This window comes from Winslowiella toletana (genome assembly GCF_017875465.1).
Classification (GTDB): domain Bacteria; phylum Pseudomonadota; class Gammaproteobacteria; order Enterobacterales; family Enterobacteriaceae; genus Erwinia; species Erwinia toletana.
Genome location: NZ_JAGGMQ010000001.1, coordinates 57672 through 115342, shown reverse-complemented (window position 1 = coordinate 115342; position 57671 = coordinate 57672). Strand labels below are relative to the sequence as shown.

At 51.2% G+C, this 57671-nt stretch carries 54 protein-coding genes, 1 pseudogene and 1 other annotated feature (1 of these 56 only partly in view); of the genes and pseudogenes, 31 read left to right on the top strand and 24 right to left on the bottom strand.

Annotated features, from left to right (window positions below):
• Positions 1–142 precede the first annotated feature (142 nt).
• The 3 genes from galU to J2125_RS00490 are packed head-to-tail and all read left to right on the top strand — an operon-like array spanning position 143 to position 3438.
• Positions 143–1051: a UTP--glucose-1-phosphate uridylyltransferase GalU gene (galU, locus tag J2125_RS00500; protein ID WP_026111536.1), complete on the top strand. Its 909-nt coding sequence runs from the start codon at positions 143–145 to the stop codon at positions 1049–1051.
• 24 nt (positions 1052–1075) lie between these two features.
• Positions 1076–2416, top strand: coding sequence for a UDP-glucose dehydrogenase family protein (locus J2125_RS00495; RefSeq protein WP_017799854.1), 1341 nt, complete (start codon positions 1076–1078; stop codon positions 2414–2416).
• Between the two features lie 14 nt (positions 2417–2430).
• On the top strand, positions 2431–3438 hold the full coding sequence (locus J2125_RS00490; RefSeq protein WP_017799855.1) for an NAD-dependent epimerase: 1008 nt from the start codon (positions 2431–2433) through the stop codon (positions 3436–3438).
• Positions 3439–3586: 148 nt separating this feature from the next.
• On the opposite strand, the gene hns is transcribed toward J2125_RS00490, so the two are convergent.
• Positions 3587–3994 (bottom strand): histone-like nucleoid-structuring protein H-NS, encoded by a 408-nt coding sequence (hns, locus tag J2125_RS00485; protein ID WP_017799856.1) that lies wholly within the window; start codon positions 3992–3994, stop codon positions 3587–3589.
• A gap of 517 nt (positions 3995–4511) precedes the next feature.
• Here hns and tdk point away from each other — a divergent pair.
• Positions 4512–5132, top strand: coding sequence for a thymidine kinase (gene tdk / locus J2125_RS00480; protein WP_017799857.1), 621 nt, complete (start codon positions 4512–4514; stop codon positions 5130–5132).
• A 130-nt stretch (positions 5133–5262) separates the two neighbouring features.
• Here tdk and adhE read toward each other — a convergent pair whose 3' ends face one another.
• Positions 5263–7947, bottom strand: coding sequence for a bifunctional acetaldehyde-CoA/alcohol dehydrogenase (gene adhE / locus J2125_RS00475; RefSeq protein ID WP_017799858.1), 2685 nt, complete (start codon positions 7945–7947; stop codon positions 5263–5265).
• A gap of 493 nt (positions 7948–8440) precedes the next feature.
• Here adhE and J2125_RS00470 point away from each other — a divergent pair, with 493 nt between their 5' ends.
• From J2125_RS00470 to oppF, 7 genes are all read left to right on the top strand, one after another.
• Complete coding sequence (locus tag J2125_RS00470; protein WP_017799859.1) at positions 8441–9088, top strand: YchE family NAAT transporter; 648 nt, start codon at positions 8441–8443, stop codon at positions 9086–9088.
• A 730-nt stretch (positions 9089–9818) separates the two neighbouring features.
• Complete coding sequence (locus tag J2125_RS00465) at positions 9819–11435, top strand: ABC transporter substrate-binding protein (protein ID WP_017799860.1); 1617 nt, start codon at positions 9819–9821, stop codon at positions 11433–11435.
• Between the two features lie 150 nt (positions 11436–11585).
• Positions 11586–13223 carry an oligopeptide ABC transporter substrate-binding protein OppA gene (gene oppA, locus J2125_RS00460; protein WP_017799861.1) on the top strand — a complete coding sequence of 546 codons (1638 nt, stop codon included), beginning with the start codon at positions 11586–11588 and terminating at the stop codon, positions 13221–13223.
• 127 nt (positions 13224–13350) lie between these two features.
• Entirely contained in the window at positions 13351–14271 is a 921-nt protein-coding gene (gene oppB, locus J2125_RS00455) for an oligopeptide ABC transporter permease OppB (protein ID WP_017799862.1), read from the top strand.
• Positions 14272–14285: 14 nt separating this feature from the next.
• The gene (oppC, locus tag J2125_RS00450; protein ID WP_017799863.1) at positions 14286–15194 is read left to right on the top strand and encodes an oligopeptide ABC transporter permease OppC; all 909 of its coding nucleotides are present in this window, start codon (positions 14286–14288) and stop codon (positions 15192–15194) included.
• Between the two features lie 11 nt (positions 15195–15205).
• Positions 15206–16222 carry an ABC transporter ATP-binding protein gene (oppD, locus tag J2125_RS00445; protein WP_017799864.1) on the top strand — a complete coding sequence of 339 codons (1017 nt, stop codon included), beginning with the start codon at positions 15206–15208 and terminating at the stop codon, positions 16220–16222.
• Positions 16219–17220, top strand: a complete 1002-nt coding sequence (oppF, locus tag J2125_RS00440; RefSeq protein ID WP_017799865.1) for a murein tripeptide/oligopeptide ABC transporter ATP binding protein OppF — start codon at positions 16219–16221, stop codon at positions 17218–17220. Before oppD ends, oppF begins: the two co-directional genes overlap by 4 nt.
• A gap of 116 nt (positions 17221–17336) precedes the next feature.
• Here the strand turns inward: oppF and J2125_RS00435 are convergent, their stop codons facing one another.
• Together J2125_RS00435 and cls are read right to left on the bottom strand one after the other, a co-directional pair.
• Positions 17337–17660 carry an HI1450 family dsDNA-mimic protein gene (locus J2125_RS00435; RefSeq protein WP_017799866.1) on the bottom strand — a complete coding sequence of 108 codons (324 nt, stop codon included), beginning with the start codon at positions 17658–17660 and terminating at the stop codon, positions 17337–17339.
• A gap of 45 nt (positions 17661–17705) precedes the next feature.
• Positions 17706–19166 carry a cardiolipin synthase gene (gene cls / locus J2125_RS00430; RefSeq protein ID WP_017799867.1) on the bottom strand — a complete coding sequence of 487 codons (1461 nt, stop codon included), beginning with the start codon at positions 19164–19166 and terminating at the stop codon, positions 17706–17708.
• Between the two features lie 163 nt (positions 19167–19329).
• Between cls and J2125_RS00425 the strand changes: the two genes are divergently transcribed.
• Positions 19330–19503 (top strand): YciY family protein, encoded by a 174-nt coding sequence (locus tag J2125_RS00425; protein WP_085939521.1) that lies wholly within the window; start codon positions 19330–19332, stop codon positions 19501–19503.
• A gap of 41 nt (positions 19504–19544) precedes the next feature.
• Here the strand turns inward: J2125_RS00425 and J2125_RS00420 are convergent, their stop codons facing one another.
• Positions 19545–19841 (bottom strand): YciI family protein, encoded by a 297-nt coding sequence (locus J2125_RS00420; RefSeq protein WP_017799869.1) that lies wholly within the window; start codon positions 19839–19841, stop codon positions 19545–19547.
• 172 nt (positions 19842–20013) lie between these two features.
• Positions 20014–21825, bottom strand: coding sequence for a hypothetical protein (locus J2125_RS00415; protein ID WP_157819427.1), 1812 nt, complete (start codon positions 21823–21825; stop codon positions 20014–20016).
• Positions 21826–22141: 316 nt separating this feature from the next.
• On the opposite strand from J2125_RS00415, the gene tonB reads away from it, so the two are divergent.
• Positions 22142–22876: a TonB system transport protein TonB gene (gene tonB, locus J2125_RS00410; RefSeq protein ID WP_026111537.1), complete on the top strand. Its 735-nt coding sequence runs from the start codon at positions 22142–22144 to the stop codon at positions 22874–22876.
• A 42-nt stretch (positions 22877–22918) separates the two neighbouring features.
• Here tonB and yciA read toward each other — a convergent pair whose 3' ends face one another.
• From yciA to J2125_RS00390, 4 genes are all read right to left on the bottom strand, one after another.
• Positions 22919–23347, bottom strand: a complete 429-nt coding sequence (gene yciA, locus J2125_RS00405) for an acyl-CoA thioester hydrolase YciA (RefSeq protein ID WP_017799872.1) — start codon at positions 23345–23347, stop codon at positions 22919–22921.
• A 70-nt stretch (positions 23348–23417) separates the two neighbouring features.
• Complete coding sequence (locus tag J2125_RS00400) at positions 23418–23954, bottom strand: septation protein A (RefSeq protein ID WP_026111538.1); 537 nt, start codon at positions 23952–23954, stop codon at positions 23418–23420.
• A 70-nt stretch (positions 23955–24024) separates the two neighbouring features.
• Positions 24025–24762, bottom strand: a complete 738-nt coding sequence (locus tag J2125_RS00395) for a YciC family protein (protein ID WP_017799874.1) — start codon at positions 24760–24762, stop codon at positions 24025–24027.
• 24 nt (positions 24763–24786) lie between these two features.
• Complete coding sequence (locus J2125_RS00390) at positions 24787–25206, bottom strand: YkgJ family cysteine cluster protein (RefSeq protein WP_017799875.1); 420 nt, start codon at positions 25204–25206, stop codon at positions 24787–24789.
• Between the two features lie 267 nt (positions 25207–25473).
• Between J2125_RS00390 and ompW the strand changes: the two genes are divergently transcribed.
• Positions 25474–26106 carry an outer membrane protein OmpW gene (ompW, locus tag J2125_RS00385; protein WP_017799876.1) on the top strand — a complete coding sequence of 211 codons (633 nt, stop codon included), beginning with the start codon at positions 25474–25476 and terminating at the stop codon, positions 26104–26106.
• A gap of 39 nt (positions 26107–26145) precedes the next feature.
• On the opposite strand, the gene J2125_RS00380 is transcribed toward ompW, so the two are convergent.
• From J2125_RS00380 to J2125_RS00340, 8 genes and pseudogenes are all read right to left on the bottom strand, one after another.
• Complete coding sequence (locus J2125_RS00380) at positions 26146–26310, bottom strand: type II toxin-antitoxin system HicB family antitoxin (protein WP_017799877.1); 165 nt, start codon at positions 26308–26310, stop codon at positions 26146–26148.
• A 138-nt stretch (positions 26311–26448) separates the two neighbouring features.
• Entirely contained in the window at positions 26449–26763 is a 315-nt protein-coding gene (locus J2125_RS00375) for a BON domain-containing protein (RefSeq protein ID WP_017799878.1), read from the bottom strand.
• A 159-nt stretch (positions 26764–26922) separates the two neighbouring features.
• On the bottom strand, positions 26923–29136 hold the full coding sequence (locus tag J2125_RS00370) for a M12 family metallo-peptidase (protein ID WP_083865616.1): 2214 nt from the start codon (positions 29134–29136) through the stop codon (positions 26923–26925).
• A 194-nt stretch (positions 29137–29330) separates the two neighbouring features.
• On the bottom strand, positions 29331–30134 hold the full coding sequence (gene trpA / locus J2125_RS00365) for a tryptophan synthase subunit alpha (protein ID WP_017799880.1): 804 nt from the start codon (positions 30132–30134) through the stop codon (positions 29331–29333).
• Positions 30134–31324: a tryptophan synthase subunit beta gene (gene trpB / locus J2125_RS00360; RefSeq protein ID WP_017799881.1), complete on the bottom strand. Its 1191-nt coding sequence runs from the start codon at positions 31322–31324 to the stop codon at positions 30134–30136. Before trpB ends, trpA begins: the two co-directional genes overlap by 1 nt.
• Before the next feature lie 54 nt (positions 31325–31378).
• Positions 31379–32740: a bifunctional indole-3-glycerol-phosphate synthase TrpC/phosphoribosylanthranilate isomerase TrpF gene (trpCF, locus tag J2125_RS00355; protein WP_209499426.1), complete on the bottom strand. Its 1362-nt coding sequence runs from the start codon at positions 32738–32740 to the stop codon at positions 31379–31381.
• Between the two features lie 2 nt (positions 32741–32742).
• Positions 32743–34335, bottom strand: a pseudogene (gene trpD, locus J2125_RS24860) (bifunctional anthranilate synthase glutamate amidotransferase component TrpG/anthranilate phosphoribosyltransferase TrpD).
• Positions 34335–35897, bottom strand: a complete 1563-nt coding sequence (locus J2125_RS00340; protein WP_017799885.1) for an anthranilate synthase component 1 — start codon at positions 35895–35897, stop codon at positions 34335–34337. The pseudogene trpD and the gene J2125_RS00340 overlap by 1 nt, the downstream one beginning before the upstream one ends.
• A 25-nt stretch (positions 35898–35922) precedes the next feature.
• Positions 35923–36017, bottom strand: a sequence feature (Trp leader region).
• 171 nt (positions 36018–36188) lie between these two features.
• On the opposite strand from J2125_RS00340, the gene rnm reads away from it, so the two are divergent.
• Together rnm and J2125_RS00330 are read left to right on the top strand one after the other, a co-directional pair.
• A complete protein-coding gene (gene rnm / locus J2125_RS00335; RefSeq protein ID WP_026111539.1) occupies positions 36189–37061 on the top strand; it encodes an RNase RNM in 873 nt (290 codons plus the stop codon).
• A 36-nt stretch (positions 37062–37097) separates the two neighbouring features.
• A complete protein-coding gene (locus J2125_RS00330; protein WP_017799888.1) occupies positions 37098–37718 on the top strand; it encodes an L-threonylcarbamoyladenylate synthase in 621 nt (206 codons plus the stop codon).
• A gap of 63 nt (positions 37719–37781) precedes the next feature.
• Here the strand turns inward: J2125_RS00330 and J2125_RS00325 are convergent, their stop codons facing one another.
• Positions 37782–38408 carry a serine protease gene (locus J2125_RS00325; protein WP_026111540.1) on the bottom strand — a complete coding sequence of 209 codons (627 nt, stop codon included), beginning with the start codon at positions 38406–38408 and terminating at the stop codon, positions 37782–37784.
• Positions 38409–39147: 739 nt separating this feature from the next.
• Here J2125_RS00325 and J2125_RS00320 point away from each other — a divergent pair.
• From J2125_RS00320 to J2125_RS00310, 3 genes are all read left to right on the top strand, one after another.
• Entirely contained in the window at positions 39148–39477 is a 330-nt protein-coding gene (locus tag J2125_RS00320; RefSeq protein ID WP_209499425.1) for a DUF1493 family protein, read from the top strand.
• 179 nt (positions 39478–39656) lie between these two features.
• Entirely contained in the window at positions 39657–39914 is a 258-nt protein-coding gene (locus J2125_RS00315; RefSeq protein ID WP_276325199.1) for a SymE family type I addiction module toxin, read from the top strand.
• A 121-nt stretch (positions 39915–40035) separates the two neighbouring features.
• Positions 40036–40353, top strand: coding sequence for a DUF1493 family protein (locus J2125_RS00310; RefSeq protein WP_017799891.1), 318 nt, complete (start codon positions 40036–40038; stop codon positions 40351–40353).
• Positions 40354–40662: 309 nt separating this feature from the next.
• Here J2125_RS00310 and J2125_RS00305 read toward each other — a convergent pair whose 3' ends face one another.
• The gene (locus J2125_RS00305; RefSeq protein WP_017799893.1) at positions 40663–41310 is read right to left on the bottom strand and encodes a hypothetical protein; all 648 of its coding nucleotides are present in this window, start codon (positions 41308–41310) and stop codon (positions 40663–40665) included.
• 789 nt (positions 41311–42099) lie between these two features.
• Here J2125_RS00305 and J2125_RS25170 point away from each other — a divergent pair.
• The 3 genes from J2125_RS25170 to rluB all read left to right on the top strand — a co-directional run bounded on the left by J2125_RS25170 (position 42100) and on the right by rluB (position 44161).
• On the top strand, positions 42100–42441 hold the full coding sequence (locus J2125_RS25170) for a tlde1 domain-containing protein (RefSeq protein WP_017799894.1): 342 nt from the start codon (positions 42100–42102) through the stop codon (positions 42439–42441).
• Positions 42442–42603: 162 nt separating this feature from the next.
• Positions 42604–42861 (top strand): hypothetical protein, encoded by a 258-nt coding sequence (locus J2125_RS00295; protein ID WP_017799895.1) that lies wholly within the window; start codon positions 42604–42606, stop codon positions 42859–42861.
• A gap of 397 nt (positions 42862–43258) precedes the next feature.
• Positions 43259–44161 carry a 23S rRNA pseudouridine(2605) synthase RluB gene (gene rluB / locus J2125_RS00290; RefSeq protein ID WP_017799896.1) on the top strand — a complete coding sequence of 301 codons (903 nt, stop codon included), beginning with the start codon at positions 43259–43261 and terminating at the stop codon, positions 44159–44161.
• 36 nt (positions 44162–44197) lie between these two features.
• On the opposite strand, the gene cobO is transcribed toward rluB, so the two are convergent.
• Both cobO and J2125_RS00280 read right to left on the bottom strand, forming a co-directional pair.
• Positions 44198–44791 (bottom strand): cob(I)yrinic acid a,c-diamide adenosyltransferase, encoded by a 594-nt coding sequence (gene cobO, locus J2125_RS00285; RefSeq protein WP_017799897.1) that lies wholly within the window; start codon positions 44789–44791, stop codon positions 44198–44200.
• On the bottom strand, positions 44791–45552 hold the full coding sequence (locus tag J2125_RS00280; protein WP_026111541.1) for a YciK family oxidoreductase: 762 nt from the start codon (positions 45550–45552) through the stop codon (positions 44791–44793). The genes cobO and J2125_RS00280 overlap by 1 nt, the downstream gene beginning before the upstream one ends.
• Positions 45553–45754: 202 nt before the next feature.
• Here J2125_RS00280 and sohB point away from each other — a divergent pair, with 202 nt between their 5' ends.
• Positions 45755–46804, top strand: coding sequence for a protease SohB (gene sohB / locus J2125_RS00275; protein WP_017799899.1), 1050 nt, complete (start codon positions 45755–45757; stop codon positions 46802–46804).
• A gap of 25 nt (positions 46805–46829) precedes the next feature.
• On the opposite strand, the gene J2125_RS00270 is transcribed toward sohB, so the two are convergent.
• Positions 46830–47084: a DUF2498 family protein gene (locus J2125_RS00270; protein WP_017799900.1), complete on the bottom strand. Its 255-nt coding sequence runs from the start codon at positions 47082–47084 to the stop codon at positions 46830–46832.
• Positions 47085–47489: 405 nt separating this feature from the next.
• Here J2125_RS00270 and topA point away from each other — a divergent pair, with 405 nt between their 5' ends.
• From topA to acnA, 5 genes are all read left to right on the top strand, one after another.
• On the top strand, positions 47490–50093 hold the full coding sequence (topA, locus tag J2125_RS00265; protein WP_017799901.1) for a type I DNA topoisomerase: 2604 nt from the start codon (positions 47490–47492) through the stop codon (positions 50091–50093).
• Between the two features lie 227 nt (positions 50094–50320).
• On the top strand, positions 50321–51295 hold the full coding sequence (gene cysB, locus J2125_RS00260; protein WP_017799902.1) for an HTH-type transcriptional regulator CysB: 975 nt from the start codon (positions 50321–50323) through the stop codon (positions 51293–51295).
• 502 nt (positions 51296–51797) lie between these two features.
• Positions 51798–51947 (top strand): YmiA family putative membrane protein, encoded by a 150-nt coding sequence (locus J2125_RS00255; RefSeq protein WP_071590491.1) that lies wholly within the window; start codon positions 51798–51800, stop codon positions 51945–51947.
• Positions 51948–51960: 13 nt separating this feature from the next.
• Complete coding sequence (locus tag J2125_RS00250; protein WP_017799903.1) at positions 51961–52134, top strand: hypothetical protein; 174 nt, start codon at positions 51961–51963, stop codon at positions 52132–52134.
• Between the two features lie 463 nt (positions 52135–52597).
• Positions 52598–55276 (top strand): aconitate hydratase AcnA, encoded by a 2679-nt coding sequence (gene acnA / locus J2125_RS00245; RefSeq protein WP_017799904.1) that lies wholly within the window; start codon positions 52598–52600, stop codon positions 55274–55276.
• Between the two features lie 37 nt (positions 55277–55313).
• On the opposite strand, the gene ribA is transcribed toward acnA, so the two are convergent.
• Positions 55314–55907: a GTP cyclohydrolase II gene (ribA, locus tag J2125_RS00240; RefSeq protein ID WP_017799905.1), complete on the bottom strand. Its 594-nt coding sequence runs from the start codon at positions 55905–55907 to the stop codon at positions 55314–55316.
• A gap of 216 nt (positions 55908–56123) precedes the next feature.
• Here ribA and pgpB point away from each other — a divergent pair, with 216 nt between their 5' ends.
• From pgpB to lapB, 3 genes are all read left to right on the top strand, one after another.
• Positions 56124–56885 carry a phosphatidylglycerophosphatase B gene (pgpB, locus tag J2125_RS00235; RefSeq protein ID WP_017799906.1) on the top strand — a complete coding sequence of 254 codons (762 nt, stop codon included), beginning with the start codon at positions 56124–56126 and terminating at the stop codon, positions 56883–56885.
• 162 nt (positions 56886–57047) lie between these two features.
• On the top strand, positions 57048–57356 hold the full coding sequence (locus J2125_RS00230; RefSeq protein WP_017799907.1) for a LapA family protein: 309 nt from the start codon (positions 57048–57050) through the stop codon (positions 57354–57356).
• A gap of 6 nt (positions 57357–57362) precedes the next feature.
• On the top strand, positions 57363–57671 hold the start of the coding sequence (gene lapB, locus J2125_RS00225; RefSeq protein WP_017799908.1) for a lipopolysaccharide assembly protein LapB. It continues 861 nt past the right edge of the window; only the first 309 of its 1170 coding nucleotides appear in the window; its start codon is at positions 57363–57365; the stop codon falls past the right edge of the window.

The window sequence follows — 57671 nt, the reverse complement described above, 5'->3', positions numbered from 1 at the left end:
TTTACACTTGGGTAATAGTCTTAATTTAACTGGAATTTGGTTAACCAGGATAAATCCTGCGTCCCTGAACTGATATACTCATTTCGTTTTTTAAATCGACATATCAAGTAATAACTTGAACGGCCTAAAGAGAGGTATCTTGATGTCTGCCTATAAGTCTAAAGTAAAAAAAGCGGTAATCCCTGTAGCAGGGCTGGGGACGCGTATGCTGCCAGCCACCAAAGCTATTCCTAAAGAGATGCTGCCTTTGGTTGATAAGCCGTTAATTCAGTATGTCGTTAACGAGTGTATCGCAGCAGGAATCAATGAAATTGTGCTGGTTACGCACTCTTCCAAAAATGCCATCGAGAACCATTTTGATACCAGTTTTGAGCTGGAATCGATGCTGGAAAAACGCGTTAAGCGCCAGCTGCTGGATGAAATTCAGTCTATCTGTCCACCTCATGTCACCATCATGCAGGTGCGTCAGGGTATTGCCAAAGGCCTTGGCCATGCGGTGATGTGTGCGCTGCCACTGGTTGGCGACGAGCCGTTTGTGGTCATCCTGCCTGACGTGATCATCGATGAGTATGAATCTGATCTGAGCAGCGAAAACCTCGCCGATATGGTGAAGCGTTACGATGAAACAGGTTTCAGCCAGATTATGGTTGAGCCGGTAGCAGATGTGACGGCTTACGGTGTGGTGGATTGCGAAGGTCGCGAACTGGCTCCAGGCGAAAGCGCGCCGATGGTGGGTGTGGTTGAGAAACCTAAAGCTGCTGAAGCACCATCTAATCTGGCAGTAGTCGGTCGTTACGTCCTCTCTGCGGATATCTGGCCTCTGCTGGCGAAAACCCCTCCGGGCGCCGGTGGTGAAGTTCAGCTGACTGACTCCATCGCCATGTTGATGGAAAAACAGACGGTAGAAGCATATCACCTGAAAGGCGTCAGCCATGACTGTGGTAACAAGCTCGGCTACATGCAGGCTTTCGTTGAATACGGTGTGCGTCACGAATCACTGGGCAGCGATTTCAAGCAGTGGCTGGAAAGCACCGTCGGTAATAAAAAGTAATTCATTTTAAAGCGGGATAAATCAATGAAAGTCACCGTATTTGGTATCGGCTATGTTGGTCTGGTTCAGGCTGCGGTACTGGCCGAAGTCGGACATGACGTTCTTTGTATCGATGTCGACGAGAACAAAGTTGAAAACCTTAAGAAAGGAATCATTCCGATCTTTGAACCAGGTCTGACACCTCTCGTTATGCAGAACTACGAAGCCGGTCGGCTGAAGTTCAGCACTAACGCCGAAGAAGGCGTTAATCACGGCGTAATGCAATTTATTGCAGTCGGAACGCCGCCGGACGAAGATGGCTCAGCGGATCTGAAATATGTTACCGCCGTGGCGCGCACTATTGCGCAACATATGAACGAGCATAAAGTCGTTATCGACAAATCAACCGTACCGGTAGGCACAGCTGACCGTGTCCGTGCGGTTATGACTGAAACCTTACAGGCGCGTGACCGCAACATCAGTTTCGATGTGGTCTCCAACCCTGAGTTTCTGAAAGAGGGTGCAGCGGTCAATGACTGTATGCGTCCTGAGCGTATCGTTGTCGGTACCGATAATGAGGATGTGGTGGAACTGCTGCGTGAACTTTACGAGCCGTTTAACCGTAATCATGATCGAATGATCCTGATGGATATCCGCAGCGCCGAGCTGACCAAGTATGCCGCAAACTGTATGCTGGCGACCAAAATCAGCTTTATGAACGAGATGTCGAACCTGGCGGAACTGCTGGGCGCTGATATTGAGAAAGTACGTCAGGGTATTGGTTCCGATCCACGTATCGGCTACCACTTTATCTATCCTGGCTGCGGTTACGGTGGTTCCTGCTTCCCGAAAGATGTGCAGGCGCTGATCCGTACTTCTCAGTCCATTGGCTACACTCCACGTCTGTTACAGGCGGTGGAAGAAGTTAATGACGCGCAGAAAAACAAACTGCCGACCTTTATTAAGCGCCACTTTGGTGAAAATCTGCAGGGCAAAACTTTCGCTCTGTGGGGTCTGTCGTTTAAGCCGAACACCGATGATATGCGTGAAGCTTCTGCGCGTGTGCTGATGGAAACATTATGGCAGGCGGGCGCGACGGTTCAGGCTTTCGATCCTGAAGCGATGGACGAAGCACAGCGTATTTACGGTCATCGTGCCGATCTGAAGCTGATGGGCACCAAAGAAGCGGCATTGCAGGGCGCTGATGGTCTGGTCATTTGTACTGAGTGGAAAAACTTCCGCGCGCCAGACTTTGATGTGATTAAAAATGCCTTAAAAGAACCCGTGATTTTTGATGGTCGTAACCTGTATGATCCAGAAAGAGTCAGCAAGCGCGGTTTTGTTTATTATGCAATCGGCCGCGGAGCGTCTATTGAAATTGCATAATTAACGAGGAATGTATGAAATATCTGGTCACCGGCGCAGCAGGCTTCATTGGTTTTCACGTTAGCCAACGGTTGTTGTTAGCCGGTCACCAGGTTGTCGGAATCGACAACCTGAATGATTACTACGATGTAAACCTCAAACTAGCCCGCCTTGATCTGCTTAAATCTCATCCTGAATTCTTATTTGTCACCTGCGATCTGGCCGATCGCCAGGGAATGGCGCAATTATTCGCCGAACAGGGTTTTCAGCGTGTGATTCATTTGGCGGCGCAGGCAGGTGTACGTTATTCAATCGATAATCCCCACGCCTATGCTGATGCCAATTTGGTCGGCCATTTAAATGTGCTGGAAGGATGTCGCCACCATAACATTGAGCATTTGTTATATGCATCTTCCAGCTCGGTGTATGGACTAAACAGAAAAATGCCATTCTCGACCGATGATTCGGTTGATCATCCGGTTTCACTTTATGCGGCGACCAAAAAAGCCAATGAGCTGATGTCGCATACCTATTCCCATCTGTACGGAATTCCTACCACCGGATTGCGCTTCTTTACTGTATATGGTCCCTGGGGACGTCCCGATATGGCATTGTTCAAGTTCACCCGCGCTATTATCGCTGGCGAAAGTATCGATGTTTATAACCATGGCCAGATGCGTCGCGATTTTACTTATATTGACGATATTGCGGAGTCGATTATTCGCCTGCAGGATATCGTACCGGTAAAAGATGAAAACTGGACGGTAGAAACCGGCTCGCCAGCCACCAGTTCGGCGCCTTACCGCGTATATAATATCGGCAACAGCCAGCCTGTTACGCTGATGGCTTACATTGAAGCGCTGGAGAGCGCGCTGGGCATGAGCGCAAACAAAAATATGCTGCCAATGCAGCCCGGTGATGTACTGGAGACCAGTGCGGACACACAAGCGCTGTACGACGTTATCGGCTTTAAGCCACGTACTGGTGTGGAAGAGGGGATTAAACGCTTTGTGGCGTGGTACAGGGCGTTCTACAAGGTGTAATGAGTAATTGCTACCGATAACAAAAAAGGAAGCCACTGGCTTCCTTTGTTTTTTGCGTAACCTGGCGTCACAAATGTTCAATCGAGGCAAAAATAAAAAACCCCATTTTTAACAAATGGGGTTATTTGGGAAGCACCCTGAACAGCTATTACAGCAGGAAATCATCCAGCTGTTTTCCCTGCTCTTCGATAGCTTTTTTGATCACGGCCGGAGTACGACCCTGGCCAGTCCAGGTTTTGGATTCGCCATTTTCATCAATGTATGAATATTTAGCCGGACGCGCAGCGCGTTTTGCTTTGCCCGCAGCTTTTGTTGCAGCCATAGTCTGCAGCAATTCATTAGGATCGATGCCATCAGCGATCAGCATTTCACGATATTGCTGCAGCTTCTTGGTACGTTCTTCAATCTCGGCCTGAGCCTGAGAATCTTCATCGCGACGTTCGTTAACGACGACTTCCAGTTTTTCCAGCATCTCTTCCAGAGTCTCAAGGGTGCATTCTCTGGCTTGGGCACGCAGAGTGCGGATGTTGTTCAGAATTTTAAGTGCTTCGCTCATTGTCCTAACTCTCGACATTATATTGGGTGGGAGAAATGTTCTGCCTGATAATAATAGAGGCCGTAAATAGGAACTGCAATAGTTAATTTTGTAAGAAACTCAAAATAACTATTTAAAGTGGGATTAGCATAACGCTATTAGCAAAAATTTAAAGCCCATTGGTGCAGAAATATGCCATCTGATAAAAAATAAAGCACCATAACTGTGCGCCAGGCAGGATTTTGCGACTGTCACTAAGCCAAATAGCGATGGCGGTAAGCTAAGAATGGCCTTACAAAGCGGCAGGCGGCAAACTAAAATAGAGAAAAAGTCCGGCGATATTAACGCTTTCTATATTGCATTTTTACCGTTAAATGCGCTTTCCGCACCGTGAGATTGTTGCTTTAAACAGCAGGGGCGAAATTAACCTGATGCCGACGGCCATCAGGCGAGGCTGAGATGCGGGTGCCGCAATATTGCGTGATACTGTGATACAATCCCGGACATACACAGTTAACCTTTCATGGAGTTCGGGCTGATGGCTCAGCTTTATTTTTATTATTCGGCGATGAACGCTGGCAAATCCACTGCGCTGTTACAGTCATCTTATAATTATCATGAAAGAGGGATGCGTACGCTGATCTATACCGCTGAGATTGACAACCGTTTTGGCGTCGCGAAAGTGAGCTCACGTATTGGCCTTTCATCTCCAGCAAAACTTTATAATAACCACACTTCACTGTTGCAGGAAATTAGCGCAGAACACCAACAGCAGACCGTGCATTGCGTGCTGGTGGATGAAAGCCAATTTCTTACGCGAGAACAGGTTAAAGAACTTTCAGACGTGGTGGACAATCTTGATATACCTGTACTCTGTTATGGATTACGTACAGATTTTCGTGGTGAATTGTTTAGCGGTAGCCAGTATTTATTGGCGTGGTCAGATAAACTGGTTGAACTAAAAACAATCTGCCACTGCGGTCGCAAGGCCAGTATGGTATTACGTCTCGACAGTCATGGTGCGCCATATAAAGAGGGTGAGCAGGTGGTGATTGGCGGCAATGAACGCTACGTCTCAGTCTGCCGTAAGCACTATAAAGAGGCGTTGTATAGTGGTGCTCATAGCGCAATATATGGTGAACGCACATCGCCCCAATAAGTCATTGTTTACCTCAGCTTAAATCTGCGCAAACGGTGGCCTGCACATTTCACTGTAGAAATAGTGGGTTAGTGATTATCCGTGATAAAAAAACCCGCCATGGCGGGTTTTTTTACAGCTTATTTAGCGCTTAGTGTTTTACTTTTTTCTCAACCTTTTCGCTTTTCACCGGTTGTGCTTTCACCGCTTCCGCAACAGTGGCGAAAGGTTCGACAAAATCACGGCCGTAGAAGCTGTCCAGCATAATCTGTTTCAGTTCAGCAATCAGCGGATAACGTGGGTTTGCACCGGTACATTGATCATCGAAAGCATCTTCAGCCAGTTTGTCGACTTTCGCGAGGAAGTCTGCTTCCTGCACGCCTGCTTCGCGAATAGATTTCGGAATGCCCAGTTCAGCTTTCATCTCTTCCAGCCATGCCAGCAGTTTTTCAATTTTCTGCGCGGTGCGGTCGCCCGCAGCGCTTAACCCTAAGTGGTCGGCAATCTCGGCATAACGGCGGCGGGCCTGCGGACGGTCGTACTGACTGAAGGCGGTCTGCTTGGTCGGGTTGTCATTGGCGTTATAGCGAATCACGTTACAAATCAGCAGCGAGTTCGCCAGGCCGTGCGGAATATGAAACTCGGAACCCAGTTTATGCGCCATTGAGTGACATACGCCGAGGAAGGCGTTGGCAAAAGCGATACCGGCAATCGTGGCCGCATTATGCACACGTTCACGGGCAACCGGGTTTTTCGCCCCCTCGCGGTAGCTGGCTGGCAGGTTGTGTTGCAGCAGTTTCAGCGCCTGCAACGCCTGGCCGTCAGAGTACTCGTTGGCCAGCACGGAAACGTAGGCTTCCAGCGAGTGGGTTACCGCATCCAGGCCACCGAAGGCGCAGAGCGATTTCGGCATATTCATCACCAGGTTGGCATCGACAATCGCCATATCCGGGGTCAGCGCGTAGTCGGCCAGCGGATATTTCTGACCGGTGGCGTCATCGGTCACCACCGCAAACGGGGTGACTTCAGAACCGGTGCCGGAAGTGGTGGTAATTGCAATCATTTTCGCTTTCACCCCCATTTTTGGGAACTTGTAGATGCGTTTACGGATATCCATAAAGCGCAGCGCCAGCTCTTCAAAGGCAGTTTCCGGATGTTCGTACATTACCCACATGATTTTCGCCGCATCCATCGGTGAACCACCGCCCAGCGCGATAATCACATCTGGTTTAAATGAGTGCATCTGTTCGGCGCCTTTACGCACCACGCTCAGGGTTGGGTCCGCTTCCACTTCAAAGAACACTTCAGTTTCCACGCCATGCGCTTTCATCACATTGATAATCTGGTCTGCATAACCGTTGTTAAACAGGTAACGGTCGGTGACGATAAAGGCGCGTCTGGCGCCATCGGTCGCCACTTCCTCAAGGGCGACAGGCAGTGAACCACGACGGAAGTAAATAGACTTCGGAAGTTTATGCCACAACATATTTTCTGCTCGCTTGGCCACGGTTTTCTTGTTGATCAGATGTTTAGGTCCGACATTTTCAGAAATCGAGTTACCGCCCCAGGAGCCGCAACCCAGCGTCAGAGATGGCGCCAGTTTAAAGTTATACAGGTCGCCGATACCGCCCTGTGAAGCCGGGGTATTGATCAGGATACGTGCGGTTTTCATCTTGTCGCCAAAGAAGTTGACGCGCTCACGCTCGTTATCCTGGTCGGTGTACAGACAGGAGGTGTGGCCGATACCGCCCATGGCGACCAGTTTTTCCGCCTTGCTGACCGCATCTTCAAAGTCTTTAGCACGGTACATGGCAAGGGTAGGGGAGAGTTTTTCGTGCGCAAATGGCTCGGACTCATCCACCAGCTTCACTTCACCGATCAGAATTTTGGTATGTGCAGGCACCGTGATACCGGCGATGTCGGCAATTTTCACTGCCGCCTGACCGACGATGGCGGCATTCAGCGCACCGTTTTTCAGCAGGATATCCTGCACCGCTTTCAGCTCTTTGCCCTGCAACATATAAGCGCCGTGGCTGGCAAAGCGTTCGCGCACCGCGTCATATACGGAATCCACGACGATAACGGACTGCTCGGAGGCGCAGATCACGCCATTATCGAAGGTTTTTGACATCAGAATAGAAGCGACGGCGCGTTTAATATCCGCAGTTTCATCGATGACCACCGGCGTATTACCGGCGCCAACGCCAATGGCGGGTTTACCGGAGCTGTAAGCGGCTTTTACCATGCCCGGACCACCGGTGGCGAGAATCAGATTGATATCCGGATGATGCATCAGCTGGTTGGAGAGTTCGACCGACGGCACATCAATCCAGCCGATAATATCTTTTGGCGCACCGGCGGCAATCGCTGCCTGCAATACAATATCGGCGGCTTTATTAGTGGCGTCTTTCGCCCGTGGATGTGGTGAGAAGATAATGCCGTTACGGGTTTTCAGGCTGATCAGTGCTTTAAAAATCGCGGTTGAAGTCGGGTTAGTGGTAGGTACAATCCCGCAGATAATCCCGGTTGGTTCAGCGATGGTGATGGTGCCGTAAGTTTCATCGGTTTCGAGGATGCCACAGGTTTTTTCGTCTTTATAGGCGTTATAGATATATTCAGACGCGAAGTGGTTTTTGATTACTTTATCTTCCACAATACCCATACCTGATTCGGCGACAGCCATTTTGGCCAGCGGAATTCGGGCATCGGCAGCCGCCAGTGCGGCAGCGCGGAAGATTTTGTCTACTTGTTCTTGAGTGAAGTTGGCGTATTCACGCTGGGCTTTTTTAACGCGCTCCACAAGTGCGTTAAGTTCAGCGATATTGGTAACGGCCATAATGCATCTCCTGATGGAAGTTAAACTTTTTTAGTAAACAAACTTCGACTACGGAGTATAGTCAGAGGGCTGCTGACTGTCGTTGTACTGCTGTGACCGTCTGCCAGAATGCCCTTACAAATCATGTTCATTTATTAAAACAGTTTTGCTGCATTTGCTGTCTGATGTTACGCTTTCGCGCTTACTTACTTTACTTTCTTAATGTCACTGAGCTTACCCCGGCGGTGGGCGAAATTTCATGATCTGCATCAATATTTATGCAAGCTGACTCCATTCAGCACTGCCCTGAGTTTGATCCAGCGCAAAGAATTTAATATTCCCTTAGCAGGTCAACCTTCTGCCAAACCATGCGACTGCTCAGAATGCTGAAACCTGGTGCGTTATGCTGGTTTTATGTTTAAATCGAGACTGTTATGCTGCTATCGTCGCTGGAATCCACCACACTTTTCCATTAGATTAGGCGGCTGAAACTGGCTCAGGTCTGGAGCGCTGAGTGAACCCCGCAATTCTTGATTTATCCGGCTATATTAAATTTTTTGTTGGGCTGTTTGCGCTGGTTAATCCCGTCGGGATTATTCCGGTGTTTATCAGCATGACCAGCTATCAGCCGGTAGCTGAACGTAATAAAACCAATCTGACTGCCAATCTGGCAGTAGCGATTATTTTGTGGACGTCGTTATTCCTCGGTGATGCCATCCTGCATGTATTCGGTATTTCCATTGACTCTTTCCGCATTGCCGGTGGGATTCTGGTGGTGACCATTGCCATGTCGATGATCAGCGGCAAGCTGGGCGAGGATAAACAGAACAAGCAGGAGAAATCGGAAACTGCCATTCGCGAGAGTATTGGCGTCGTGCCGCTGGCGCTGCCACTAATGGCCGGACCGGGCGCGATCAGTTCGACCATTGTCTGGAGCACCCGCTATCACAACTGGCAAAATTTGCTGGGTTTCAGTCTGGCGATTGCGCTATTTGCCGCCTGTTGCTGGCTGCTGTTTCGTGCTGCGCCATTAATGGTGCGTCTGTTAGGCCAGACCGGAATAAATGTGATAACCCGTATTATGGGATTATTATTAATGGCTCTTGGCATTGAGTTTGTTGTTACCGGTATCAAAGCACTGTTCCCCGGCTTAGTCGGCTAACTCTTTTCCTCCCTGATATCGGCATAAATAAGCGCACAATGTGCGCTTATTTTTTGTCCATCACCCCATTTGCGCCCCATTGTAGTGCGGTATGTGAAAATAATGCACAACTATAGTGCAATTATTCATTTTGCTTATTCAAACAAAGCTGAGATAAGGTTAATTTCTGGGCGCTCAGCCAATCATCTCTCACTCGCTGCTGGCTGTTACTTTTCTCACACAATTGTCTGGCGTTGAAATCACATTTGCCGGTTTGGTTGCGATTGAATATCGATTTAATGCAGCAGATTGTACTGATATGCTCATATTTTCTAAATATTTGTGCATTTTGTGCGCAGGCAGATTTTTTTATCAACAACCAAAATGCGGATTTTAATTGTAACGCTATGATATATAGCGAATAATGCCTTATTTTTGGTTAATAAATAACACTTTTGCCCTGATTGTTAACGTGATAAAAGAGAATTAGTTAACATTTTCACCTTTTTGCTTTGGCGCATCATCTCGCCATCTGCTAATTTCCGACGCAATATGAAAAAAATTGGCCCTGCATGCAAAATGAGAATGAATTTTGCTTATAACTTAATAGCTAATTATTAAAGCGGTAAGTTTCCCTCTGATTCAGGCTTGCGCCTGCTAATCAGGATTTATTCTCATTTAGCTTGCGCTCCTGTTCAGCACGCAGCGTCAGTGGCAGGCAGATCCACCCATAAGGATAAGTACAGGTTTTATGAAATTGACTAATGCGCCGCTATTTATCCTTTTATCGGGTCTGACCGCTTCCGCCAGCGCCGCCACCGTCCCGCAGGGAATTGAGCTGGCGCCCGAACAGGCGATTGTCATTAATAATGGCAGCGAAGTCGCATCGCTGGATCCGCATAAAACCGAAGGTGTGCCGGAAACCAATGTGCTGCTTAATTTACTGGAAGGGCTGGTATCCAGTGACAATTACGGTCAGTTGGTGCCGGGCGTCGCCGAGCGCTGGGAGAATCGTGACGGTAAAGTCTGGACCTTCTGGCTGCGTGCCGATGCCAGATGGAGCAACGGCGAGCCGGTGACGGCGCAGGATTTTGTTTATAGCTGGCAACGTCTGGTCGACCCGAAAACCGCCTCACCCTATGCCAGCTATGTGCAGTATGCACATATCGCTAATGTCGATGAGATTATCAGTGGTAAACAGCCCGCCACGGCGCTGGGCGTTAAAGCGCTCGACGATCACCGCTTGCAGGTAACGCTCAGCCAGCCGGTGCCTTATCTGCTGGCGATGCTGGCGCATACCCCGATGAAACCGGTGAATCGCCACGCGATTGAAACTTTTGGCGATCGCTGGACCCGTCCGGAGCACTTTGTTGGCAATGGCGCCTACACGCTTGCCAGTTGGGTGGTAAATGAGAATATCGTGCTGAAGCGCAATCCTGGTTACTGGAATAACCGCCAGACCGTGATTGAACAGGGCACTTTTTTGCCGATAGCCTCGGAAACCAGTGATGTAAATCGCTTCCGCAGTGGTGAAATTGATATCACCAACAGTGCGATTCCGCCGGATCTCTTTCCGATGCTGAAACAAGAGCTGGGTGAGCAGCTGCATATCAGTCCTTATCTCTGCACCTTCTATTACGAAATCAATAACCAGCGCGCACCTTTTACCGATGTGCGCGTGCGTACCGCGTTAAAGTTAGCCATCGATCGCGAAATCATTGCCGACAAAATTATGGGGCAGGGGCAGATCCCGGCTTACGGCCTGACACCCCCTTTCACCGCCGGTGCGCGCTTCTCGCCGCCAGAGTGGTTTACCCTGACCCAGCAGCAGCGCAACGCCCAGGCGAAGTCGCTGTTGCAACAGGCTGGCTACAGCGCCAGTAAGCCGCTGAAATTTACCCTGCTGTATAACACCTCTGATCAGAATAAAAAGCAGGCGATTGCCGCTGCATCGATGTGGAAAAAGAATCTGGGTGCGGATGTGACCCTGCAAAACCAGGAGTGGAAAACAATGCTGGCAACCCGGCATAACGCACAGTATGACGTGGTGCGCGCCACCTGGTGCTCGGACTATAACGAGCCGTCAACCTTCCTCAATATGCTGCTGAGTGATTCGTCGACCAATACCGCATTCTATAAAAGCAAATCCTTCGATAACCTGATGGCGCAGTCGCTGAGTGCGCCTGACGATAAGAGTCGTAGCGCACTTTATCAACGCGCAGAAAGTCAGCTGGATCGTGATTCGGCGATTATTCCGGTCTACTACCGCGTCAGCGTACGTCTGGTGAAACCCTGGGTGGGTGGCTATACCGGCCGCGATCCGCAGGATCAGACCGACTTACATTATTACTACATCACTAAACATTAATTTGCTGCGCACCGGGCGATACAGCCCGGGCGCAGCGCACACGCTGCTGAGGAGTTTGCCGTTCCAGGCTCCTCAGCAGTTTACCCGGTTAACGGGGGATCGCTGAAAGCGCACTGCATCAGCAATGATAATAACTGGAGTATTCAGAGTATGACCAACATCACGAAAAAAAGCCTGATCGCCCTTGGGGTGATGGCAGCACTGGGCGCTATGACCGGCAATGCGGCGCTGGCGGCCACTGTGCCGGCAGGCGTGGAATTAGCCGCTAAACAAGAGCTGGTAAAAGGCAATGGCGCAGAACTGCAATCACTTGACCCGCACAAAATTGAAGGCGTGCCGGAATCCAACGTTAACCGCGATCTGCTTGAAGGTCTGATTATCAGTGATGAGCAGGGTCATCCCATTCCTGGCGTGGCTGAAAGCTGGGACAATAAAGACAGCAAGGTGTGGACTTTCCACCTGCGTAAAAATGCTAAATGGTCAAATGGCGAGCCGGTGACCGCGCAAGATTTCGTCTACAGCTGGCAGCGCCTGGCCGATCCAAATACTGCATCACCGTATGCCAGCTATCTGCAGTATGGTCATCTGGCCAATATCGATGACATTATCGCCGGTAAGAAAAAACCCACCGAACTGGGTGTAAAAGCGATTGATGCCAATACCCTGGAAGTGACGCTCTCCGAGCCAGTGCCTTACTTCTTTAAACTGCTGATTCACCCGTCAATGTCGCCAGTATATAAGCCTGCGGTGGATAAATTCGGTGAAAAATGGACGCAGCCAGAAAACTGGGTTGGTAACGGCGCCTTTAAACTGAAAGAGTGGGTGGTTAACGAACGCATTGTGCTGGAGCGTAACCCTGATTACTGGGACAACGCAGCGACCAAACTGGATAAAGTGACTTTCCTGCCAATCTCTTCAGAAGTCACTGACGTTAACCGCTATCGCAGCGGCGGCAGCGATATGACCTATAACAATATGCCGATCGAACTGTTCCAGAAGCTGAAAAAAGAGATCCCGAAAGAGGTGCATGTTGATCCGTATCTCTGCACCTACTACTACGAAATCAACAACCAGAAACCACCGTTTAACGATCCACGCGTTCGTGCCGCATTAAAACTGGGTATCGACCGCGATATTATCGTCAACAAAGTGAAAAACCAGGGCGATCTGCCGGCTTACAGCTACACCCCGCCGTATACCGATGGCATCAAGCTGACGCCACCAGAGTGGTTTAGCTGGTCACAGGAAAAACGTAATGAAGAAGCGAAGAAACTGCTGGCAGCAGCTGGCTTTACCGCTGATAAACCACTGACCTTTGATCTGCTGTATAACACTTCCGATCTGCATAAAAAACTGGCGATCGCTGCGGCTTCCATCTGGAAGAAAAACCTCGGTGTGAACGTTAAGTTGCAGAACCAGGAGTGGAAAACCTTCCTCGATACCCGTCATCAGGGCACCTTTGATGTGGCGCGTGCTGGCTGGTGTGCGGACTATAACGAACCGACTACCTTCCTGAACACCATGCTGTCTGACAGCAGCAACAACACCTCGCATTATAAGAGCGCGGATTACGACAAAGCGATCGCGGCTGCGCTGCAGGCGCCGAGCGAAGAGAAACGCAGTGAACTCTACGCTGAAGCTGAGAAGATCCTCGATAAAGACTCAGTCATTGTACCGGTCTACTATTACGTGAATGCCCGTCTGGTGAAACAGTACGTGGGCGGTTATACCGGCAAAGATCCGCAGGATAACGTCTACGACAAAAATCTGTACATCATTAAACATTAATTTTTTGGGCGGCTGGTCCGCCCACGTTTAATTGTATTTCCTGATTTATCAGGGTAATAGCTTACAGTGACCGGGCTTTTCCGGTCACTGCGTTGATACTGTAGTAAGAGCCAGGTAGGTACGGGCAATGTTAAAGTTCATATTACGTCGTTGTCTGGAAGCGATTCCGACGTTATTTATTCTTATCACCATCTCCTTCTTTATGATGCGTTTAGCGCCGGGCAGTCCCTTCACTGGTGAGCGCACGCTGGCGCCAGAAGTAATGGCCAATATTGAAGCCAAATATCACTTAAACGATCCGATCATGACGCAATACTTCAGTTACCTGAAGCAGCTGGCGCATGGCGATTTCGGTCCGTCGTTTAAATATAAAGACTATTCCGTTAACGATCTGGTCGCCGGATCCTTCCCGGTTTCCGCTAAACTTGGCGCCGCAGCGTTTATTTTTGCGCTGGTGCTTGGCGTCAGCGCCGGGGTGGTCGCCGCGCTGAATCAAAATACCAAATGGGACTACACGGTAATGGGCATTGCCATGACCGGGGTGGTGATCCCCAGTTTTGTCGTCGCGCCGCTGCTGGTGATGGTTTTCGCCATTATGCTGAAGTGGTTGCCTGGCGGTGGATGGAATGGCGGGGCACTGAAGTTTATGATCCTGCCGATGGTGGCGCTGTCACTGGCCTATATTGCCAGCATCGCACGTATTACTCGTGGTTCGATGATTGAAGTGCTGCACTCCAACTTTATCCGTACCGCACGCGCCAAAGGGCTGCCGATGCACCGTATCGTGCTGCGCCACGCGCTGAAACCCGCGCTGCTGCCGGTACTTTCGTATCTTGGTCCGGCGTTTGTCGGCATTATCACCGGTTCGATGGTGATCGAAACTATTTATGGATTGCCGGGGATTGGCCAGCTGTTTGTTAACGGCGCGCTGAACCGCGACTACTCGCTGGTGTTAAGTCTGACCATTCTGGTCGGTGCGTTAACCATTCTGTTTAATGCGATCGTTGATGTGCTGTATGCCGTTATCGATCCAAAAATTCGTTATTGATTGCGGAGCTCGCCATGTTAGTAAGTAAGAAAAATAGCGAAGCTCTTGATACATTCAGTGAAAAGCTGGAAGTGGAAGGGCGCAGTTTATGGCAGGATGCACGCCGTCGTTTTATTCATAACCGCGCCGCATTAACCAGCCTGTTTGTGTTGCTGTTAATCGCGCTGTTTGTGATTCTGGCGCCGATGCTGTCATCATTTACCTACGATGATACCGACTGGGCGATGATGTCGGCGACACCGGATATGACCTCTGGTCACTATTTTGGTACTGATTCATCAGGCCGCGATCTGCTGGTGCGTGTCGCCATTGGCGGCCGTATCTCGCTGATGGTAGGCATTGCCGCCGCGCTGGTGGCGGTGCTGGTCGGCACACTATATGGTTCGCTGGCCGGTTATCTTGGCGGTAAAACCGACTCGGTGATGATGCGCCTGCTGGAAATCCTTAATTCCTTCCCGTTTATGTTCTTTGTGATCCTGCTGGTGACCTTTTTTGGTCAGAATATCCTGCTGATCTTTGTGGCGATCGGTATGGTTTCCTGGCTGGATATGGCGCGTATTGTGCGCGGCCAGACCCTGAGCCTGAAGCGCAAAGAGTTTATCGAAGCGGCGCAGGTTGGCGGAGTTTCGACCTTTAATATCGTGGTGCGCCATATTGTCCCCAACGTACTGGGCGTGGTGGTGGTGTATGCCTCGCTGCTGGTTCCCAGCATGATCCTGTTTGAATCCTTCCTTAGCTTCCTCGGTCTCGGCACCCAGGAGCCGCTGAGCAGCTGGGGCGCGTTGCTGAGCGACGGCGCCAACTCGATGGAAGTGTCACCATGGCTGTTACTGTTCCCTGCGGGCTTTCTGGTTGTGACGTTGTTCTGTTTTAACTTTATTGGCGATGGTTTGCGTGACGCCCTCGACCCGAAAGATCGTTAAGGAGTTTCCCGATGAGTATTATTGAAACACAGCCAGCAATGGCGACCACTGCGGGAAGCGCAGCACTGCTGGATGTCAAAGATCTGCGCGTCACTTTTGGCACGCCAGATGGTGATGTCACTGCGGTAAACGATCTTAATTTCAGCCTCAGCGCCGGTGAGACGCTGGGCATTGTCGGTGAGTCCGGTTCCGGTAAATCGCAGACCGCTTTTGCCCTGATGGGGTTGCTGGCCAGCAATGGTCGCATTGGTGGTTCGGCGCTGTTTAATGGCAAAGAGATCCTGAATCTGCCAGAGAAACAGCTTAACAAGCTGCGCGCTGAGCAGATTGCGATGATTTTCCAGGATCCGATGACCTCGCTGAATCCCTATATGAAAGTGGGCGAGCAGCTGATGGAAGTGTTGCAGCTGCATAAAGGGATGAGCAGCAGTCAGGCGTTTGAAGAGTCAGTGCGTATGCTTGATGCGGTGAAAATGCCGGAAGCGCGCAAACGCATGAAGATGTATCCCCATGAGTTCTCCGGCGGGATGCGTCAGCGTGTAATGATCGCCATGGCGCTGCTGTGCCGTCCGAAACTGCTGATTGCTGACGAACCAACCACCGCGCTGGATGTAACCGTTCAGGCACAGATTATGACCCTGCTGAATGAACTGAAGCGCGAGTTTAATACCGCAATTATTATGATCACCCACGATCTTGGCGTGGTGGCCGGTATCTGCAATAAGGTGCTGGTGATGTATGCCGGTCGCACCATGGAGTATGGCCAGGCGCGTGATGTGTTCTATCAGCCGGCGCATCCGTACTCCATCGGTTTGCTGAATGCGGTGCCGCGGCTCGATGCGCTTGCTACCGAGACGCTGACCACCATTCCGGGCAATCCACCGAACCTGCTGCGTTTGCCGCAGGGCTGTCCGTTCCAGCCGCGCTGTCCGCACGCGATGGAGATCTGTTCCAGCGCACCGCCGCTGGAAGCCTTTGGTCAGGGGCGGTTACGCGCCTGCTTTAAGCCGGTGGAGGAGTTAGTATGAGCGTGGTAGCTGAGAAAAAAGTGCTGCTGGAGATCGCCGATCTTAAGGTGCATTTCGAGATTAAAGATGGCAAACAGTGGTTCTGGCAGCCGCCGAAAACCCTGAAAGCGGTTGATGGCGTCAGCCTGCGGCTGTATGAGGGGGAAACTCTTGGCGTGGTGGGTGAATCCGGTTGCGGCAAGTCGACGCTGGCGCGCGCGATTATCGGTCTGGTAAAAGCCACCGAAGGGCGGGTGGCCTGGTTAGGCCGCGATCTGCTCGGGCAGAACGCGGAAGAGTGGCGTAAAGCGCGCAGCGATATCCAGATGATTTTCCAGGATCCGCTGGCCTCGCTGAATCCCCGTATGACGATCGGTGAGATTATTGCCGAGCCGCTGCGCACCTATCATCCGAAAATGGCGCGGCAGGAAGTCAAAGAGAAAGTGAAGGCGATGATGCTTAAGGTCGGCCTGTTGCCGAACCTGATTAACCGTTATCCGCACGAGTTCTCCGGCGGTCAGTGTCAGCGTATCGGTATTGCGCGCGCGCTGATCCTTGAGCCGAAACTGATTATCTGTGATGAGCCGGTATCGGCGCTGGATGTGTCGATCCAGGCGCAGGTGGTCAATCTGTTGCAGAAGTTGCAGCGCGAAATGGGTCTGTCGCTGATCTTTATCGCCCATGATCTGGCGGTGGTTAAGCATATCTCAGATCGTGTGCTGGTGATGTACCTCGGTCATGCGGTAGAGCTGGGTACCTATGACAATGTCTACACCAATCCGCAACACCCTTATACCAAAGCGCTGATGTCGGCGGTGCCGATCCCCGATCCCGATCTGGAGAAGCAGAAAGTGATTCAGTTGCTGGAGGGGGAGTTGCCTTCGCCGATTAATCCGCCATCCGGTTGTGTATTCCGTACCCGCTGTCCGATTGCCGGACCCGAGTGCGCGAAAACCCGCCCCTTACTGGAGGGCAGTTTCCGCCATGCGGTTTCCTGTCTGAAGGTCGAACCGCTGTAATAAAAACGGGAGCCGAAAACGGCTCCCCTACGAAATATGCAGGGGCGGCGTTCTCGCCGCCCGTGTTAATGGTTTCCCGTAACCCGTAGGGGTGGCGTTCTCGCCGCCCGTGCTCGTTATTCACGCCACAAGATATGACACAGCTTATGGTCTTTTTCGCGACAAAGCAGCACACGCGCAAAGATATCGTTAATTGGCTCACCATCTGCATCACCGAGGCCAATCACCACTTCTGAGAAGAAATCCGGGTTCAGATCGAAATCCACATGTTCCGCCCAGTCTTCGGCCGGATCATGCAGCTCAGCGCCGCCGCGCTCTTCAAACTGCAGATTGAAAATCAGAATATCGGCCGGATCGAGGTTATCGCCCGCCAGTTCAAGAAAAATATCGTAAGCCTGTTCGAGGGTTTCGTCTTCGGTAAGGCGGTTATTTAAATCCATGATTGATCCCATTTGCCCTGTGGGCACATTGCAATTTCGCACGTTTTACAGCAACGGACTGAAGAAGTAAAACAGTCGTTCAACGATACGTTGCCACCAGGCACGACGCGACCAGCGTTTGGCATCAACCAGACGTGAACGCGCGATATAATCATCCTGAACACAGGCTAAATCACTGCCAAAACCGTCGTCGTCGATCACCAGAGTAATTTCAAAATTCAGCCACAAACTGCGCATATCGAGATTGACGGTGCCGACCAGACTTAACTGTCCGTCGACCAGTACGCTCTTGGTATGCAGCAGGCCGCCTTCAAACTGATAAATCTTCACCCCGGCTTCCAGCAGCTCGGCAAAGAATGCGCGGCTGGCCCAGCCAACCAGCACCGAGTCATTATGACGCGGAACAATCAGACTGACGTCCACGCCGCGGTGCGCTGCGGTACAGATGGCGTGCAGTAAATCGTCGCTCGGTACAAAGTAGGGGGTGGTCATAATCAGCTGCGTGCGCGCCGAATAGACCGCTGTTAACAACGCCTGGTGGATCATATCTTCCGGGAAGCCCGGGCCGGAGGCGATAGCCTGAATGGTATGGCCGCTCTCCTGCTCGAAAGGCATAATGTTATCATCCGGCGGCGGCGGCAAAATACGCTTCCCGGTCTCAATTTCCCAGTCGCAGGAGTAGATAATCCCAAGGGTGGTCGACACCGGTCCTTCCATGCGCGCCATCAGATCGACCCACTGGCCCACGCCGGCATCCTGCTTAAAGTACCGCGGATCCACCAGATTCATACTGCCGGTGTAGGCAATATAATTATCGATCAGCACCACTTTGCGATGTTGTCGCAGATCCATCCGGCGCAGAAATACACGTAACAGGCTGACTTTCAGCGCTTCCACCACATCGATACCGGCATTACGCATCATTGCCGCCCAGGGGCTGCGGAAGAAAGCGACGCTGCCCGCGGAGTCCAGCATCAGGCGGCAGTGCACCCCGCGGCGCGAAGCGGCCATCAGCGATTCGGCCACTTCATCAGCCATACCACCGGGTTGCCAGATATAGAACACCATCTCGATATTGTGACGCGCTAACTGAATATCGCGAATCAGCGCTTTCATCGTATCTTCAGCGGTAGTTAACAGCTGTAGCTGATTGCCTTTCACCCCGGCGATACCCTGGCGGTTCTCACACAGCTGAAACAGTGAACGCGCAACGTCACTGTTTTCCGTAGCAAAAATATGTTTGCAGACTTTCAGATCGTTCAGCCAGCGGGCCGTAGATGGCCACATTGTCCGCGCGCGCTCCGCACGACGTTTACCCAGATGCAGCTCGCCAAATGACAGATAAGCAATAATACCGACCAGTGGCAGGATAAAAATGATTAACAGCCAGGCCATCGCCGAGGGCACCGCCCGGCGCTTCATCAGAATACGCAGCGTCACACCGGCAATCAGTAACCAGTAACCAAATAACAGCAGCCAACTGATTAAGGTGTAAAAAGTGGTCATTAAGTGGAAGTCCTGTTCACGCTCATGGTTCAGGGAGTTTACGTGCAGATGACAACAGGCGAAACCCTGTCGCGATATTTTCAGCGTTTAACACATCGGAGCAGGCACGACGCGACAAAGGACTATACTACCGCGCGTGTTTTTATTGACCGATGAGGATGAGATGAGACGAAGCAGAAACGAAGTAGCACGGTGGCGGATGATGCGCCAGACACAGCGTCGCAGAGCGCGCTGGTTAGAAGGGCAGTCCCGTCGCTATGGTCGTATGCACTCATTTCGACATCAGGTCAGCCAGCAGCAGCGTCGTTCTCTGCTATTTATTACTCAGTATAATTAATTATGGTTGGGGCCAGCAGCTGGCCCCGTTCGGCTGTGCGCTTAAAATACGCGCTTAAACGGCTTTACCGCCACCTGCTTATAGACGCCAGCGGCAATATACGGGTCATCTTCTGCCCAGGATTGCGCTTCTTCCAGTGATGAAAATTCGGCGATTACCGTCGACCCGCTGAATCCTGCAACGCCAGGATCATTACTGTCTACTGCTGGCATTGGACCGGCAACAATCAGGCGACCTTCATCACGAAGCAGTTGCAGACGTGCCAGGTGAGCAGGGCGCACGGCGGTACGTTTTTCCAGAGAGTCAGCATTATCTTCAGCGTAAATTACATAGAGCACGTTCAGAACTCCTGTCGGGTCATTGAGATTCGGCGTTTACGTTAAGTCATCGCTGAGCAGAGTGCAATTGAAACCTAAATATGCGCTACGGGTTGTTCAGGGGATTTTTGCCAGACGCTTACGAGGACGATTGCCTGAACACTTCGGCTTCTGTTATCTGTGCTCTTGCCGGTTAATAATCTTTGTGTGACTGATAGACATAATCAATGGCTGGCATTCTGTCAATGCTAAAGCCCGGTTCTTTGTCGCGCAGTAGCTTAAGTAAGGCTTTGTAAATGCTGGCAGCGCTAACGCTATGAGGTTTGGGTTCCAGTTCAAACAGCTTCCCGACGATATCTTTTGCCTCAAGACCTTCCAGTAAAGTTAAGTTGTTCTTCACCCAATTAAACACTTGTTCAGGCACCTTAGCATTAAAGCGGGAATGGATCTTCGTTATGGAATTGTAGCTTGGCGTCTGTTCACCCAGCTCAGACCACAAGGCTATATACAGTTGTTTAGATTCCAGCTTTACATTGTTTTCCTGCAAAAACAGCAGTAAGGAGATCAGCTTTTTCTCATTACTGCCGGTCAGAGTTGACCAGTTAAACTGCTTAATCAGTGCCTCAGCCTGTGGGTGGAGACCGATGCCAGCCTCAGCTTGTTTTCTTAGATTTATTTTGGAGAATGAGGGAGCCCGCTTCTGCTGGTTATCTGGCGCTAACATATTGAAAACGAATCTGCTACCTAACGCATGTCCCTGTAAAATCTGCCGTTGCGCCTCATAAAACGTTCTGCCATTCAAATCCCCGGGGATATTCTGATGAGCAAAAATCGCTTTTATCTTATCCCCGGTAAGTTTTATGGGGTTGCTATCTGGCCCAGTTAATAATTGTGGTTTTAGCCAGTCAACGAGTGTTTGACTGACTTTGATTCCCTGAACTTTAGCCGCAAATCTGACGGTATCAATGGACGGCGCTTTGCCTTTCAGTAGCGTATTGATAAACTCATAGCCCCGCTGGCCCGCGTTATATCGCCGGTAAAACTCATACAAAATCGAAAACAGGACATTTCCCGCTACAGGTTCTTTAGTAGCAAGTTTATTAAGCAATGCCACTAATAGCGCTTCTAAATTATAGCCCTGGTACTCCGGAACCATCCCCCGCAGCTGTACCAGCACCCTTGCCGTATCAGGCAGATAATTAACATCTCGCGTCGCCATTAAGGCAACTCTGATAGTAGATGAGTTGGGCATAGGACGGATACCCTCGATTGCTAATACATTCTGCAGCACCTCCTGCATTAATGCACAAGTCGCGCCACGTGGCATTTCTGGCTTGCTGAACAGGGATATACAGCAATCGAGGGACGACGTTCCTTTATAGTTACCCTTAAATTTACGTACCCAATGCAATAACCTGTCCTTAAACATCAGATCAGAATTGCACTCCTGCAAGCAGTACGGGGCTGTCCCGGCGGATGTTGTTGCCGCCTGTGCTGAACATTCGTTGTTAATCGGCGGGAAAAGGCCAGGAGCGGTCTGTGGATGTTGCCAGAGAGAGTGCTGATAATATTGTGTCGGGGCATCCAGTGTATTTGCCGTTCGCTTTCTTCCGGGCTGGCTGGTGGCCCAGGGATCGGAGGTGGTCTGGATAGCCATATCTCTGCTGACGCCCCTTTCCACATTAGCAGCGGCAGCAGCCTGCATTAATGGCTGTTGTTGACGACGCGGCCACTGATTTTTGCTGTTCTGTTCTTCGAGTAATAAATTGTGCTCTGTCTCCGTCATGACCAGACCCTGCATAGGGTTGCATCCCTGAAGATCCGCTGGCAATGTTGTTCCGTTGCTCGCCTCTCTACAGGATGTAAATGACGTAAGGGTTGCCGTTGACTGCGTGACTTCGCTGACTGCCCCTGCGACCAGAGTGGTCTGAGCATTACTGGTGAAGCTGACAGAATCAGCCGGAGTGCGTTGAACAGACGAATGAAGATCCCAGGACTCATACATAAACGTGCTCATCCGGCGATGAATTAGTATTTATGCTACAGACCATACACAGAGTTTCCTTGCTGATAATGGCGGGGCACCACAGATTAAAAGATAGTCTTGCGGCCAGGATGCATTTATAACAATCGGCTTTTCGTGGTGATAACATGGAAGATTCTGCTGGCTACTCCGACATGCAAGATGGGGGCAGATATGCCGTCGTGCTGATTAGTGAGCGACGAATTTACACTTTTCTCCGGCTTTAACCGGCATGCTTATTGAAATTGATTGCTATTTGCATTTACTATTGTCGCTTCTTCAAAATAGCTGATTAACTATGACGACGCTAATGAATACATTACCCCGACCTTCGCCATTGCCGCTGCTGCTCTCCGTGGTGCTGCATGGCTCAGTGATTGCGGGTTTGCTTTATGCCTCTTTCCACCAGGTTATTGATGTGCCTAAAGCGTCTCAGCCGATCAGCGTGACGATGGTTGCGCCTGAAGTACAGCCAGAACCCACGCCCGCGCCACAACCTGTTGCTGAGCCAGAACCAGAGCCTGAGCCAGAACCGGTGCCGGAGCCACCAAAGCCGGAGCCTGTACCGATTCCCAAACCGGAACCAAAACCCGAACCGAAGCCAAAGCCGAAGCCGGTGAAAAAAGAGGTGGTGAAGCCGAAAGAGGTGAAGCCGAAAACGCAGCCGCGTCAGGCCGCACCGGTCGACAAAGAGGCGCCAAAGGAAGTGGCAAAACCCTCTACCGCGCCGAAGCTGTCGGAAGCGCCTTCTAAAGCGGTGGCCACCGGCCCACGTGCGCTGAATGTTGGCAAGCCAGCCTATCCGGCACGCGCCTTTGCGCTACGGGTGGAAGGCAAGGTTCGCGTGCAGTTTGATGTCGACGGCAGCGGCCAGGTGGACAATATCCGTATTCTTTCGGCTGAGCCGCGCAATATGTTTGAGCGTGAAGTGAAGCAGGCGATGAAAAAATGGCGTTATGAGAGTGGTAAGCCGGGCAGCAATATCACTATGAATATTGTTTTCCGTATTGATGGCGGCGCCAGCCTCGAATAATCTGAGCGACGATAAAAAACAGGGCGACATTTCGCCCTGTTTTTATGCTTCGCTGTTATAGCTGAACTGACTTTTACCCTCCGGCAAAGGCCGTGCCTTGCCCTCAGGATCCACCGCTACATAGATAAATACCGCTTCGGTGGCGCGATAACGCTGGCCAATCGGCTCTGAAGAGACCTTTTTCACCCACACTTCGACGTTAATGGTAATCGAACTGGTGCCGGTACGCATACAGCGCGCATAGCAGCACACCACATCACCCACCGCCACTGGCTTAAGAAAGGTCATACCATCGACGCGCACGGTGACCACGCGACCTTCGGCAATCTCTTTCGCCAGAATGGCGCCACCCATATCCATCTGTGACATGATCCAGCCGCCAAAGATATCGCCATTCGCGTTGGTATCAGCGGGCATAGCCAGCGTACGCAGCACAACTTCGCCCTGCGGGGATTTCTGTTTGTCGTCCATTGCTTCGCTTCTTATAAAATATGGCCGGTTGGCGCAAAATTACCCGGCTGAACAGCCGGGCACAGAATAATTATTTTTGTTCCTGTGGCATCAGACGGTAGATATAAACCCCGCTGAACAGGGTAAACAGCAAGGTTAAGCCGGTAAGGCCGAATACTTTAAAGTTAACCCAAAACGCCTGCGACAGCCAAAAAGCGACGTAAATATTTGCCAGGCCACACAGCAGGAAAAACAGCGCCCAGGCAATATTCAGTTTGCGCCAGGCATATTCTGGTAACTGAATCTCTTTACCCAGCATGCTCTGGATCAGCGGCTTCTGCATCCAGAAGTGGCTGAACAGCAGGGCGACAGCAAACAGGCTGTAGATAACGGTGACTTTCCACTTAATAAACTCATCGTTATGAAACACCAGTGTCAGGGTGCCAAATACCGCTACCAGCACAAAGGTGAAAATGGTCATCTTCTCCAGCTTGCGATATAGCACCCAGCTGACCACCAGCGCCAGCCCGGTAGCGACAATCAGCGCGCCCGATGCGACAAAAATGTCGTAAAGCTTATAGAAGACAAAGAAAACAACCAGTGGGAGAAAATCGAGTAACTGCTTCATAAAGGTTTCCAAATCACGGATGTGGCATTGTGCAGAATCTGGCATGCCCGTGCAGGGCATGCCTTGATCATCAACGTAACAGCATATATAAACGCGACAAATAAATAATCAATATGGCTGAAACCAGATTGCTGATCGCATTAAATACCACTGATGCAACATTGGCCGGTAAAATGGTAAATGACGCCGCCAGTAACATCAGTAGCACCTTCGCCAGCAACCATAAGATCACCGCCGGCGCCACCAGTTTCATCTGGCTCCACACCAGGCGCACGCTGGTGCGCATTGAAGCAAATACGCCGCTTTTATCGGTCACCATAATCACCGGCGCCAGCGCCAGCAGGATCGCCAGCATTACGCCGGGTACTACCACCACCATGAAACCCAGCTGTACCACCAGCGTGACCAGGAAGGTCAGCAGCAGCAGACGTGGCAGCAGCGGGGCGGAAGCGCCAATCGCGCGCAGGGCGCTGACACGTTGCCCGGACGATACCATTGGGATCAGACATAACATGCCGCCTAACAGCAGCACATTGCCCACCAGCGAGGCGAAAGTACCGGCAGCAGAGGCGCGTAATAACACCTGCTGTTGCTCTGGCGTCATGCTCTGCACCATCTCAAACAGGGTGGTTGCGCTACCGCTGTCGCCTTCGCCTAGTATTGACAGCTGATCGGCACCTGGCGTTAACGCGTGGCCGATCATGACTGTAATAAAGGAGGTCAGCAATGCCATCAACACAATGGTTATCAGCTGATGACGCAAAAAATTTCCCGTGTCACGGTACAACGAACCCGCCGTGATAGACATGTACTCTCCTTGGGTAAACCATATTTATAGACTCGGCGATTGTACATGGTCTGACAGTAAGCTGGCACCCTGACTTACATAACTTTCGGTTATTGCTGGTAATGACGGCTGAAAAAGCGGCGGCAGACCATATTTTGCCCGCGCGCGATCGCAGGCGTCATTAGGCTGGCCATTTTCTCCGGACATTGAAAATTCACGGCAGGGTGTTGGTCGCTGGTCATAAATGGCGCATGTCACGCAGCCGCCAATCTCTCCCTTCAGTGCGCTGCAACGAGGAGATTTGCTGTTGGTGCCAGACATGGCGCGCAAAAAAGGGGTCAGCGGCTCGGTCAGTTCGACCGGCACGCAACCGCCGCCATCATCGGCTTCAGACCAGTAAAAAGAGACGCGGAAAAAGGCGCAGCAGGCGCCACAGGTCACACATGGATTTAGAATATCGCTCATTTGATCGCCCACCCCTCCTGAGGCTTCGAACCAAAATCACCAGGCACAAGTGAGCAAAATATCCGCTTGACGGAGTTTGTTCAATGGCTATTTACGTGCGTGGGATCTCAAAAGTTTGATCCAAATCAATTCATTGTTTTTTAAGGAGTTTAAAAGAATTGATTCACATGATCTTTGTGATGTTCGGTGTAAATATGTCTCCCGAAGCAAAAACGAGCCGGCGCAAAACAGCTGGCAGGCGCGCAAATTAATAAAAAAGGAGTGGATATGAAGTTGTCAACAGTAGTTCTGGCGCTGGCGGCGCTGCTGCCAGTGGTAGCAGGTGCGCATCAGGCGGGAGACTTCTTTATGCGTGCCGGTTCCGCAACGGTACGTCCAACGGAAGGTTCGGATAATGTGCTGGGTATGGGCTCATTTAGCGTGGATAACAATACCCAGCTCGGCCTGACCTTCACTTATATGGCGACCGATAATATCGGTGTTGAGCTGCTGGCGGCGACGCCTTTCCGCCATAAAGTCGGTCTTGCCGCCACCGGCAATCTGGCAACGGTCAAACAGCTGCCGCCCACGCTAATGGCGCAGTGGTATTTCTTTGACAGCAGCAGCAAGGTGCGTCCCTATATTGGCGCCGGTATTAACTACACCACCTTTTATGATGCCGATTTTAATCAGACCGGACGCGATGCGGGTCTCAGCGATCTGAGCGTGAAGGATTCCTGGGGCATGGCGGGTCAGGTGGGGCTGGATTATAAAGTTGATGATGACTGGCTGATCAATATGTCCGTCTGGTATATGGACATTGACACCGAAGTGAAATTTAAAGCCAATGGCGAACAGCAGAATATCAATACCCGTATCGACCCGTGGGTATTCTTCTTTGGTCTGGGATACCGTTTCTGATGGCACAAAGGCCACCGCTGTTAACGGTGGCCCTGCTGGTTAGCCGCGCACCAGCTCATGGCGGGCGGGCGTGGAAAGAAACGCGGAGCGATTTTTATAATGCCCGTACTGCGCAGTATAACGGTCTGTTGCCGTAATCAGGCTGCCGGGCATGGTGAAATTGAATTTAATGGCTTCCGTTTCATATTTCGTCAGATCAATCACACCTCTCCCAGGCAACATCTTCTGATGGGTGTCATACCTGTAATCCGGGTTTTATAATACGCTTACTGTGCAGAGTTAATATGCAGCAAAAAAATGGCCGGGCATTGCCCGGCCATCACAGATATCTCAGTTTGAGTGCTACTTAATCTGCATATTATTAACCACAGATTTGACGCCCGGCACGCTGCGGGCCACCTGCACGGCACGATTGGCTGCCTGCGGTGAAGAGACAAAGCCGCTTAGCTGCACACGGCCTTTAAAGGTTTCGACATTGATCTCAGTCGATTTCAGCGACTTATCACCAAGTAACTCAGCTTTCACCTTGGTTGTGACAACAGTATCATCAAGATAGCCGCCGGTTCCTTCTTTGGTGGATGTTGGCGCACAGGCGCTTACTGCTAACGCAATCACCGCAGCGATAATCGCACCGCTGACGACTTTAAATAACTTCATTGTTTATCTCCCTGTCACCATCAATGGATATTTCCGTTACCAATAACGGAAGCCTTAATGATTGTGGGTCATAATTGTCAGATTTACCAATGTCAAAGCGTAAAAAAGAGAAAGGAAAGAGTGCCTTATAGCATAATAACGCACTGTCGATCCTGCCTGTCAGTCAACCCGCGTCCAGGCATCCTGCCAGTTAGAGCCCACTCCCGGCTGGTAGTGGTTAGCCGATGGCGAATAGATCCGGCACCAGCCACTGAAGGGGAAGGGCTTACAGCGATAAATATGGTTGTCACTGCCGAGCACCCGCGTTCCTTCAACATATTTGTCTATCTGATCGGGATAGCGATATTCATATTGCGCTGGTGGTGGCGTCACGGGCTCAGGTGGCGTCACGGGTTCTGGTGGTGGCGGAACTTCTGGTTCAGGTGGTGGCACCACAGGCTCAGGCTGCGGAACGGGGATAACCGGTTCCGGCTCTGGCTCGGGGGTGATGGTCTCTACACTGAAGGCCAGTTGCAGCCGCTGCGCCAGTGGAACCCAGATAAAATTGCGGTAAGAACTGGAAGGGACAAGATGCACAGTGCCGTCGCTACGCATTTCACCGGCTTGCATTTTGCCTGGTGTGGCGGTATTGATCGCCTGCGCCAGCTGTGACGGCCAGCTGTATTTATCGTAATTCTGCGGGGTAATGGGCAATGAAACCCGTGCCAGCTCCTCTCCGCTAAGGATATTGCGCAGCACCGCCTGTTTTATGGTGCCGGGTATCGCCGGGTTTTCCCCGAAAAGCTGACCGATGTTGTACCAGTTTTCACCATTTATCAACGCATGCGTATGACGTGTTAACTGCAAATACTGTTTACTGGCCAGGGTATTATATAGCCACAACTTATTTCTGTAGCCAGACCCGTTGACGATCTGGATATCACCATTGCTGTTCATTTCACCGGCGCGCACCACATTCGCCGGAAAATGGCGGTTAATATCCTCGGCGAGGCGCGTTGGCCATTCCCACTGACCGGTTTTGCTGGCAGGGAAATCGAACGCTGACAGAACCTGATTGCCTGACGTATCTTTGAGCTGAACCGCAAAAAATTGCCGTGGCGGTAGTTCAGCCTGAGACAGCAATTCACCCACCTGGGTCCAGTTCGTGAGTGGTGGATAAAAATTAGCCACCGCTTGTCGACGTTCGTTAAGCAGCCTGGCGTTGTCATTAGTCGTGGTGCTGCCGGCAATCAAATTGAGGTGCTGCTTATTAGGATTGGACCAGAGATTGATAAGCGGGCACGCAGGAGTGCAGGGATAGGACATAATCGTACGCCATCGCGGCGTCTGTGCGGTTTGCCGGTAACCGTGTCCGTAAGCAAACAGGGCGTTATTGCCATTTTCCGGATTATGAGTGGCGCTCAGATTATGGCCTATTTCATGAGCGAAAATATGATCGCTAATACAACTCCATGCCACAACGCCAAACGCCGACTGTTTATTGGCGTGGACGTAAGCGATACCACAACTGGATTTAAAATCATTGCTGAGTAGCACCACCACATCAGCAAGATGTTGCTCACGAAAAGCATGGACAATGGCGCCCAGCTTCGCATCCTGCGGATTACGTACTTGCGCCAGCATATCGCGGTTTAACCCCTCCTCATCGTAATTAACATTGAGAATACCGGCGTTTTCCAGCTCAATATGAATATCGCTATTTTTATAGCCCTGATTTGCATCGCTAATCGCCAGCGCTACCAGCGCCGGCATATCATTCACTCTGGCGCGAGCCTGATTGGTGGTAGCGACCATGACCCGGATCTTGATTAATTCTCCCTGATCGGATGATGTGGTGGGCGGGGGAAGCGTGCTGCTGGCGGCGGCTTCAACGGTATCATTGTCAGTCCAGGGCAAACGGTCACTGTCTGTCTGGATAATCGCGTGGTTACCTTCGCCCAGCGGAAATATCTGATACAGCTCTCCGTTGTAATGGATGGCGCCGGTAATATTGTCACCGTCTCTGACCAGAATAACCTGGTTTATCAGTACGTCATCGGGGGAGGGATTAACCGAAGCCTTAATTGCCCCCTGCCAGATGGCGAGGCCATCGCTATCCAGTGTGAAAGCCGTTTTATGCGCAATTAATATTTCATCCGGTTTAACTTCCAGCGCAATATCCTGGGTATCGTCCGCCAGGATGGCCGCTCTGGCGCGCATGATGGTAATCGCCTGCGTCGAGGGTTGCTCAAGAAAGCGATAACTATCAGGATCAAGTCTGCTTAGCGGGGCGGAAAACAGAGCATTATCTGCGGACCAGGCAACAGTGGCAATAAACAACAGCACGCCCACACTTATCCAGCGCATCATCGTCGCACACCATGAGCTAATCATGATAATACCTCAGGAAAAATCTCTTTAAGGGGGTGATGTAAATAAATGTAGGTGTTTTTTTGCTCATCACAAGCGTGACGGTAATAAGGGATTCGCGCTGAAACGGGGGCCGTTTAATAAACCAGACGGAGATTAAAGCCGGGGTAATAAAAAAATAAATGCCTTATCAGATAATAAGGCATTTTATGCAGAGATTAACGACTGGCGGCTTTCAGACTGCTGACAAAGTTATGCAGCTCCGCCAGCATCGCGTCCGGATTCGCCTGGTGTTTCTCGATGATTTTAACAATCGCGGAGCCGGAAATCGCACCGGCAGCGCCAGACGCAATCGCTTCTTTTACCTGCGATGGTTCAGAGATACCAAAGCCCTGTAGCGGCGGCGCGGCATGGTATTCACGCAGTTTGTCGACCAGGTGCTGCAGTGGCAGGCTGGCGCGATTTTCGGCGCCGGTAACACCGGCACGTGACAGCAGGTAGGTATAACCACGACCGTGGGAAGCGATTTCGCGCAGCAGATCGTCATTTGCATTTGGCGGGCAGATAAAGATTGGCGCGATATTATGGCGCAGCGCGGCCTGACGGAAAGGCGCTGACTCTTCAATCGGCACGTCGGCAACCAGCACCGAATCAACGCCGACTGCGGCACAACGTGCATAAAAGTTATCAATGCCGCCGGAAAAGACCAGGTTGGCGTACATCAGCAGGCCAATCGGCAAGGTCGGATATTTCTGGCGAATGGTCGCCAGCAGCTCAAAACACTGGGCTGGGGTGACACCCGCGGCAAAAGCCCGCAGATTCGCGCCCTGAATAGTAGGGCCATCGGCCAGTGGATCGGAGAAGGGGATGCCCAGTTCCAGCGCATCGGCGCCAGCATCCACCAGGGTATCGATAATTTTCAGCGACAGCTCTGGCGTGGGATCGCCAAGGGTGACAAAAGGCACAAACGCGCCTTCTCTGGCGGCGTCGAGACGCGTGAATAACTGCTGATAACGTTCCATCAAATCTCTCCCTTCGCTTTCAGAATGTCATGGACGGTGAAAATATCTTTGTCGCCGCGGCCGGAAAGATTCACCACCAGCAACTGCTCTTTTTCCGGATTATCACGCACCATTTTCAGCGCATAAGCGAGGGCATGGGAAGATTCCAGCGCCGGTATAATCCCTTCGGCGCGACATAGCTCTTTAAACGCTTCCATCGCTTCATCATCGGTAATCGACACGTATTCAGCGCGGCCAATGCTGTTGAGATACGCATGCTGTGGGCCAACTGACGGAAAGTCGAGGCCAGCAGAGATCGAGTAAGACTCTTCAATCTGACCATCTTCGGTCTGCATCATTGGCGCTTTCATCCCGAAGTAGATGCCGACGCGACCATGTTTTAACGGCGCGCCGTGTTCACCGGTTTCGATCCCGTGACCCGCGGGTTCGACACCGATCAGGCCAACCGCAGCATCATCGATAAAATCGGCAAACATACCGATGGCATTGGAGCCGCCACCGACGCAGGCGACTACCGCATCCGGCAGGCGACCTTCGCGCTCAAGGATTTGCGCTTTGGTCTCTTCACCGATCATACGCTGGAATTCACGCACAATCGTCGGATACGGATGCGGGCCGGCTGCCGTACCCAGCATATAGTGGGCGTTTTCGTAGCTGCCAGACCAGTCACGCAGCGCTTCGTTACAGGCATCTTTCAGCGTTGATGAACCGCTGTGAACCGGAATCACTTCCGCGCCCATTAAACGCATGCGGAACACGTTCGGTGACTGACGTTCGATATCTTTGGCGCCCATATAAATACGGCACTTCAGACCGAGCAGGGCGCTGGCCAGTGCTGACGCGACGCCATGCTGGCCTGCGCCGGTTTCGGCGATAATCTCGGTTTTACCCATGCGCTTAGCCAGCAACGCCTGACCTAATACCTGATTGGTTTTGTGCGCGCCGCCGTGCAGCAGATCTTCGCGCTTCAGATACAGACGGGTTTTGCTGCCTTTGGTCAGGTTCTGGCACAGCGTCAGGGCTGTCGGGCGACCGGCATAGTTTTTCAGCAGATCAGTAAACTGCGCCTGAAATTCCGGGTCGCTCTGCGCGCTGACAAACGCTTCTTCCAGCTGGCGCAGCGCTGGCATCAGAATCTGCGGCACATACATGCCGCCAAATTCGCCAAAGTAGGGGTTGAGTAACGTCATATAATGTCTCTTTTCTCAGTTGAGAGGGCCGCCGGGCTTACCCGGCTCCGACAATTAGTAAGCTTTTAGCGTCTGGAAAACGGCGGCGATTTTCGCACTGTCTTTCACGCCTGGCGCGCTCTCGACGCCAGAGTTGAAGTCAAGACCGGCACAGCCCAGCTGCGCGGCGGCGACACAGTTATCTGCGCCTAAACCACCGGCCAGCAGCACATTGTGTAATGCCTCACCGGCCAGCAGTGACCAGTCGAAACGCTGACCGCTGCCGCCATTGCCATTATCCAGCAGATAGCGGTCGACATTCTGCCAGTCGCGTGCGGGCAGGCTCCCTTTAACGCTGAACGCTTTCCAGATTTGCACGCCGGGCGGCAACTGCTGACGCAGCGCATCAACAAATGTCTGATCTTCATCGCCATGCAGCTGTACAGCGTGCAGCGACAGGGCTTGCGCAGTAGTGACAACGTCACTGATAGTCGTATTGCGGAATACGCCAACATACTTTAATGGCGCTGCCGCGATAACGGTGCGTGCCTGCGTAATATCAATCTGGCGTGGAGAACCGGCGGCGAAGATCAATCCGCCAAAGATAGCGCCTGCGTTACTGGCAGCCTGCGCATCTTCTGGCCGGGTTAAACCACAGACTTTATTCTCACCCAGCAGCACCCGGCGCACGGCCGCATCAAGATTATCTTCTGACATCAGCGCCGAACCAATCAGGAAGCCATTGGCGAAACGGCTTAATTCACGCACCTGCGCATAGTTGCTGATACCGGATTCACTAATCACCGTGACGCCTGGCGCCAGACGCGGCGCCAGCTGACGGGTGCGATTCAGATCAATCGACAGATCGCGCAGATCGCGGTTATTAATGCCGACCACTTTTGCTTCCAGCGCAATGGCGCGCTCCAGCTCTTCTTCATTACTGACTTCGGTCAGTACACCCATATTCAGGCTGTGGGCGACGGCGGCCAGCTGACGGTACTGCTCATCATCCAGCACCGAAAGCATCAGTAAAATGGCATCGCCCTGGTAGTGGCGCGCAAGATAGATCTGATACGGGTCGATAATAAAGTCTTTGCACAGTACCGGCTGCGTAATGGCGGCGCTGACGACGGGCAGAAAATCGAAGCTGCCATGGAAATATTTCTCATCGGTCAGTACCGACACCGCTGAAGCATACTGTTTATAGACACCGGCAATGGTCGCCGGGTCGAAATCTTCGCGAATCACCCCCTTTGACGGCGAGGCTTTTTTACACTCAAGGATAAACACCGTGCGGGTTCCCTGCAGTGCATGATAAAAGCTGCGGCTGGCCGGAGTGACGTCGTTCTGGAAGCTGGCCAGCGGCTGCTGCGCTTTACGCGCTTCCAGCCAGATAGCTTTGTCCTGAACAATTTTTTTAAGTACGGTATCCTGCATGATTATCCTCTTGCTGCCAGTGCGACGACGCGTTCCCAGGCCTGACCACTGCGAATGGCCTGCAGTGCGCGCTGGGCATTTTCACGTAAATCTTCATGTCCGAAGACCTTCAATAGCATCGCGACGTTAACCGCAACCGCCTCTTCATGGGCGCGCTCGCCATTACCCTGGAGCAATCGCGTCAGAATGTCACGATTTTCTTCCGGGGTGCCGCCTGCCAGCGCCTCTTTCGGATGGAAGCTTAAACCAAAATCTTCCGGCGTCAGCTGATAGCTGGTGATTTCACCGTCACGCAGTTCAGCAACATGGGTAGCGCTGTGCAGCGCCACTTCATCCATACCGCCACCATGTACGACTGCCGCACGCTGATAGCCCAGCACCTTCAGGGTTTGCGCAATCGGCAGCACCAGTTCCGCGCTGTATACGCCAATCACCGCCAGCGGTGGACGCGCCGGGTTAATCAATGGCCCCAGCACATTAAACAGCGTGCGGGTTTTCAGCTGCTGACGGACCGGCATCGCATGGCGAAACCCGGTGTGATACTGCGGCGCAAACAGGAAGCAGACATTCAGATCGTCCAGCGCCTGGCGCGCTTTAGCGGCGGGCAAATCAAGGCTGATGCCAAACGCGGCCAGCAAGTCGGAGGATCCCGATTTGCTTGAGACGCTGCGGTTACCATGTTTCGCCACTTTCAGCCCACAACTGGCGGCAACAAAGGCGCTGGTGGTGGAGATATTAATGCTGTTACTGCCGTCACCGCCGGTGCCGACAATATCGGCAAACGCATAATCCGGGCGTGGGAAGGGTTTGGCATCTTCCAGCAGCGCACTGGCGGCGCCAGCAATCTCTTCCGGGCGTTCGCCGCGCACTTTCATCGCAATCAGCGCCGCAGCCAGCTGGGTGGGTTCAAGCTGACCGGTAATAATAGCGGAAAACAGCTGATGGCTTTCGGCCTGGCTCAGGGTGTGCGCCTGATATAGTTTTTCCAGAATATTTTGCATCTGATTCTCCTTAGATTACGCCAGCGCCCAGGCCAGAGTCTGCTCAAGCAGATGTGCGCCCTGAGAGGTAAGAATGGATTCCGGATGGAACTGGAAGCCGCAGACGCGATCGGCGTCATGACGCACTGCCATTACCATGCCGTTAAAGGTGGCGTTAATCGTTAATTCGTCCGGGGTGTTGCTGCCCACCAGCGAGTGATAGCGCGCGACCGGCAACGGGTTGCTCAGTCCGGTAAACATCGCTTCACCGTCATGAGTAATCGCTGAAGCTTTACCATGCAGGATCTCACCAGCCTGACCCACATGACCGCCATAGGCTTCGACAATCGCCTGATGACCCAGGCAGATGCCGATAATCGGTAGTTTGCCGCGCAGACGCTGCAACAGCTCCGGCATACAGCCCGCTTCGGCTGGCGCGCCAGGACCTGGCGACAGCATCAGCACCGGATTCTGCATGCCTTGCAGACGTTCAGTCAGCGTGTCTGCAGGCATATTGTTACGGTAAATCACCACGTTATGGCCAAAGGCGCGTAACTGGTCGACGAGGTTATAAGTAAAAGAATCGATATTGTCGAGCAGCAGGATATCGGCCATCAGAAAATCTCCGTGCAATGATGAGCGGTAGCAATCGCGCGTAATACTGCGCGGGCTTTATTGCGGCTTTCATCGGCTTCGGCTTGTGGATTTGAATCCAGTACCACGCCGGCGCCCGCCTGAACCGTTGCCACGCCGTCTTCCACGTACGCTGAACGAATCACAATACAGGTATCAAGGTCACCGCTGGCGGTGAAGTAACCCACGGCGCCGCCGTAGCTGCCGCGGCGGGTGCCCTCGGCGCGGGCAATCAGCTGCATGGCGCGCACTTTTGGCGCTCCGCTCAGGGTGCCCATATTCATACAGGCGCGATAGGCGTGCAGCACATCAAGGTCGCCGCGCAGTTTACCCACCACGCGTGAAACCAGATGCATCACAAATGAGTAGCGATCAACTTTGGTCAGGTCGGCAACATAGCGGCTGCCGGGTTCGCAGATGCGCGCCAGGTCATTACGCGCCAGATCAACCAGCATCAGATGTTCCGCCAGCTCTTTATGGTCGGTACGCATCTCCAGTTCGATGCGGCTGTCGAGGTCGCGATCCAGTGAGCCATCGGCGTGACGACCACGCGGACGGGTACCGGCAATCGGGTAGATCTCAATCTGACGGTCACTGGCGTTATATTTCAGCGAACTTTCCGGCGAGGCGCCGAACAGCGCGAAATCCTGGTCCTGCATAAAGAACATATACGGACTTGGGTTGCTGTGTTTCAGCGTGTCATAGGCTGCCAGCGGCGACGGGCAGGGCAGTGAGAAGCGGCGTGACGGCACGACCTGGAAGATTTCACCGACGCGAATCGCTTCCTGCATCTGACGTACTATCGCGCAGTACTCTTCATCGCTCTGGTTGCAGCTCAGCACCATATTTTCCACTGACTGTACCGGCAGCGCCGGGGCTGGCTGCAGCATCTGACCATGCAACTGCTCGATGCGGCCCTGCAGGCGCTGGAACTCGGCAGTTGAAGGGGCAAACAGGCTGGCCTGCAGACGTGAGGTCTGTGTCTGGTGGTCAATCACCAGCAGCGTTTCGGCCAGATAGAAGCAGTAATCAGGGCAGCGTTGTTGATTATCCAGCGCCGGCAGCTGTTCAAAACCGGCCACCAGGTCGTAAGCAAACAGGCCGCCAAGCAGCATCGCTTCGCGCTCTTCTTCCGGGGTACTAACCAGTGTCGGGATCAGGCGCAGCGCATCAAACACCGACAGCGACTGCAGACGCGAATCCTCATCCTGCAGCGGATTAATTTCTGCGAAGGTCAGCAGGCGACCGTCAGGACGAAGCTGGTTATCGACGCTGGCCGGCAGAGCGGCATCCAGTAGCGGCAGCAGCGCCCGGCCATTTTCTGACAGCGCCTGAATGGTGACGGTTTTATCGAGCGCGGTAATACGCAGTGCGCTGTCGACGATCAGCAGGCTCTTCAGGTTACGTTTGCTGTCGATATCTGCGGATTCAAGCAGCAGGGTCGCCGGACGTGCGCCACACAGCTGGTGGAACACAGCGGCCGGATCTTCGCGGTAAGGAGCATTACCGGTAATCAACTTCAGGGCAGGTTTGGCAGATGGCATGATGTTTTCTCTAATCTGTCACTCAAAAAAAAAGCCCGCTTTTAGCGGGCTCGGGATCTGCACGGGTTCAAAAGTGCATGACGACGTCGCCCTTCAGGGAGAAGTGCGCCACCAACCAGTCATATTCATCATTAAACTCTTTATCATTGAACCCTTCATGTCAGATCCTCCGTGTGCGTGAACTTGTGTACTAGTTAACTGGTTCGAAGGAAAAATGTCAATACTCTTTTTCCCCCGCAGATAAATTCCCGTTATCATGTCAGCTTACTCTCTAACGTAACCGGAGCACTTTTGACTGCCGCAACGCCCCTCAGTAATTTCCCCCTTTACGATCTTCACAGCCATACGCGCGCTTCCGATGGACTATTTACTCCAGAGGCTCTGGTACTGCGCGCCACTGAGATGCGGGTTGGCGTGCTGGCGATCACCGATCACGATACGGTCGGCGGCATCGAAGAGGCGCGCGCCGCCATTGCGCAGCATCAGCTGGCGCTACAACTTATTACCGGGGTTGAGGTGTCGACGCTGTGGGAGAACCATGAAATTCATATCGTTGGTCTCGGTATCGATATTCACCATCCGCAACTGACGGCGTTTCTGCAAGGGCAGAGCGATTGCCGGATGGCGCGCGCTCAGCTGATGGCGGAACGGCTGGAGAAGGCTCAGATCCCCGGAGCGCTGGAAGGCGCGCTGCGTCTGGCCGACGGTGGCGCGATTACCCGCGGCCATTTTGCCCGTTATCTGATTGAGCAGGGTAAGGGCGCTAATATGGCGCAGATTTTTAAAAATTACCTGGCGCGTGGCAAAACCGGTTACGCGCCGCCTCAGTGGTGTACAATAGAACAAGCTATTGATGCGATTCATCATTCTGGTGGTCGTGCGGTGCTGGCTCATCCGGGGCGCTATGGCTTATCAGCCAAGTGGCTAAAACGGTTGATGGCATATTTTGCTGAATCTGGCGGCGACGCGATGGAAGTGGCGCAGTGCCAACAACCACCTCAGGAACGTAGTCAGCTGGCGCAGTATGCGCGGGATTATCAGCTGGCGGCATCGCAAGGCTCCGATTTTCATCAGCCCTGTCCGTGGATCGAATTGGGAAAAAAACTGTGGTTACCCGGTGGCGTTGAGGCCATCTGGACACGTTATCCGGATATCGCACAGTAATATTCCCGGACATCAGGGGGCGACAAGAGGTCTGTTATGAGTCAATTTTTCTATATTCATCCGGAAAACCCGCAACCGCGTCTGATTAAGCAGGCGGTTGAGATGCTGAATAAAGGCAGTGTGATTGTCTATCCAACCGATTCCGGCTATGCGCTGGGCTGTAAGCTGGAGGATAAAAGCGCGCTGGAGCGGATTTGCCGGATTCGTCAGCTGGATGGTCAGCATAATTTTACGCTAATGTGCCGCGATCTCTCTGAGCTCTCCACTTATGCGCATGTTGATAACACCGCGTTTCGTCTGATTAAAAATAATACGCCGGGCAATTACACCTTTATTCTGAAGGCCACCAAAGAGGTGCCACGTCGTTTAATGAACGACAAGCGTAAAACTATCGGATTGCGTGTGCCGTCTAATCCGATTGCGCTGGCGCTGCTGGAAGCGCTGAATGAGCCAATGATGTCGACATCACTGATGTTGCCAGGCAATGATTTTACCGAGTCGGACCCGGAAGAGATTCAGGACAGTATTGGCAAAGTAGTGGATTTAATTATTCACGGCGGCTATCTGGGGCAGCAGCCAACCACGGTGATCGATCTTACCGAGAGCGTGCCAGTAGTGATGCGTGAAGGGGTCGGCGATGTCACACCTTTCCTGTAATAACCACGCCTGAAAAAACTGCGCGGGCCGCATATTGCGTGCGGCCCCAATTATTGCGTTTCCTTACGACGTTGATTTAGCCAGCCAGTCCTTAAAATCGGTATAAGGGATATACAGCGACACATCCTTGAGAATTTCTTTGCCACTGCGTTTATTTTTAATCGAAGACGTAAAGCCGACAATTACCCCGCCGATACTGTCATCGCTGTTGTAAACGGCTCCGCCTGACATCCCTTTAACGACTCCGGCATTTGACGCCATTGCTACGCAGGGACGTTTATTCCATTCATTGCGGATTCCGGTGCGGGCGAGGTTAATTCCCTTCGATTCAACTGGCATGGCGGAAATAAAACTGAAGCCGTACATTTTTACCGGATCGCCCACACCGCTGCTGCGGAATTTAGGCAACTCTTTCATATCATTTTTATGATAAATAATCGCAAGGTCACAGTAAGGGTGATAAGCCTTAACCCGCTGCACGGCAAACTTCGCCACGTGTGCCGCTGTGAGGCTGTACTCAGGAGTGATGGGGATACTGGTGCCGAGCGTGCCAAGACCAAGAACAGTAGGGACGCCGGTAAAACTCATATCAACGCGTTTTAAAGCTTCACTGCTGTACTCATATTTCCCTACAGAGCATCCTGTCAGCAATAGCGCGGCTAATGCTGGCATAATAGTCAGTATTTTCATGATGTTTCACTTCATTTTGATGCATATCGGAAATCCCTGGTGAAGACTCGTGATATGCAAATATTGCACTTATTTATGCAGTGCTATTAATGTCAGGTTCATGCCTGACACGTTTTGGGTAAATCACTTACAAAAAAATTACGTTTTACTGTATTGCTTATTTTTTTATTTAAATATTAGTTTTATTAACGCTTTCGATTTTTCCTGAAACGTTAACATGATTAAATTCTACACAAATTCTGATGTCAGTAAAACTAATATATAAAACCCCCACTAAAAAATCATAATATCCATGAATTAAGCCAATCTGAGATCCGGTTATTCTGCCGATTGGATGTTAAATATATTTATTCATTGGTTTATTGATGTTAAAACAGCATAAAATAATTAAATATCTATTTTACCCAGTTCTAACAACCACTTTTAGTGCCAATACCCAGTTCGCAACACTACTTTTTCATTATTTTAACACGTTAAATACGAATCGTTCGCAAGACTGTGGTCTTATTTTTCAGCTTCTGTTATCTGGCTTCATGTAAACACAGCAGCCTGTGGACGGCTAAGCGGCTGCTGTAGTGGCGGTCATTATTAAGCGCTGCTTGCATTCTGTATGGCGCTTTCTACCCGTGTTGTCGCTACGTTGTATTTACATCTTCTGGCGGTGGATGAGGGCGGAGTCAGTACATGGTTATGGTAAGTGAAACTTGACTAAGGGTAGCCAGCGGAGAGGATAAACGTTATGGCAACTGCTCCTGAGCAGTGGATCTATGCATCAGTAAGGCCGCATGACGGCGCCTGGTTGCCTGATAATCCCGTTTTGCAGCCTGAAACTGATTTTGACGCAGATTTAAGACTGGCAGAGGATAAGGTGCTCGCGCGGATGAAGGATCTCTTTGCCACCTTTACTGTCGACAGAGGCCATTTTTCAATCGCCACCTGCTACTCGCCTGATCCCTTGCTAAGCCAGATGGTTAATCCTTTCGCAAAACCTGATGTGCCGGTGGTGACGGACTTCACTATCGGCATGTTAGTTGAGTCTGCCAGGGCCGGGCGCTGGCTTTATGATTAGTTCTCGAGGGTAAAGTCTCGTTGCGACAGAAATGGCTTTTTGTATGGTGAACGTTTAGTGAAAATGCCTTGCCGGAATAGGGCTGTAAACGAAATGGACGCGTAAATTAATCTAATCAGGATTGTAAGCCAAATATTTCAGGGTCAAAAGCATCGTCTGCAATTATTCGGCGAAATACGGTGAATTATGTGAGGCGGCATCCGGATTATACTCCGGTACCTGCTCTGACATTAAAAGGTCACAGGCTGGCAGCGGCGGTATTTAACACCGAATTGTCGGTAGATGTACGCGTAATGGCGGGTTGTCTGGTAATTACCGCCCGGCAGATGGATTTAAACGAACCTGAATTTATCCTGTCATTACGTAAACTCTCTGTGCGAAAACAGCGTCTGGTGAAAGAGTTTATCGGTGTGATAGCAGGTAAGTGCACGCGATAAAAATCTCGGTTGCTGTCTCCAGGTGATAGCCGGGATAGCAACCTTATCTTCATAATTATTTTTCATCATTTAATTAATGTCAGCAATGCATGGTTTATTTTACGTCACCAGGACAAACGTTATGGCAACTGATCTTGAACAGCGCATCTGTGCATTAGTTAAACAGCATTATGGCGTTTATATTTTACAGGAACCGGATCTGAAGCCAGAAAAGGACTTTGATACAGACCGGCTACTGGATGAAGTTGAGGTGCTGGAGCTGATGGGGAATTTTTTTGTTACCTTCAATGTGGCCTGGGGTAACTTTTCGCTAGCGACTTACTATCCACCTGATCCGCCATTACATCAGATAGTTAACTCTTTCTCAAAACGAAAAGTGCCTGTTGTTCCTGATTTCACTATCGGAATGTTGATTGAATCTGCCAGGGCCGGACACTAGTTATACGATTAACCGCTGAGCATCGAAATTTGTCAGGAACAGGTGGCGCGATTACAACCAGTATTGAAGAAAATCCTGACGCCTGTCTTTCGCACAGTGATAAGATTATTTATATACCATCATGTATCTTATCAGCAAAACGATACACAAAGTATGCGGCAACAAAACCCAGGCATGAAAAACCCGCAATAACATATCTGTATTCAGATTCTGACATAAAAATGAACCAGAATAATAAAAATAGTGTAGCCATTATTAAACAATCGCTGATGCCCGCAATACCTCTTGATGCCAGTTTCTTAAATATTCTCATTGCAGCCTCATCTTCTGGAGGAAGTATTGCGATATCTCATCGAATAAACGGCGATTTTTAGCCCATATCGCGGTGACATCTTCAAATGGTTTAACTCTTTTTTCAATAAGGAAGTACAACAAATCAAGATCGCCCAAACGTTGAAGGTAATTTTGCAACTCCTGGTCACGTTGTTTAAGCTCACGAGATGTGTATATTGCTCGTGACTGAAAAGCGCCAAGGCCAATCAATGTAGAAAACGAGAATCCGATAAGCATTTTCGCGACTAAGTTTGCTGCGAACATTGAACCAATATTGCCGAGGATTAGCCTGTTGGTCATTATACTTCCAGCCAGACTTCCTGCACTGTTTACCCCAATATGTTTAATTTTTTCAACATCAACTTTATCCAAATAACGATGGATGATTATATTTGCAATCTTCTCGATGCCTTTTCTGTTTGCCAGTCCATGTTTTACTAATCGTATAGCTCGTTCGGTATCGTAGCTATTAGCCGTACGATTTTCTGTATCAAAAAAATCATACCCCAAATAGTATAAATCGACTGGTAATTCCAGAGCGCCACCTGCAAAACTACGTAAAAAATTACTTTTTACATTGATGGCATCAGCCATTCTATTGGCAAGTTCTTTGGCATCTAACATCAGTCTGCTCCTTCAGCGATGAGCTTTATTAGAACAAATACCCCCGATGACTTCAAGGTTGCCTGTAGCAGAATGCGGTAACTGAAATGTGGATAGTGGAGTGGTGCGCATCTGCAAGCTTACTGTTCTAACAAGCTTTTTGAAGGTATCAACAGCCACTGCCCATGACTAAGCAAAGGGCATGAGAGGCCGCAGCTGATTGATCACCAAGTCGGCCTGTTTATAGCTTTCTGTTCCCAATCGAATTCGAATTAAACCAGAAGAATCATTTACGCAAAAATCAGTGTAATATACGCGGCCCCGCACGATGCAGTGTGATGGCTGATACGGCCTGCTGCAGTTTAAAAAATCTGCGAAGAATTATGTGGTTAGGGTTTTATAACCTTAACTTATTGTTTTTAAAGAATACCATGACGCCTGTGAAGGCGCAATAATCAAATATATTATCCAATTAAATCAATCTGTTATCCATCCCCTTTTAAAAAATGTATCCATTCTGTGTGACAGTATTTTACTCATCTTTTATCCCACATTGTATACACACTTTTCGGTACTGGCTGGACGCTGAACAAGTACAAAGTTATGATAAGCAAAACTAACGAAAGGGTCTGAGTTTGGACACAGCAAAGCCGTTGAACGGAACCTATTTTTACAGGGTTAGCTTAAAGGTACGGCTTTGCATGTTTATCACTTCAGGGTTTTATGACTTCCGACGTTTTAAGTCATGGAGTTAAGCGGGATTGCTTAATAATCATCCTGTAGCATAGGTCTGAAAAGGAGCTTTACTTAATGCAAATTTGCAGAATGGACTACAACGACGTATCACCAGATCGGAGACGGCTAAAACTTCACGTCTATGGCGTAGGAACTTTTCCTGTGTTCTCAGGAATAGAGCCAGTAACCAACATTGCAGAATGTGCATTCAAAAGAAATGCAGCATTACCCGTTGGGACTTATTGGATCGTTGATGCTCCGGAAGGGAGCTTCGCTAATCGAGCGCTCAGAGCCGTAAAAGATTTTAAGAACGGTACAAATCATGCTGAGTGGTTTGGTTTATATAACGCCACTACGATGAGCGATCACGTGTTTGTAAATGGTGTGGATAGAGGCGCTTTTCGACTTCACCCCTGAGGCCAAATGGCGAGGGGGAATCATGGGGTTGTATCACATTCTATAACATTCCTGAGTTCCAGCTGGTCAGGACATCGTTGCTCAGATGGCAAAAAGTCCGTGTGCCTGGCGGAAAGGGGTTAATGGCGTATGGGCGTGTAGATGTGACAGGAAGGACGGATTATGCATCGTGCAAAATTGATTACTAATGTCATAACTGGTTCGCTCTGCCTCGTGGCTTCATTCTTTATAGTGCTGTTTCCTCTGGGCGGGCTATTAGATTATTTATCTCAAATTAGCAATCATTTCCTCAATCAAACCGGGTTGGGTTTTGCCGATGGGGAAGCTGATCCATCCTTCCTTTGGGTGCTTGCGGTGCTGATGCTGATAGTGGCGGCATTCTTGATGATGCTTATCAAAAAGATACGGAAAAAGTCTTGAGCTAATACAAATTAAGCGTCCTGCTGCGGTTGTTGATGATGTTCCTTAATCGCTTCCTGCCAGCGAACATGGCATTCATCGCAGAGCCACTCCTCCATATCCGGTTGACGGTCACCACAGCTGGCAGAGGTAATTCCGCCAATTTTTTTGCCACATCCATCTTGTAGCTATCTGTGCCTAAAGAAATCCGGACTAAACCAGAAGAATCATTTAATCTAAAATTCGTGTAGTATGTGCGGCCACGTATCATCGTATGTGACAGCTTGTGTGACATGTTGTTTGCCATGCTGTGTACCGTGAAATGTTTACATATCAGTGAGTTATGTAGAGTTTCGGCATAACTCGTTGTTTTTAAAGAATACCATGACGCCTGTGAAGGCGACAGTGAGGCTGCTCTATGAGCGAAAAGTTACAAAAAGTATTAGCACGTGCCGGACACGGTTCACGTCGTGAAATCGAAACCATGATCTCTGCCGGACGCGTCAGTGTCGAAGGCAAGCTGGCGACCCTGGGCGACCGCGTCGAACTCGATAAAGCGCTGAAGATCCGTATTGATGGACATGTTGTTTCTATTAATGAGTCTGCCACCGAAGTTTGTCGTGTGCTGGCTTACTACAAGCCGGAAGGCGAACTCTGTACCCGCAATGACCCGGAAGGGCGTCCAACCGTGTTTGATCGTCTGCCAAAACTGCGTGGTGCGCGCTGGATTGCCGTCGGTCGTCTGGATGTCAATACCTGTGGTCTGCTGCTGTTCACCACTGATGGTGAACTGGCCAACCGTCTGATGCATCCAAGCCAGGAAGTTGAACGCGAATACGCCGTACGCGTATTTGGTGAAGTTGATGAAGATAAAATTCGTCTGCTGAGCCGTGGCGTTCAACTGGAAGATGGTCCGGCGGCATTCAAAACCATTAAGTTTGGCGGTGGTGAAGGGATTAACCAGTGGTACAACGTTACCCTGACCGAGGGACGTAACCGCGAAGTGCGCCGTCTGTGGGAAGCGGTAGGTGTGCAGGTGAGTCGTCTGATCCGGGTGCGCTACGGCGATATCAATCTGCCAAAAGGTCTGCCACGTGGCGGCTGGACCGAGCTGGAACTGCAACCGACCAACTACTTACGTGAGCTGGTGGGTCTGCCGCCGGAAACCGTTACCAAAGTAGCGGTTGAGAAAGATCGTCGTCGCACCAAAGCGAATCAGATTCGTCGTGCGGTGAAACGTCATACGCAGGTGAGCACCACCAGTAATCGTCGTTCAGCAGCTAAAGCGGCAAAACCTGGCGGCAGACGCCGTCAGGGTTAAGTACATCACGGGCGGTTTTACCGCCCGTTTTTTTTATTACCAGTCAATCCCTTGCTGTGCCTGAATACCGGCATCAAACGCATGCTTAACCGGCCGCATCTCGCTGACGGTATCCGCGAGTTCCAGAATCTCACGATGACAACCACGTCCGGTGATAATCACGCTTTGATGCGCAGGCCTCTGCTGCAATGCTGTCAGCACCTCGTCTAACGGCAGATAGTCAAAACTGACCATATAGGTCAGCTCATCGAAAATCACTAAATCCAGCGTTTCATCCTGCAACATCCGTTTGCCATGCTGCCACACCTGTAAACAGGCGGCGGTATCGGTTTGCCGATTTTGTGTGTCCCAGGTAAAGCCGGTGGCCATGACCTGAAATTCAACACCAAAAGGTTCCAGTAAATTACGCTCGCCGTTCGGCCATTCACCTTTAATAAACTGGATCACACCGACACGCTTCTGGTGACCAACCGCGCGCGTGGCGGTGCCAAAGGCCGCAGTGGTTTTCCCTTTACCATTGCCGGTAAACACCATCAGAATGCCGCGCGAGGTGGTTGCGGCGGCAACGCGCGCATCGACCTGCTCTTTCAGACGCTGCTGGCGCTGCTGATGACGATCGTCAGCGGCCATTATTCCGCTGCTCCCGCTTTGCGGCCTGGCTGCGCATCATAGCTGACGCCGGTCTTACGGCGGCTGTCATCACCCATTAAATAAAGGTAGAGCGGCATAATATCCGCCGGGGTTTTCAGCTTCGCCGCATCTTCTTGCGGGAAGGCGCTGGCGCGCATTTTGGTGCGTGTACCGCCGGGATTGATACAGTTAACGCGCAGGTGGCGACTGTCATACTCATCGGCCAGTACCTGCATCATGCCTTCGGTGGCGAATTTAGATACCGCATAAGCGCCCCAGCCGGCACGACCGGTACGGCCCACGCTGGAACTGGTAAATACCAGCGAACCACTGTCTGATTTCAGCAGCAGGGGAAGCAGCGCCTGGGTAAGAAAGAAGGTGGCATCGACATTCACCTGCATCACCTGCTGCCACACTGCCGGTTGCAGCTGTTCCAGCGGCACAATATCGCCCAGCACCCCGGCGTTATGCAGCACCCCGTCGAGACGCGGATAGTGCTGGCCGACGGTTTCCGCCAGCTGCTGGCAGCTCTCCGGCGTTGCCTGTTCCATATCAAGCGTAAACCAGCGCGCCGAACCCTTGCCCAGCGCATTCACTTCGTCGCTGACTTGTTGCAGTTTTTGTGCATTACGGCCCAGCAGCACCAGTTCAGCGCCGTAGCGCGCGTAAGTCAGCGCCGCTTCGCGGCCAATACCGTCGCTGGCGCCGGTGACCAGAATAATTCGGTGGTTAAGCAGATCGCTCTTCGGTTGATAGTGCACAGCATGTTCCTCTGACATAAATAACTCTGGCAATAGAGAGTGGCGCGTCATGAATAAAGTGTTTTATGCCTGAAAAAAGCAGCGAGTTCAATGCTGACAGGGGGCAATTCGGGCTGTTACACACTGAATCAGGCGACGAAGCGCATCCAGTCAGCTAAACTAAGGGCTGGCCCCTAATGCTATGTAAATCAAGGCGGATTGAGTGGAATTACTCTCATATTATGGATTGTTTTTAGCCAAAACAGTGACGGTGGTCGTGGCGATTGCTGCCATTGCGATCATTTTTGTCAATCTGGCACAGCGCAAACGCGCGCAAAGCGGACAGTTAAAGGTCACCGATCTGGGCGATCAATATCGCGAGATGAAAGATCAGTTGATGCTGGCGAAGATGAAGCATCATGATCAGAAACTGTGGCATAAGTCGCGTAAGAAGCAGGATAAGCAGGAAGCAAAAGTCGCTAAACAGCGTGCAAAGCAGGGCCTGAAGAGTGAAAGCGGCAAGTCCACGCTGTGGGTGCTGGATTTCAAAGGCAGTATGGATGCCGGCGAAGTGGCTTCACTGCGTGAAGAGATTTCGGCGGTGATGGCGGTGGCCAGCGCCAGTGACGAAGTGCTGTTGCGGCTGGAGAGTCCGGGCGGCGTGGTGCACGGTTATGGTCTGGCCTCCTCGCAGCTGGAGCGATTACGGCAGAAGGGCATTCGCCTGACCGTGGCGGTGGATAAAGTGGCGGCCAGCGGCGGCTATATGATGGCCTGTGTGGCCGATCGCATCGTCGCGGCGCCGTTCTCGATTATTGGCTCGATTGGCGTCGTGGCGCAGATCCCGAACTTTAATCGCCTGCTGAAACGCAACGATATTGATGTGGAGCTGCATACCGCCGGTGAATACAAACGGACGCTGACGCTGTTTGGTGAAAACACCGAGCAGGGGCGTGAGAAATTTCGTGAAGATCTGAATGAAACCCATCTGCTGTTTAAGCAGTTTGTTCATGAGATGCGTCCGTCACTGGATATCGATCAGGTCGCAACCGGCGAGCACTGGTACGGTCGCCAGGCGCTGGAAAAGGGTCTGATTGACAATATCGGCACCAGCGATGATCTGATTATCGCCGAAATGGATAAGTTTGAGGTGATTGCGGTGCGTTACGTACGACGTAAACGCATGATGGACCGCTTTACCAGCAGCGCTGCAGCCAGTGCTGAGCGTCTGCTGTTAAAGTTCTGGCAGCGCGGTGAAAAGCCACTGCTGTAATCACTGAGGCCCGGTTTGCCGGGCCTTACTCTTCCTTCAGGTGATACTGCGCGGAGAGTTGCAGCGCCAGAAATTTAAACACGTTAAATACCGTGGTGCTTTTGCTGGTGGGCAAGCCTTGTTCATCGAGAAAATAGTTGCCGCGAAATACCAGAATATTGCCATTCTGTTCGACGGCGGTGGCTTCCATGCCAGCGAAATAGTTCTCATGTTCAGCGATCATCGTATTGGCTTTTACCAGCAGAGCCGCAGCGTCAATTGGCTGTGTTTCAGCGTACATATTTTAATCTCCTTTTTACAAATCGTGATTTCCTTCTATATTACTTGCCTGCAAACGAAATCGGCAAACCCTGTGCGCGGTTTTTCATCGGCGCAAAACGGGGCGCTGACTGGCATAAACTTGCCTGAGATGCTAATTAAGTTGCGTATCAGATTTTATCAGGTACAGTGTGGGCGTTTCTGGTTCCGGGCGTAAAACAGGGTTTATTGATGAACCAGCAGATGCGAGTGTTAAGCTAAAAGATGTCGTTAATCAGCGGGTTGGAGTGACGCATTTACGGTAATATGCAGTCTGGCGTCGCAGGGTTGAAATGACTCAGCACCGCTGCAATATCATTATCGCGCTGCAAATGTCCCGATAAGCGCCGCCACTACATTCGGAAGTTTTCATTAGGTAAAGGTAAATATGGGTAAAGCTCTCGTAATAGTTGAGTCCCCGGCAAAGGCCAAAACAATCAATAAATATCTCGGTAATGACTACGTGGTTAAATCCAGCGTCGGTCATATACGCGATTTGCCGACCAGTGGTTCAACAGTTAAAAAGAGCGCTGACTCTACAACCAGTAAAACCCCCAAGAAAAAGGTTAAGAAGGACGAAAAAGCGGCATTAGTCAGCCGTATGGGCGTCGACCCTTATCATGGTTGGGAAGCCGATTATCAGATTTTGCCCGGTAAAGAGAAAGTGGTCGCCGAGCTGAAATCGTTAGCTGAAAATGCTGACCATATCTATCTCGCAACGGACCTTGACCGCGAAGGGGAAGCCATTGCCTGGCACCTGCGGGAAGTGATCGGTGGCGATGAATCACGCTACAGCCGCGTGGTATTTAACGAAATTACCAAAAATGCGATTCAACAGGCGTTCGAGAAACCGGGCGAGCTGAATATTGATCGGGTTAACGCTCAGCAGGCGCGTCGTTTTATGGACCGCGTGGTGGGTTATATGGTCTCGCCGCTGCTGTGGAAAAAGATTGCCCGTGGACTCTCCGCTGGCCGCGTACAGTCGGTTGCGGTGCGTCTGGTGGTGGAGCGTGAGCGCGAGATTAAAGCCTTTGTTCCGGAAGAGTACTGGGAACTGGATGCCGATCTGACCACGCCGAAAGGCAGCGATCTGCCGATGCAGGTCACCCATCAGGGTGATAAGCCGTTCCGTCCGGTTAACGGTGAGCAGACCCACGCCGCCGTCAGCCTGCTGGAAAAAGCGCGCTATGTGGTATCTGACCGCGAAGATAAGCCGACCAGCAGCAAGCCGGGCGCACCTTATATTACATCGACGCTGCAACAGGCGGCGAGCACCCGTCTGGGCTTCGGCGTAAAGAAAACCATGATGATGGCGCAGCGCCTGTATGAAGCGGGTCATATCACCTATATGCGTACTGACTCCACCAACCTGAGTCAGGATGCGGTGGCGATGGTGCGTGATTATGTGAAAGAGAGTTTCGGCGCGAAATATCTGCCGAAAGATGCGCTCACCTACGCCAGCAAAGATAATTCACAGGAAGCGCACGAAGCGATTCGTCCTTCTGATGTGAATGTGCAGGCCGAACAGCTGAAAGATATGGAAGCTGATGCGCAAAAACTCTATCAGCTGATCTGGCGCCAGTTTGTCGCCTGTCAGATGATGCCTGCGCAGTATGACTCCACCACGCTGACCGTAACCGCCGGTGATTTTAAACTGAAGGCGAAAGGCCGCACGCTGCGTTTCGATGGCTGGACTAAAGTAATGCCAGCACTGCGTAAGGGCGATGAAGATCGTACCCTGCCGCCAGTAAACGTTGGCGAAGAGCTCAGCCTGCAACAGCTGAAACCCAGTCAGCACTTTACCAAACCGCCTGCGCGTTTCAGCGAAGCCTCGCTGGTGCGTGAGCTGGAAAAACGCGGTATCGGCCGTCCATCGACCTATGCTTCGATTATCTCCACCATTCAGGATCGCGGTTATGTGCGCGTTGAAAGCCGCCGTTTCTACGCGGAAAAAATGGGTGAGATTGTTACTGACCGTTTAGAGTCTAACTTCCGTGAGCTGATGAATTACGACTTCACCGCGCATATGGAAAGCAGCCTCGACGAAGTGGCGAACAATCAGGCGCAGTGGAAAGGCGTACTGGATAAGTTCTTTGGTGAATTCAGTCAGCAGCTTGAACAGGCAGAAAAAGATCCTGAAGAGGGCGGCATGCAGCCAAACCAGATGGTGCTGACCACTATCGACTGCCCGACCTGTAGCCGCCAGATGGGGATCCGTACTGCCAGCACCGGCGTGTTCCTTGGCTGTTCCGGTTATGCTTTACCGCCGAAAGAGCGCTGTAAGCAGACCATCAACCTGATTCCGGAAAATGAAGTTCTCAATATTCTGGAAGGGGATGATGCGGAAACCAACGCCCTGCGTGCCCGCCATCGTTGCCAGAAGTGTGGCACCGCGATGGACAGCTATCTGATCGATAACCAGCGCAAGCTGCATGTGTGTGGTAACAACCCGGGCTGTGACGGTTATGAAATCGAGCAGGGTGAGTTCCGCATCAAAGGTTATGACGGTCCGATTGTTGAGTGTGAGAAATGTGGTTCTGAAATGCACCTGAAAATGGGACGTTTCGGTAAATACATGGCCTGCACCAATGACGACTGTAAAAACACCCGCAAGATCCTGCGCAATGGTGATGTTGCGCCACCGAAAGAAGATCCGGTGCCGTTACCAGAACTGCAGTGCGAGAAGTCGGACGCTTACTTTGTGTTGCGTGATGGCGCTGCCGGAGTGTTCCTTGCGGCGAATACCTTCCCGAAATCTCGTGAAACCCGTGCGCCACTGGTGGCTGAGCTGAAACGCTTTAAAGACCGTCTGCCGGAGAAACTGCGCTATCTGGCCGATGCGCCGGAAGCCGATGACGAAGGCAATGCCACCGTAGTACGCTTTAGTCGCAAAACTAAACAGCAGTACGTCAGTTCAGAGAAAGAGGGCAAAGCCACCGGCTGGTCCGCGTTCTTTGTTGATGGCAAATGGCAGGTGACTAAGAAGAAGTAATTGATACGGGCGGCGTTATCGCCGCCCGTGCCAGTGGCACCCACCCCCCCTTATAGCGAAAAGCTATACATATTTAAGAAAAATGATATAGTTGTTATAGATACAGACTTACCCCCACTCTTAGTGCATTTAAACGTCAACCTCAGCGATCTCCTCCGCGTAAACACACACTGCTGCGGTCTTCGCAGGTATTCGGCGTGTTGCTTAACCCTGGATGGAATCGAACAATGAAATTGCAGCAGCTGCGTTATATCGTTGAAGTGGTTAACCACAATCTGAATGTCTCTTCAACCGCTGAAGGGCTTTACACCTCCCAGCCTGGCATCAGTAAGCAGGTGAGAATGCTGGAGGATGAGCTGGGCATCCAGATTTTTGCCCGTAGCGGTAAACACCTGACGCAGGTAACGCCTGCCGGTGAGGAGATTATCCGCATCGCGCGTGAAGTGCTGTCCAAGGTTGATGCGATCAAAGCGGTTGCCGGTGAGCATACCTGGCCAGATAAAGGTTCGCTGTATGTCGCGACCACCCATACGCAGGCACGTTACGCACTACCCGGCGTGATTAAAGGTTTTATTGAGCGCTACCCACGGGTGTCACTGCATATGCATCAGGGATCGCCAACACAGATTGCGGAAGCGGTATCCAAAGGTAATGCTGACTTTGCCATCGCCACTGAAGCGCTGCATTTATACGACGATTTAATTATGCTGCCGTGTTACCACTGGAACCGCGCTATCGTGGTGACCCCCGATCATCCATTAGCGGGTAAAACGAAAGTTTCAATCGAGGAACTTGCAGAATACCCATTAGTGACCTACACCTTCGGTTTTACCGGCCGCTCTGAACTGGACACCGCCTTTAACCGCGCGGGTTTGACGCCACGTATCGTGTTTACCGCCACGGATGCAGATGTGATTAAAACCTATGTCCGTTTAGGACTGGGCGTCGGGGTGATTGCCAGCATGGCGGTTGATCCGGTCTCCGATCCGGACCTGGTGCGTATTGAAGCGACCGATATATTTACCTACAGCACCACCAAAATAGGCTTCCGTCGCAGCACCTTTTTACGCAGCTATATGTATGATTTTATTCAGCGCTTTGCGCCACACCTGACGCGTGACGTGGTGGATACGGCGGTTGCGCTGCGCTCCAATGAAGATATTGAAGCGATGTTTAAGGACATCAAACTGCCGGCGAAATAGCCGCTGCGTTTGTTCAATCCGTCGAACTGGCCGCAAAGCGGCCTTTTTTTATAACCATTGGTACGACTTTGTGCTGGTAAGATAAACACCAGTTACTATTTTTCTGTAAATGAAACATGTATCACATGTTTTCCTATTGTTTCTTTCTAAATGCGAAACAGTACACACTTTTCAATGGCAGTCTTTGCGCGCTGCCAGGATAATTCCCATACTCCAGTTATCAAGAGAATACAGAGCCATATCAGGAAAGGAGGTAAGTTAAAGACTCCATTAAAATATGGAACTAATCTCGAATTATCCGGAAAATATTTGAGTTAAAGTTATATTTTTATTTTGTCAGTAACTTTAATTTCGCTTATCGGCCGGTTTAGTTTTGATAAATAGTGTTAATCGATGGGCGCAGTAAAAATAGCTGGATTTTGAGAAACAAACTGTTTAGGATTCGTCCTAAATCTTGATTGGTGTTAACAATCGTTTCTAATGAGAGTGATTATCAAAAACTATGGCTACTAGATTAACTGTACAGCCCGTGATTCGGGAGAAAGCGACCAGACATGAACGTCGTAGTTATACTCGCCGTCTTGCATGGTTGACGGTATTTGCTGCATCAGCGCTGTTTTGGGTTGTTGTTGCATGGATGATTTGGAGCTAGTGAGGGTTGAATCATGTTTGAACAGGCACTGATACGTAAGCCTCAACAAGTACGTGATATGAAATCCGGTTATTGCAAAAGCAATCATAAAGCCGATGAAGACGTCTGCATCCCGGACTCCTGGAGTCTGAGCAACTTGCAACGCAGCTTTATCGAATCAATGATCGACGATAAAAAAAGTAAATAGCAGCAATTATCAGCATCACCCCGCGTGGCTGACATAACAATTCAAATAGATTTACCCAATTCAGAGCCTTGCTTTCGGCTCGGGCTGCTTACAGCCCTTTGCACTAAAACGGTGAAATCAGATTTGCCTGGCGCAATTTGATTTATGTTGTACACCCGATTGACCGGACACCGGTCTTAGCGAGTTAATAATGAATATTGCACCTATTTCCTGGTTTACTACTTTCGCGTTTTCTCTGGCTATTTGGGCTAGCGTCGCGTGGGTAATAATGCAATAAAATTGCATTAAATGTTAAAGATGCGCCTCAATGATTAATTTCATTGGGGCGTTTTAGTTTTAACGAATGTTACTTCTGTTGTCATTTCGTGTTGTTATCAAAACGTTAACGCCTGTTTATACTATCTTTAAGACTAACCCTGTAATCACTCGGGTTTTTGTTGCCAGATAATTATAAGGAGGAGTTATGTCGTTAACCCTACGCGAAACCAGCCAGGACACACTGGACGTTGATGGCCAGCGCTATCATTTTTTTAGTCTCCCACGCGCCGCGCAACAGCTTGGTGATCTCTCCCGCTTACCTAAATCACTGAAAGTGCTGCTGGAAAACCTGCTGCGCTGGCAGGATGGCGATTCCGTTACCAGTGAAGATATTCAGGCGCTGGTGGGCTGGCTGCAAGATGCCCATGCCGACCGCGAAATTGCCTATCGTCCGGCGCGCGTGCTGATGCAGGATTTTACCGGCGTGCCAGCGGTTGTTGATCTGGCGGCGATGCGTGAAGCGGTCAAACGCCTCGGCGGCAATGTAGCGAAAGTGAATCCGCTGTCGCCAGTTGATCTGGTCATTGACCACTCGGTCACCGTTGACCGTTTTGGCGATGATAATGCCTTTGAAGAGAACGTACGGCTGGAGATGGAACGTAACCATGAACGCTACGTTTTTCTGCGCTGGGGGCAAAAAGCGTTCAATAAATTCAGCGTAGTGCCGCCTGGCACCGGTATTTGCCATCAGGTAAACCTTGAGTATCTGGGTAAAGCTATCTGGCATGAACAACTCGATGGCAAAGAGGTCGCGTATCCCGACACCCTCGTCGGCACCGACTCCCATACCACCATGATCAATGCGCTGGGCGTACTGGGCTGGGGTGTGGGCGGCATTGAGGCGGAAGCCGCGATGCTTGGACAACCGGTATCGATGCTGATCCCCGATGTGGTCGGCTTTAAGCTTACCGGCAAACTTCAGCCCGGCATTACCGCCACTGACCTGGTACTGACCGTCACCCAGATGCTGCGTAAACACGGCGTGGTGGGTAAATTTGTCGAATTTTATGGTGATGGTCTTGACGATCTGCCGCTGGCGGATCGCGCAACCATCGCCAATATGGCGCCGGAATATGGCGCCACCTGCGGTTTCTTCCCGATTGATGACATTACCCTTAGCTATATGAAGCTTACCGGACGCAGCACCGGGCAGGTGGCGCTGGTTGAAGCCTATGCTAAGCATCAGGGCATGTGGCGCAATCATGGCGATGAGCCGGTATTTACCAGTTCGCTGGCGCTGGATATGGCGACGGTTGAGGCGAGTCTCGCCGGCCCCAAACGCCCGCAGGATCGCGTATCACTGGGCGATGTGCCGCGCGCCTTTCAGCAGAGCAATCAGCTGGAAGTCAATCAGGCGCTGAAGCCGCATACCGCAGTCAGTTACAGTGATAACGGCCAGCAGCATCAGCTGAAAGATGGCGCGGTGGTCATCGCCGCAATCACCTCCTGTACCAATACTTCCAATCCCAGCGTGTTAATGGCGGCGGGTCTGCTGGCGAAAAAAGCGCTGGAACGGGGACTGGACCGTAAACCCTGGGTCAAAGCCTCGCTGGCGCCAGGTTCGAAAGTGGTTTCCGATTATCTGGCGGTGGCGCGGCTGACACCTTATCTCGATAAGCTGGGATTTAACCTTGTGGGTTACGGTTGTACCACCTGTATTGGTAACTCCGGTCCGCTGCCGGACGCCATTGAACGGGCGATTAAGCAGGGCGATCTGACGGTTGGCGCGGTACTTTCCGGCAACCGTAATTTTGAAGGGCGCATTCATCCTTATGTGAAAACCAACTGGCTGGCCTCGCCGCCGCTGGTGGTGGCCTATGCGCTGGCCGGAAATATGAATATTAATCTGCAGAGCGAGCCGCTGGGTGAAGATCTCACCGGTAAGCCGGTATATCTGAAAGATATCTGGCCATCCCCGGAAGAGATTGCCGAAGCGGTGCAGCAGGTATCGACCGATATGTTCCGCAAGGAGTATGCGGAAGTGTTTGAAGGCACCCCGGAGTGGCAGCAGATTCAGGTCAGTGAAGCCGCCACCTATGACTGGGATGAAGATTCCACCTATATCCGTCTCTCTCCATTCTTTGACGATATGGGTAAACAGCCTGAAGCGGTGAAAGATATTAAAGGCGCGCGCATTCTGGCGATGCTCGGCGATTCGGTCACCACTGACCATATTTCGCCGGCAGGGAGCATTAAAGCGGAGAGTCCGGCAGGACGCTATCTGCTGAAACATGGTGTTGAGCGTGGCGATTTTAACTCCTACGGTTCACGACGCGGCAACCACGAAGTGATGATGCGCGGCACCTTTGCCAATATTCGTATCCGCAATGAAATGGTGCCGGGGGTTGAAGGTGGTGTGACCCGGCATGTGCCGGGCGATGAGCCGCTGGATATCTATGATGCCGCGATGCAGTATCAGCAGGAAGGCGTGCCGCTGGCGGTGATTGCCGGTAAAGAGTATGGTTCCGGTTCCAGCCGCGACTGGGCGGCGAAAGGGCCGCGCCTGCTGGGCGTACGTGTGGTGATCGCCGAATCTTTCGAGCGTATTCACCGTTCTAACCTGATTGGCATGGGGATTTTGCCGCTGGAGTTCCCGCAAGGTATGACGCGTAAAACGCTGAACCTGACCGGTGATGAGCAAATTGATGTGGAAAATCTGACGCAGTTACAGGCGGGGGGCTCAGTGGTCGTGAGGCTGACGCGGGCCGATGGCAGCCAGCAACTGATTGATACCCGTTGTCGTATTGATACCGGTAATGAGCTGACCTATTACCGCAACGACGGCATTCTGCACTATGTGATTCGCAATATGTTGCGCGATTAGGCAACAGAGCCGGGCAGTTATTGCCCGGCTAAATAGCTTACTCTTTCGGCAATAAATGGCCCATTTTAGCCGCTTTCGTATCGAGATAATGGGCATTTTTCGGATTACGTCCGACAATCAGCGGTACACGCTCAACAATATTAATCCCGGCTTCACTCAGGATCTCCACTTTACGTGGATTATTGGTCAGCAGGCGCACTTCATTAACGCCAAGCAATTTGAACATATCAGCGCACAGGGTAAAGTCACGTTCATCTGCGGCAAAGCCGAGCTGGTGATTGGCCTCAACGGTATCGTAGCCTTTATCCTGCAACGCATAAGCGCGAATTTTATTCAGCAGGCCGATATTACGACCTTCCTGGCGATGATAGAGCAGAATACCTCGTCCGGTTTCGGCAATCGTATTTAACGCGGCTTCGAGCTGAAAACCGCAATCGCAACGTAAACTGAACAGGGCGTCCCCGGTCAGACACTCGGAGTGAACGCGCGCCAGTACTGGATCGTTATTAGCAATATCGCCATAAACCAGAGCAAGATGGTCATGCCCGGTTGCCAATTCTTCAAAACCTACCATCAGGAAATCTCCCCATGGCGTTGGCAGTTTGGCTTCTGCCACCCGTTTAAGCTGCATGTGACTCTCCGCAAACATCGTATCAGACCCGTCTGTCACGTTCGGGCCCTGGCAAAATGATTCATGAAAACCCGACTATTTTGCCATAATTGTCACGCTCATTCTCAGAATTGCGCTAATTTAAATGCACAAAGGCACGATAAGCAACCTGATAGTTAGCTTATTAATTTTAAGCAAGAAGTTATGCCGGAACCGTCTTCTTCACAAGGATGCATCATGTTAGATATTGCTAAGCGTACTGCCTTCGGTGCGCTGTTGTTATTACTTATGCCGCTGGGTGTCTGGATTTCCGGCTGGCAGTGGCAGCCTGGTTCAGCAGGCTTTGGCCTGCGCGTGCTGTTCTGGATGACCGAAACGGTGACCAGCCCGTGGGGAGTGGTCACCAGTATTATTCTGTGTGGCTGGTTTCTATGGTGCCTGCGTTTTCGCCTTAAACCGGCCATCTTTCTGTTAGTGATTATGGTCGCCGCCATCCTTGCCGGCCAGTACACCAAATCATTTATTAAAGACCGTGTGCAGGAGCCGCGTCCCTATGTGTTGTGGCTGGAAAAGAGCCATGGCGTCAATGAAAACGCCTTTTATGAGCTGAAACGCAAGGCGCGCGGCAAAATGGTGACTCAGCTGCTGGAAGATGACAGACAGCTGCCAGTATGGCTGAAGAAACACTGGGCGTTTGAAACGGGCTTTGCCTTTCCTTCCGGCCATACTATGTTTGCCGCCAGCTGGGCGCTACTCGGCGTCGGTCTGTTGTGGCCACGGCGTCATGTAAAAACCGTGGTGCTGCTACTGTTATGGGCGAGTGGAGTAATGGGCAGCCGGATGCTGTTGGGAATGCACTGGCCGCGGGATCTGGTGGTCGCCACCCTGATTAGCTGGTTACTGGTGACGCTGGCCACCTGGCTGGCGCAACGGGTTTGCGGACCGCTCACCGTGCCGCCGCAGGAGCAGCAGGAGATACGTCAGCGCGAGGATGAATAGCCACGATTGTAAATGGGGTATTGCGCCCCCATAACAGTTAAATGAAGTGGGGACTGAAGGCGCAATCCTCGCCGCCAGGATCGCTAAAGCCATTTTACATGCAGCATCCGGGCGAGATTTTTGGCATAATTCTTTGGTTAACACCAAATTACGGGATGAAATGTGAAATATTTGCTGATTTTTTTACTGGTTTTGGTGGTTTTCGTCATCTCGGTGACGTTAGGTGCGCACAACGACCAGGTGGTTCCTTTTAATTTCCTGCTGGCTGCCGGTGAGTATCGGATTTCGACCCTGCTGGCCACGCTTTTTGCCGTTGGTTTTTTACTGGGCTGGGCGATTTGCGGCCTGTTCTGGCTGCGTGTCCGCGTTGCTCTGGCTAATTCGCAACGCAAGCTTAAACGTCTTCAGCAGCAGCTGGGCGAGGCAGAAGCACCCGTGACAACGTCACGTGTCCCTGCCGTCAAGGAATAACCCCTTATGTTGGAATTGCTGTTTCTGTTATTGCCTGTTGCTGCCGCTTACGGCTGGTATATGGGGCGCCGCAGTGCGCAACAGGATAAGCAACAGGAAGCAAGCCGTCTGTCACGTGACTATGTTGCTGGCGTTAACTTCCTGCTGTCCAATCAGCAGGATAAAGCGGTCGATCTGTTCCTTGATATGTTGAAAGAGGACAGCGGGACGGTGGAAGCTCACCTGACTCTCGGCAACTTGTTTCGTTCACGGGGGGAGGTCGATCGCGCCATCCGCATTCATCAGTCATTAATGGAGAGTGCCTCGCTCACCTAT

Bases quoted from the DNA above. Each gene is read 5' to 3' on its own strand.
- galU (WP_026111536.1), top strand. From the start codon at position 143: ATGTCTGCCTATAAGTCTAAAGTAAAAAAAGCGGTAATCCCTGTAGCA.
- J2125_RS00495 (WP_017799854.1), top strand. From the start codon at position 1,076: ATGAAAGTCACCGTATTTGGTATCGGCTATGTTGGTCTGGTTCAGGCT.
- J2125_RS00490 (WP_017799855.1), top strand. From the start codon at position 2,431: ATGAAATATCTGGTCACCGGCGCAGCAGGCTTCATTGGTTTTCACGTT.
- hns (WP_017799856.1), bottom strand. From the start codon at position 3,994: ATGAGCGAAGCACTTAAAATTCTGAACAACATCCGCACTCTGCGTGCC.
- tdk (WP_017799857.1), top strand. From the start codon at position 4,512: ATGGCTCAGCTTTATTTTTATTATTCGGCGATGAACGCTGGCAAATCC.
- adhE (WP_017799858.1), bottom strand. From the start codon at position 7,947: ATGGCCGTTACCAATATCGCTGAACTTAACGCACTTGTGGAGCGCGTT.
- J2125_RS00465 (WP_017799860.1), top strand. From the start codon at position 9,819: ATGAAATTGACTAATGCGCCGCTATTTATCCTTTTATCGGGTCTGACC.
- oppA (WP_017799861.1), top strand. From the start codon at position 11,586: ATGACCAACATCACGAAAAAAAGCCTGATCGCCCTTGGGGTGATGGCA.
- oppB (WP_017799862.1), top strand. From the start codon at position 13,351: ATGTTAAAGTTCATATTACGTCGTTGTCTGGAAGCGATTCCGACGTTA.
- oppC (WP_017799863.1), top strand. From the start codon at position 14,286: ATGTTAGTAAGTAAGAAAAATAGCGAAGCTCTTGATACATTCAGTGAA.
- oppD (WP_017799864.1), top strand. From the start codon at position 15,206: ATGAGTATTATTGAAACACAGCCAGCAATGGCGACCACTGCGGGAAGC.
- oppF (WP_017799865.1), top strand. From the start codon at position 16,219: ATGAGCGTGGTAGCTGAGAAAAAAGTGCTGCTGGAGATCGCCGATCTT.
- J2125_RS00435 (WP_017799866.1), bottom strand. From the start codon at position 17,660: ATGGATTTAAATAACCGCCTTACCGAAGACGAAACCCTCGAACAGGCT.
- cls (WP_017799867.1), bottom strand. From the start codon at position 19,166: ATGACCACTTTTTACACCTTAATCAGTTGGCTGCTGTTATTTGGTTAC.
- J2125_RS00425 (WP_085939521.1), top strand. From the start codon at position 19,330: ATGAGACGAAGCAGAAACGAAGTAGCACGGTGGCGGATGATGCGCCAG.
- J2125_RS00415 (WP_157819427.1), bottom strand. From the start codon at position 21,825: ATGTATGAGTCCTGGGATCTTCATTCGTCTGTTCAACGCACTCCGGCT.
- tonB (WP_026111537.1), top strand. From the start codon at position 22,142: ATGACGACGCTAATGAATACATTACCCCGACCTTCGCCATTGCCGCTG.
- yciA (WP_017799872.1), bottom strand. From the start codon at position 23,347: ATGGACGACAAACAGAAATCCCCGCAGGGCGAAGTTGTGCTGCGTACG.
- J2125_RS00400 (WP_026111538.1), bottom strand. From the start codon at position 23,954: ATGAAGCAGTTACTCGATTTTCTCCCACTGGTTGTTTTCTTTGTCTTC.
- J2125_RS00395 (WP_017799874.1), bottom strand. From the start codon at position 24,762: ATGTCTATCACGGCGGGTTCGTTGTACCGTGACACGGGAAATTTTTTG.
- J2125_RS00390 (WP_017799875.1), bottom strand. From the start codon at position 25,206: ATGAGCGATATTCTAAATCCATGTGTGACCTGTGGCGCCTGCTGCGCC.
- ompW (WP_017799876.1), top strand. From the start codon at position 25,474: ATGAAGTTGTCAACAGTAGTTCTGGCGCTGGCGGCGCTGCTGCCAGTG.
- J2125_RS00375 (WP_017799878.1), bottom strand. From the start codon at position 26,763: ATGAAGTTATTTAAAGTCGTCAGCGGTGCGATTATCGCTGCGGTGATT.
- J2125_RS00370 (WP_083865616.1), bottom strand. From the start codon at position 29,136: ATGATTAGCTCATGGTGTGCGACGATGATGCGCTGGATAAGTGTGGGC.
- trpA (WP_017799880.1), bottom strand. From the start codon at position 30,134: ATGGAACGTTATCAGCAGTTATTCACGCGTCTCGACGCCGCCAGAGAA.
- trpB (WP_017799881.1), bottom strand. From the start codon at position 31,324: ATGACGTTACTCAACCCCTACTTTGGCGAATTTGGCGGCATGTATGTG.
- trpCF (WP_209499426.1), bottom strand. From the start codon at position 32,740: ATGCAGGATACCGTACTTAAAAAAATTGTTCAGGACAAAGCTATCTGG.
- J2125_RS00340 (WP_017799885.1), bottom strand. From the start codon at position 35,897: ATGCCATCTGCCAAACCTGCCCTGAAGTTGATTACCGGTAATGCTCCT.
- J2125_RS00330 (WP_017799888.1), top strand. From the start codon at position 37,098: ATGAGTCAATTTTTCTATATTCATCCGGAAAACCCGCAACCGCGTCTG.
- J2125_RS00325 (WP_026111540.1), bottom strand. From the start codon at position 38,408: ATGAAAATACTGACTATTATGCCAGCATTAGCCGCGCTATTGCTGACA.
- J2125_RS00320 (WP_209499425.1), top strand. From the start codon at position 39,148: ATGGCAACTGCTCCTGAGCAGTGGATCTATGCATCAGTAAGGCCGCAT.
- J2125_RS00310 (WP_017799891.1), top strand. From the start codon at position 40,036: ATGGCAACTGATCTTGAACAGCGCATCTGTGCATTAGTTAAACAGCAT.
- J2125_RS00305 (WP_017799893.1), bottom strand. From the start codon at position 41,310: ATGTTAGATGCCAAAGAACTTGCCAATAGAATGGCTGATGCCATCAAT.
- J2125_RS25170 (WP_017799894.1), top strand. From the start codon at position 42,100: ATGCAAATTTGCAGAATGGACTACAACGACGTATCACCAGATCGGAGA.
- J2125_RS00295 (WP_017799895.1), top strand. From the start codon at position 42,604: ATGCATCGTGCAAAATTGATTACTAATGTCATAACTGGTTCGCTCTGC.
- rluB (WP_017799896.1), top strand. From the start codon at position 43,259: ATGAGCGAAAAGTTACAAAAAGTATTAGCACGTGCCGGACACGGTTCA.
- cobO (WP_017799897.1), bottom strand. From the start codon at position 44,791: ATGGCCGCTGACGATCGTCATCAGCAGCGCCAGCAGCGTCTGAAAGAG.
- J2125_RS00270 (WP_017799900.1), bottom strand. From the start codon at position 47,084: ATGTACGCTGAAACACAGCCAATTGACGCTGCGGCTCTGCTGGTAAAA.
- topA (WP_017799901.1), top strand. From the start codon at position 47,490: ATGGGTAAAGCTCTCGTAATAGTTGAGTCCCCGGCAAAGGCCAAAACA.
- cysB (WP_017799902.1), top strand. From the start codon at position 50,321: ATGAAATTGCAGCAGCTGCGTTATATCGTTGAAGTGGTTAACCACAAT.
- J2125_RS00255 (WP_071590491.1), top strand. From the start codon at position 51,798: ATGGCTACTAGATTAACTGTACAGCCCGTGATTCGGGAGAAAGCGACC.
- J2125_RS00250 (WP_017799903.1), top strand. From the start codon at position 51,961: ATGTTTGAACAGGCACTGATACGTAAGCCTCAACAAGTACGTGATATG.
- acnA (WP_017799904.1), top strand. From the start codon at position 52,598: ATGTCGTTAACCCTACGCGAAACCAGCCAGGACACACTGGACGTTGAT.
- ribA (WP_017799905.1), bottom strand. From the start codon at position 55,907: ATGCAGCTTAAACGGGTGGCAGAAGCCAAACTGCCAACGCCATGGGGA.
- pgpB (WP_017799906.1), top strand. From the start codon at position 56,124: ATGTTAGATATTGCTAAGCGTACTGCCTTCGGTGCGCTGTTGTTATTA.